Below are 56631 nucleotides of genomic sequence, written 5' to 3' on the forward strand. Positions count from 1 at the left end.
AACGAGCACAAGTCGCAGTTCTTCGCCAACATGAGCCACGAGCTGCGCACGCCGCTCAACGCCGTGCTGGGCTACGCCGAGCTTCTGGTCGACGGGCTCTACGGCGACCTGCCGCCGAAGGCGATCGAGGTGCTCGAGCGCGTGCAGGCGAACGGCCGCCATCTGCTCGGGCTGATCAACGACGTGCTCGACCTGTCGAAGATCGAGGCCGGCCAGCTCGCGCTGTCGCCGGACGTCTACTCGATGCGCGGGGTCGTCGAGCAGGTGGTCGCCGCGACCGAGTCGCTCGCCCGCGCCAAGGGCCTTGAACTGACCGCCGACATTGCCGACGATCTGCCGCTCGGGCACGGCGACGAGAGGAGGCTGACCCAGGTGTTCCTCAACATCGTGGGCAACGCCATCAAGTTCACGGAGCACGGCACCGTCGCGGTCCGCGTCGCCGCGACCGACGGGCGGTTCGTGGTCACGGTGCGAGACACCGGCCCCGGCATCGCGCCGGAGGACCGAAGGCGGGTGTTCGACGCGTTCCAGCAGGTCGACAATTCCACCACGCGCCAGAAGGGCGGCACCGGGCTCGGGCTGGCCATCGCACGGCGCCTGGTCGAGATGCACGGCGGCACGATCACGCTCGACTCCGAGGTCGGCGTCGGCTCGACCTTCGTGGTGCAGGTGCCCGTGAAGGCCGAGATCGCGCATCCGGCGGCCGAGCCCGCGATCGGTGACGCGCGGGCCGGCCCGGCCGCGCCGGGTGAAGCAACGGTGACCACGCCCGCGACGGGAGCGGGGCCGTGAGCCGCATCCTGGTGATCGAGGACACCGAGGACAACCGCCGCATCCTGCGCGATCTGCTCACCCATGCGGGCTTCACGTTGGCCGAGGCCGGCGACGGCGCGCGCGGCGTCGCGCTGGCGCTCGAAGAGAAGCCCGACCTGATCCTGATGGACATGCAATTGCCGATCGTCGACGGCTACGAGGCGGCGCGCCGCATCAAGGCCGACCCGGCGCTGCGGGCGACCCCGATCATCGCCGTGACCTCCTATGCGCTCGCCGGCGACGAGGAGAAGGCGCGCGCCGCCGGGTGCGACGCCTACGTGACGAAACCCTTCAGCCCGCGCCAGCTCCTCGCCAAGGTGAAGGAACTGCTGGGCCAGGCGGGCGAAAAATGACGATGCGCCGGGCTCCTCACGACAAGAATGGTTGCGGCGATGCGCTTCATTTCACCTCTCCCCAGCGGGGAGAGGTCGGATCTCGCGCTTTGGCGCGAGATCCGGGTGAGGGGGTGCCGAGCCGTCCAACTGGCGCCGTAAACCCTCACCCCGGTCGCGCACGTCGTGCGCGCCCGACCCTCTCCCTCAGGGAGAGGGTGCCGGGCACACGCGACGCAACACACCTCCGCCCGCCGACGCGGACAGACGGTCGGCGTTGACATGCACTCCCCGCCAAAAATTCTCGCCGTGGACGACGCGCCGGAGAATCTGGACATTCTTCGCACGCGCCTGACCGCGAAAGGCTATGACGTGATCACGGCGCAAGACGGCGAGGCGGGGCTCGCGCGCGCCCGGGCCGAGGCGCCCGACCTCGTTCTGCTCGACATCATGATGCCGAAGCTCGACGGCATCGCGGTGCTGAAGGCGCTGAAGGCCGACGCAGCGCTGCGCTTCGTGCCGGTCGTGCTGGTGACGGCCAAGGCCGACACCCGCGACGTGATCGTCGGGCTCGAGGCCGGCGCCGACGACTATCTCACCAAGCCGTTCGATCAGGCCGCGCTGGTGGCGCGCGTGCGCTCGCTCCTCCGAATCAAGGCGCTGAACGATCTCGCCGCCGCGCAGGCCGAGAAGCTCGCCGCGCAGGCCGAGGCGCTGGCCGCCGCCAACCGCTCGCTGGAGGCGCGCGTCGCCGCCCAGGTGGCCGAGATCGAACGGATCGGCCGGCTGCGCCGCTTCCTGCCGCCGCAGCTCGCCGAGATCGTGTCACGCGAAGGCGGCGGCGCGCTCGCCAGCCACCGCCGCGAGATCACGGTGGTGTGCTGCGACCTGCGTGGCTTCACGGCGCTCACCGAGGCGTCGGAGCCCGAGGACGTGATGACGGTGCTGGGCGAGTATCACCAGTGCGTCGGCGAACTGATCTTCCGTCACGAGGGCACGCTGGAGCGCTTCGCCGGCGACGGCGTGATGGTGATCTTCAACGATCCCCTGCCCTGCCCGGACCACTCGTCACGCGGCGTGCGGCTGGCGCTCGAGATGCGCGACGCCATGGTGACGCTCGGCGAGACGTGGCGGCGGCGCGGCCACACGGTCGGCTTCGGTGCGTCGGTCGCGGTCGGTTACGCGACGCTCGGCGAGATCGGCTTCGATCAGCGTCGCGAATACACGGCGATCGGCAGCGTCGTCAGCCTCGCGCATCGCCTGTGCGCGGCGGCGAAGCCCGGGCAGGTGCTGATCAGCCAGCGTGTCCTCGCCGCGGTCGAGCCGCATTGCGAGGCGACGCCGGTCGGCCCGCTGGAGCTGAAGGGATTCGCCAAGCCGGTGCCGGCCTTCGACGCGCTGCGCTGGCGCGAGGGATGAGACGGCCGACCAATTCCGTCTGATCAGGTCGCCGTCGTTCCGAGGCCCGACGACGCCGCGAACCCGGAATGCCCCCGCAATCGACGCGCTGGTGCGCGCCGGAGACGTGACGAGAGACGGGAGGCATGGATCCCGGGCTCGGCGCGGAGCCTGTCGTCGGGCCGGCCGCAGGCCGGATCCGATGGCGCCGTCCCGGGATGACCACCCCTCACTGCGCCGGCGTCGCGGTCTGCTCGCCGTCCTTCTTCACCCCCGCCTTCGCGGCCTTGCGGACCAGGAGGTGCTCTTCCCACCGCTGCATCAGCACGAAGAAGGACGGCACGAACAGCACGGCCAGGCACGTCGAGGCGATCATGCCGGAGAACACCGTGACGCCGATCGAGGCCCGCGCCGAGGCGCCGGCGCCGGTCGCGACGACCAGCGGCGCGACGCCGAGGATGAACGCGAAGGACGTCATCAGGATCGGCCGGAATCGCTCGCGCGCCCCTTCGATCGCCGACTCGACGATGCTCTTGCCGGCCGCTCGCGTCTCGCGTGCGAACTCGACGATCAGGATGGCGTTCTTGGCGGAGAGCGCGATCAGGAGCACGAGGCCGATCTGGACGTAGAGGTTGTTGTCGACCTTGAGGGCGTTGAGCACCGCGACCGGTCCCAGCAGCGACAGCGGCACGGCGAGCACCACCGAGATCGGCGCCCACCAGCTCTCGTACTGGCCGGCGAGTACCAGATAGACCAGCAGGATCGACAGCGCGAAGACGACGAACATCTGGTTGCCGACGATCTTCTCCTGATACGACATCGCCGTCCATTCGATGCCGGCGCCGGGCGGCAGGGTGCGGGCCGCGATCTCCTCCATCAGCCGCATGGTCTGGCCGGTCGAGACGCCGGCCGCCGGCAGCGCCACCACGGTGGCGGAGGGATAGAGGTTGTACAGGCTGATCAGAGGCGCCCCGACGGTCGGCGTGATGGTCATCAGCGTGCCGAGCGGGATCATGTCGCCCTTCACGTTGCGGACCGTCAGGTTGCGGACGTCGTCGAGCCGCTGGCGGAAGTCGGAGTCGGCCTGGACATAGACCTGGAAGACGCGGCCGAACTTGTTGAACTGGTCGACGTAGGTGGAGCCGAGATAGCCGGCGAGCGTCTGGAACACCTGGTCGAGCGACACCTGCAGGGTCTCGGTCTTCACCCGGTCGACCTCGACCCTGTATTGCGGCGCGCTCGACCGGAAGGTCGAGATGACCCGCTGGATCTGCGACTGGGTCGAGGCGTTGGCGACGAACGTGTCCACCATGCCCTGCAGCTTGGGCAGGTCGAAGCTGCCGTCGCGCAGCTCGATCTGCATGGTGACGCCGCCGGCGTTGCCGACGCCCTGGATGGGCGGCGGCGGCACCACGAGAATCTTCGCCTCCTGGATCTCGCCGAGCGTCGTGTTGAGCCCGATCAGCAGCGGGCGCAGGCCCTCGGCCTTGCCGCGCTTGTCCCAGTCGTCGAGCATGATGTAGGCGACGCCCGCATTGGCGAGCGAGGCGGAGTTGTCGAGCACCGACACGCCCGCGATGGTGATCACCTGGCGGACGCCCGGCGTCTTGCCGGCGATCGCGCTGACCTGATCGAGCACGGCTTGGGTGCGGGTCAGCGAGGCGCCGTCGGGAAGCTGGACGCTGGCCACCAGATAGCCCTGGTCCTCGATCGGCAGGAAGCCGGTCGCGACGCGCGTGAATCCCCAGAAGGCGCCGCCGATGATGACGAGCGCCAGCACGGCCATGGTGGCGCTCTTCGCCACCATGCGGCTGATCAGGCCGGTGTAGAGGTGCTCGGCCTTGCCGTAGACGGCGTTGAAGCCGCGGAAGAAGGCGTTGCGCCGCTCCGGCGGCACCGGGGCACGCAGCCAGGTCGCGGCCTGGGTCGGCTTGAGCGTCAGGGCGTTGATGGCGGACAGAAGCGCCGTCGCGGCGATGACGAGGGCGAACTGCGCGTACATGCGCCCGGTCAGGCCGGGCAGGAAGGCGGCCGGCAGGAACACGGCCATCAGCACCAGCGTGATGCCGATGATCGGCCCGAGCAGGATCGCCATGGCGCTGATCGCGGCGTCGTGCCCGCTCATGCCCTTCTCGATGTTGTGGGCGGCGCCTTCCACCACGACGATGGCGTCGTCGACCACGATGCCGATCGCCAGCACGATGGCGAACAGGGTCGAGAGGTTGACGGTGAAGCCGAGCGCCGCCATGCCGGCGAACGCACCGATGATGGTCACCGGCACGGTCGTCGCCGGCACCAGCATGGCGCGCCAGTCCTGCAGGAAGAGCAGGATCACGATCAGCACCAGGATCGCCGCCTCGTAGAGGGTCTTGTAGACCTCGTTGATCGAGGCGGTGACGAACAGGGTCGTGTCGAACGGGATGCCGTAGACCAGCCCCGGCGGGAAGTCCTTGGCGAGCGCCTTCATCTTGGCGTCGACCCGGCTCGCGACGTCGAGCGCGTTGGCGCCGGGCGACTGGAAGATGGCGATGCCGGCGGAGGGCTGGCCGTCCTGGGTGAAGATCTGGCTGTAGGTCTGGGCGCCGAGCTCGACCCGGCCGATGTCGCGCACCCGCGTCACATTGCCGTTGTCACCGGTCTTGACGATGATGGCGGCGAACTGGTCGGGATCGTCGAGGCGGCCGAGCACGTCGAGCGTGTACTGGAAGTTCTGCGCCTTCGGGGCCGGCGGCATGCCGATCTGGCCGGCCGTCACCTGCTGGTTCTGGCCCTGCAGCGCCTGCACGACGTCCTGGGTGGTGAGCGAGCGCGCCTGCATGCGATTGGGATCGAGCCACACCCGCATCGAGTACTGGCCGGCGCCGAACACGTTGACGTTGCCGACGCCGGGCAGGCGCGAGATCTCGTCGTGCAGCCTTATGGTGGCGTAGTTGGCGAGATAGAGGCTGTCGTAGCGATTGTCCGGCGAGGTGAGCGTGACGATCTGCAGGATCGACGTCATCTTCTTCTGGACGGTGACGCCCTGCACCTGCACCGACTGCGGCAGCTGCGACAGGGCGGTCGCCACGCGGTTCTGGACCAGCACCTGCGCCATGTCGAGATCGGTGCCGATCTCGAAGGTCACGACCAGGCTGTAGCTGCCGTCCGACCCGGCGTAGGACTGCATGTAGATCATGCCCTGCACGCCGTTGACCTGCTGCTCGATCGGCAGGGCCACGGTGTCGATCACGGTGCGGGCGCTGGCGCCCGGATAGCTGGTCGTCACCGAGACGGTGGGCGGCACCACGTCGGGATACTGCGAGACCGGCAGCCGCAGGAGCGCGACGGCGCCGATCACGATCATCAGGATGGCCAAGACGTTCGCGAGAACCGGCCGCTCGATGAAGAATTTCGAGATCATGCGTGGGTCGCCCGGGTCACTGCATGGTCTTGGGGCGCGGCAGGCCGCCCGGCACCGGCTGCGGCTGCACGTCGGGCGCCGCCGGAAGCTTCGGCGCGGTCACGATCGGCGCGGCCGGCAGCGTGTTGGGCAGCGGCGGCGGCGCCGGCGGGGCCTCCGGCAGCGTCACCGGAGGGGGCGCCGTGAGCGTCGTGAGCTGCGGGTCGACCTTCTGGCCCGGCACGGCGCGCAGCGATCCGGCGACGACGATGCGGTCGTCCGCCGTCAGGCCGGACTCGACGACGCGCAGCTCGCCGATCTGCGGTCCGACCTGGACCTTGCGCTGCTCGACCGTGCCGTCGGCGGCGACCACCAGCACGTAGCGGCCGCCCTGGTCGCTGCCGATCGCCGTGTCGGGCACCAAGAGGCCCGACGGGATGCGCTCGATCGGGATCCGCACCCGCACGAAATAGCCGGGCAGCAGGCTGCGGTCCTTGTTGGCCAGCACGGCGCGGGCCTGCAGCGTGCCCGTCGAGGTCGTCACGTTCGGCGCCACGTAGTCGAGCGTGCCGACATGCGGGTAGCCGGTCTCGGTCTGGGTGGCGATCTCGATCGGCACCTTCTTGATGTCGTCGCGGGTGAGGCCGCGGCGCGCCATCTCGTCGCGGATGCGCTGCACGTCGGTCTCGCTGACGGTGAAGTTCACCCAGATCGGCTCGAGCTGCACGATGGTGGCGAGCGTGGTCGGCTGGCCGTTGGCTCCGACATACTGGCCGAGCGACACCTGGCGGGCCGTGACGACGCCGTCGAACGGCGCGGTGACGCGGGTGTAGCCGTCGTTGATGACGGCCAGCATGGTGTTGGCCTTGGACTGGTCGAGATTGGCCTGGGCGGTGTCGCGCTGGGCGGTCGCCTGGTCGAGCAGCGACTGCGGGCTCGCCTGCTTGGCGACGAGGTCGACCTGGCGGTCGTAGACGATCTGCTGCTGCTTGAGATTGGCCTCGGCGCCGAGCTCGGCCGCCTTGGCCTGCTCGACCTTCACCCTGTAGGGCTCCGGCTCGATGGTGAACAGGAGCGTGCCCTGCTTCACGTAGTCGCCGTCGTTGTAGCTGATGCCCTGGACGAAGCCGTTCACCCGGGCGACGAGGTCCGCCGAGTTGACGGCGGCCGTGGAGCCGGTCGCTTCCAGGAAGCGGGTCACCGGCTGCTGCACGGGCTTGGCCACCGAGACCTTGGGGGGCGGCGGCGCGACATATCGATTCTGCTCGCCGCAGGCCGAAAGCACGAGGGGGAGGGCGACGGCGGAGGCCGTCACGACAGATCGAACCAGTGCAGTCACGGCGTCCTTCCAGACCTTGCCCGCACCGGACTCGCGCGTCGCGGACCCGGATCGAGCGGCTTTCACCAGGAACGAGGTCCGGCCGCGCGGGCCGGCGCATCCGGCGACGGACCACCCGACCGGGCGAACCGCGCGACGCAAGCCGCTTATACCAGCTTTCGGTTCGCAAGTCGTTTCGCGGCCCCGACCGCGCGCGCCGCCGCGACGCGCCTGGTCGGGGCACCGTCGCCCGTACCAGACCGATGGTGCGCCGGCGGCCGTGCCGCACCGCGGAAAACGACCGACGCCGACAGATCGAGGCGAAACCGCAAATGCCGATTAACCGATCAGGTCTAAGGTCGAAACACGAGACCATGACCAGTCCCCACCATGCCCGACGCGGGCTTCTGTTCGTCTCCGCCTATGCGGCGGGGCTGGTGGTCGTCACCCTGGTCGGCTGGGAGGTCGGCGCCCGCCAGCTCGGCTATGTCCCGCTCACCACCCGGCTGCTCGGCCCCTCCGGCCCGCCCGAGGCCGAGGTCCGCCGCTGGGGCCGCATGATGGTGAAGGCCGACTATTTCGGGAACTGCCGCGAATATACGGTCGACAACCGCACCCAGCAGATCGTCGACAAGGGCATCGTCCCCTGCGAGCCGGCCAAGGAGACCGACAAGCCGAAGCCCACCGGCGGCAAGTTCGACGCCTTCCGGGAGTCCTTCGGGAAGAAGTGAGCTGGATCGTCGCCAGTTGATCGAGGTGTCGGCCTGCGACCTCCTGCATTTGGGAGAGGGTCGCAGGCCGAGGTGATCCGCCGGTCATCGCCCGCCGACGTCAGCCCGCCGCCGGCGACACGCCGATGAACGCACCGACGATCGGCCAGATCTCGTGGCCGCCGCGCCAGATCATCTCCAGCGACACGTAGAGAATCACGGCAAGGCCCACATAGGCGATCCACCGGTGCCGCTGCAGCAGCGCGGCGATGTAGTTCGCCGCGATGCCCATCAAGGCGATCGACAGGCCGAGGCCGAAGATCAACACCCAGGGATGCTCGCGCGCCGCGCCGGCGACCGCCAGCACGTTGTCGAGCGACATCGAGATGTCGGCGACGACGATCTGCCACGCCGCCTGCGCGAAGGTCTTCTGCCGCGTCACCGCGCTCAGCGTGCCGTCGGGATTGATGCGCACGTCGTCGATGCGGCCGGAGGCGTCGCTCGCCACCACGTGCTGGGCCTGCAGCTCGCGCCACATCTTCCAGCACACCCACAGGAGCAGCAGGCCGCCGGCGAGCAGCAGCCCGACGATCTGCAGGAGCTGGGTGGTGGCGGCGGCGAAGCCGATGCGCAGCAGGGTCGCGGCACCGATGCCGAGCAGGATGGCGCGCGCCCGCTGCTCGCGCGGAAGGCCGGCGGCGGCGAGGCCGATGACGATGGCGTTGTCGCCGGCCAGCACCAAGTCGATCATCACGACCTGGGCCAGCGCGGTGAGCGCGCTGCTCGTCAGGAACTCGGTGCTGAAGGTCTCCCACATTCAATCGCTCTCCTGCTGCTGATGCGCCCGCGCGGGGCGTCCGATTCGGGGCGGGAGAGACCCTGAGGCGATGCCGTCGGAGCACGGCTGCACCGCGGCGAGCAATGCTCACCGTGACGCGGGTCCGCGCCGAAGGGAAGGACGAACAGCACCGGGCCACTCCCAAGGGACTTCCAGTCCGACATCGCAGCAGGACGCTGCCAGAGGGGCCCGGACCGGCCGGGACGCGATCCGCGAGCGGATCGGCGCCCGAAGACTCACACGAACGCGATCGTTCGCAACCTCGACTCCCGAACGGGTGTCAACACGGCATCGTCAATGCGCCATCGCCACCAACGTGTGGCCGAAGGCCGACACGACGTGCTCGGCCTCGCTCAGCATGGCGGCCGAGAAGCCGACCAGCGCGAGCACGCCGGCGACGTCCCAGCTCGTGACGCCCCCGTTGTGCGGCTCGTTCCGCAGCCTCGCGACGAGCGCGACGATCCCGGCGGCGGCGAGGGCGGCGAGGCTGAGCGCCGGCAGCGCCAGCGCGCTCGGCAGGAGGCGCGCGACCAGCACGACGAGCAGCACGGCGGCGAGCGAATACACCCCGAACATGCGCGGGCCGGAGCCTTCGCGGCGGAGCGGAGCGTGATCGTAGGACGGATGGAGAAGCGACATCGGGCCCTCCTCGTGACGCAGACGGGCGCCGGCCCAAGGATGGGAGGCACCTGCGTGCCTTTAGAGTTAGGCAGCTTGCCGGCCGGCGAAAATCCGCATCGCCTGGGGCGTAGATCTACGGGGGCCGGTCAATCCGGGCCGGTGCGCGGCACCGGACCCGGAATGACGTCGCACCCGAGGCCTCGAATCAAGGCCGCTCGCGGCTTCGCCGCGCTCCGGGACGACCGGGGCTTGCGACAGCTCACGGCGCGAGCCGCCCCAGCCGGATCGCTTGGCGGACCAGCACGGCGACGCTCTCGGCCTCCATCTTGTCCATGATCTCGGCCCGGTAGCTCTCGACCGTGCGGGTACTGATGGCGAGCTTCGCCGCGATGGCATGGCTGGTGTAGCCCTCGACCACGAGATCGAAGATCTCGATCTGACGCGGGGTCAGCCGGGCGAACCGGACGGCGAGCGATTCCTTCGCCCGCTGTGCGGCGAACTCCTCGAAGGTGCGAGCGAGCGCCCGGTTGATGGCGGCGACGAGCGCCGTGTCGTCGATCGGCTTCTCGATGAAGTCGTCCGCTCCGGCCTTGATGGCGGCGACCGCCATGGCGACGTCGGCATGACCCGAGATCAGCACCACGGGCAGGCGGACGCCGCGCCGGGCGAGCTCGCGCACCAGCGCGATGCCGTCGGTGCCGGGCATCTTGACGTCGGCGACGACGACGCCGATGCGGCCGGGCTCGAGCGCCGCCAGGAAATCGTCGGCGGACGGGAAGGTCTCGACCGCGAAGCCGAACACGCCCAGCATCTCGGCGAGCGAGTGGCGCACGGGTTCCTGGTCGTCGATCACGAAGATGGTGGCGGTGCGGGTCATGAACGGGTCACGGGCGGATCAGGTTCGGAACATGTTCGGATCATGGGCGGGCAGCCGCTCCTTCGATCGGCAGGACGATACGGAATTCGGTCGCGCCGGATGCGCGCGAGGCGAGCACGATCTGCCCGCCGTGCTGCTCGACGATCGCGGCGCAGATCGCGAGGCCGAGCCCGAGCCCGTCCTGCTTGGAGGTGGTGAGCGGCTCGAACAGCGTGTCGGCGAGGTCGTCGGGGACGCCGGGGCCGTTGTCGGCGACCGTGACCTCGACGCCGTCCGGCTCCTGGCCGGGCGACGGCCGGCGCCGCGCCGCGGCGATGCGGACCCGCCCCGGCGCGGTCCCGGCGTCGACGCCGGCACTCACGATCGCCTCGACGGCGTTGCGCACCAGGTTGAGCAGCACCTGCTGGAGCTGGACCGGATCGCCCGTCACGGACGGCAGGCCGGGCGGCACCTCGGCGACGAGCGCCACGCCGTGGGCGCGCGCATCGGCCCCGGCGATGGCGACGACGTCGGCGACGAGATCGCCGATCGCGACCGGCTCGCGCACCGGCTCCCCGCGGCGCAGGAAGTCGCGCATGCGGCGGATGACGGCGCCGGCGTGGTCGATCTGAGCGATCGCGCTGGCGAGGTTCGCCTCGGCCCGGGCGACGTCGCCGCCCGGGGTCTGCAGGATGTGCTGGGCCGCGCGGGCGAGCGCGCGCGCCGCCGTCATCGGCTGGGTGATCTCGTGCGCGAGCGCCGAGGCCATGCTGGAGACCAGATGGAAGCGCCCGGCCTGCGCGGCCTCGGCCTCGCGCGCCTTGGCGCGGCGCTCGGCGGCGCGGGCCATGCGCTCGGCGGAGCGCCGCTCGCTCACCACCACGCCGACCACGAGGCCGGTGGCGGTGAGCACCAGCATCAGCGCCTGATATTCGGTGAAGGCGCGGATGTCGTGGCCGTGCAGGTGGAGGAGCGCGACGAGGCCGAGCTGGACGCCGGCGAGCGCCAGGCAGGCGCCGTCGAGCCCGTGCCGCACCGCCGCCGTCACCACCGGCAGGGCGAGCAGATGGAAATACTTGAAGCCCTCCGGGCCGGGGCTCGCGGTGACCAGCCACAGGCACGCGCCGATCACCACCGCGGTCGCGCCAGCCTCGACGGCGAGCGCGGGGGCGAAGAACTGCTCGCCGGCCCGCCAGGCGGCGGCGAGCCGCAGCACCAGCGGCGTGATCACGGCGATGCCGATGACGTCGCCGACCAGCAGCGGCACCGTGGCGGCGAGCACGTCGCGCAGCCCGAGATCGCCGAAGCCGATCAGCAGCACGGTGAGCAGCACGGCGACCAGGCAGGCCCCGACGAATCCGGCGGCGAGCAGCAGGAGGACGTCGCGCAGATGGCCGAGCCGCGGGTCGATGCGGAAGGCCCGCAGCGCCAACAGGCCCGCCGCCGCGTAGCAGGTGGTCTCGATCGCCGCGACGCCGAGCACCAGCGGCCAGGACAGCACCGTGTCGACGACCAGGATCTCGGCCAGGACGATGCCGGCGAACAGGACCGCGGCGGCGAGCGGGCCATCCAGGGCGACGAGCGCGAACACCACGCCGAGGCCGGGATTCCACGGCGTCGCCGGCAGGCCCTTCACCTCGTGAATGAAGCCGAGCCATTCGAGCGCGACATAGACGGCGAGCGCGGCGAGCCCGGCCGGCACCGACCGTACCGCCGCCGCGGCGCGCGACGAGGCCTCGTTCGACGCGGCGGGGCGCCCAGGATCTGCGGGAGTCGTCATGGCGCCGCATTCGAGCACGCCGGCCGCCACCGGGAAACCCTGGGCGGAGATCGGCCGGACGGCGTCGGTCAGCCGACCACCAGCAGCCGGTCGGTGTCGGAGACGTCCGACAGGAGCTCGCAGCCGGTCTCGGTGACCAGCACCATGTCCTTGTTCTGCATGCCGAAGCCGAAGCCGGTCTCGTAGATCAAGGGCTCGATGCCGAGCACCATGCCAGCCTCCAGCGGCTGGTCGGCGGTCGGCCCGAGATACGGATCCTCGTGCAGATGCAGGCCGATGCCGTGGCCGATGAAGGAGATGCGCGGCAGCTTCAGCTCTTCCGTCATCGTGAGGTAGCGGTCGTAGATGGCCCGCGTCGACGCGCCGGGGCCGATCTCCGCCAGCAGCATGTGCTTGCAGGCGGTGAGATTGGCCCAGATGCGCTCGGCCTCGGGCGGCGCCCTGCCGATCGCCGCCGTGCGGCAGACGCCGGCGTGATAGCCGTCGATCATCGGGAAGATCTCGACCCGGCAGACGTCGCCGGTCTTCAGCACCCGCTCGGTCGGGCCGACATTGGGGAACACGCTGCGCTCGCCGGTGGCGACGATCATCAGCTTGAAATACTCGGCGCCCTGCGCGTAGACGCCGCGGGTGAGAGCGGCGGCCAGATCCATCTCGGTCTTGCCGGCCGCGACCGCGTGATACGACTCGGTGATGGCGCGGTCGGCGATGCGCGAGAGCTTGCGCAGAATGTCGATCTCGCCCGGCGTCTTGAGCTGGCGCAGTCGCGCCAGCAGCGCCTGGGCCGGCGCGAAGGTCGCGCCCGGCAGGCGTGCGGCCAGATCGGCGTAGTCGGCGGCCGGCAGATAGTCGAGCTCGAGCCCGATGCGGGCCTTCGCCAGCCCGTGCTTCGTGAGCGCCTCGGCCAGCACCGCCATGGCGTCGAAGGAGAACTCCTTCCACACGGCGATCTCGGTGCCGGGCGGCGCCTTGGCCCGGATCGTGCTCGCCTCCATGTCGACGACGACGAGCGACACGGCGCCGTCCGCCGTGACGATCGCCATGGCGTGCCGCCAGCGCATCAGCGGCTGGGTCGGCGACACGAAGCCGGTCACATAGGCGAAGTTCTCCGGCGAGCACGCGCAGATAGCGTCGAGGCCGGCCGCCGTCATGGCGGCGACCTGGCGGGCGATCACGTCCTGGCGCATCGAGGATCCTGGTTGGCGGCGGGGCTTGAACGAGCGGGTTTGTATACAGGGCGGGGCGGAGATCGGAGAGAAACAGACCGCGGGCCGCGAAGCAAGACTCAGGCCGGCGCGGCGCCGTCGAGCAGGCCGAGCTCGCGCAGGATGCTCTCGGCCTCGCCGATCGCGTGATTGCCCGCCGGCACGCCACAATAGAGCGTCGACTGCAGGATGATCTCCTTGATCTCCTCCACCGTCAGGCCGCCGGCGAGGCCGGCGCGCACGTGCAGCTTGAACTCCTCCCAGCGGCCGAGCGCGATCATGGTGGCCAGCACCATGCAGCGGCGCGTCTTCTGGTCGAGCCCCGGCCGGGTCCAGATCTCGCCCCACACGATGCGGGTGATCATCTCCTGGAACTCGGTGTTGAAGCCGTTGCGCCTGGCGATCGAGCGATCGACCCAGGCGTCGCCCAGCACGGCGCGACGTGCCGCCATGCCCTGCTCGTAACGGTCGTCGGTCACGATGATCTCCTCCACTCATGGCCGGGCTCGTCCGGCCATCCACGTTTTCGTGTTTGCGGCAGGCCTACAAGACGTGGATGCCCGCGACAAGCGCGCAAGGCGAGACGACGGCGGGTCGCCGCGGTCATTCATCCGGGAACAGGATCGAGGTGTAGTCGCGCGCCCCGTGCAGAACGTGGAGCACCTGAACCTCGTCATCTTCGATGCGATAGAAGATCAGGTAATTGCCATGTGTCCGACGCCGGATGCCGCGGTCCTCCCAGCAGGGGATCAACGGAAAGGCGCGCGGACTGAAGGCAAGCTAGCGACAGCGGTCGTACAACTCGGCGACGAAGGAGTCGGCGCGTGCCGGATTATCGCCCGCAATGGCGCGACCGATCTCGACGGGATCGTGCAGTGCAGCCGCCGTGACGACGACTTTCACTGGGCGGACGACTTGTCCGGCAGGCCAAGCTCCGTGCGCAGCGCCGCGAACGCCTCGTCGAGCGGCATGGTCCGCCCCGCATCGGCATCGGCGACCCCACGGCTCAGGGCCGCTTCCAACGTCTGAAGCTTGGCGGCCCGGGCGCGCTCCTTCAGATAGCGCTCGCGGAGAGCTCCCGGATGTACTCGCTGCTCGACGCAAAGGCCCCACGCCTGACCTCGTCGCGGACGAACTGCTCCAGCTCGGCCGTCAGGGTGAGAGTCATCTGTCCGGCGGGCTTCATCGGGATCTCCAGGCGCCGAATGGTTACAGTGCAATATAGTGTATTGCACTGTAACCGCCAGCCCGGCCCGCAGGCTCCCCTACTCCGCCGCGACCCGCCCGGCCGCCGCGGCGTGCGGCTTCACCACCACCTTGATGGCGCCGTCGAGCTTGTCCTTGGCATAGCGCAGCGCCGTCGGCAGGTCGTCGAGCGGGAACGTGTGGGTGAGCAGCGGGCGGGCGTCGAATTTTCCGTCGCGCATCAGGGCGCAGGCGCGGTGGACGGCGCGCTTGCCCTCGCCCCTGATGCCGAACAAGGCGATGTTGTCGCGCACCAGCCGACCGACATCGACCTGCGTCGCCTCGGCCGGGAAGGCGGCGAGGCAGACGCGGCCGCCGCGGCTCGCCATGGCGATCGCCTGGCCGATGGCGACCGGCGCGCCCGAGCACTCGACCACGTAGTCGGCCCCGTGCGGCCCGACGATCGTCTTCACGGCCGCCACGGCATCCACCTCGCGCACGTCGATCACATGGTCGGCGCCGAGGCCGGCCGCGATGGCGAGGCGCTGCGGCGACAGGCCCGTCACCACCACGGGCGAGGCGCCGAGCGCCTTGCCGACCGCGGCGACGAACAGGCCGATCGGCCCCTCGCCGATGACGACCAGGCTCTCGCCGGCGACCAGCCCGCCGATCTCGGTGAGCGCGTACATGGCCGTGCCGGCCGTGACGACGAGGGTGCCGAGCTCGTCGGAGATGTCGTCCGAGAGCTTCGCCATCGTGTTCACGTGGTTGACCTGGTACTCGCAGAAGCCGCCGTCGGTGGTGAAGCCGTTGGCGCGATGGCCCTTGGCGCGGTTGCCGTAGTTCAGGCAGGCCGTGTAGAGGCCGGCCCGGCAGCGCCGGCACTGGCCGCAGCCGGCATGGATCTCGACCGCGACGCGGTCGCCGATGGCGAACTCGTCCACGGCGGGCCCGAGCGCCACCACGGTGCCCATGTATTCGTGGCCGGGCGTCCACGCCTTGTGGAAGGGCGGCCCGCCGTCGACGATCGCCGGCCAGCCGTACCAGATGTTGTCGATGTCGCTTGGGCAGATGGCGACGGCGTCGATGCGCAGCAGCACCTCGGCGCGGCCCGGCACCGGGACCGGCTTCTCGGTGCGGCGCAGCTCGCCGGGGCCGTCGAGCACCCAGGCCGTCATGCGCGCGGGAATCGGGAAGGCTGCGCTGGTGGTCACGCCGTCCGGGGTGGTCATCATGGGCTCTCCTGAACCGTCACGACGCCGGATGCTAACCCGAGCGGCAGCCGCGGCGCGATCCGCGCCGCCGCCCGGGCAGGCCTGCGGCCGGAGCGGAGCCGGCGACCGGCACACGACCGGTCCGCTGCGGCTTTCCCGCCCCGAAGCGGCGTGGCATGGTCCGGCGATGCCGCCCGCCCCCGCCACCGCACCGAGTCCGCCGATCGACGGAGGCCGATCGGCGACCGCGCTCGCGGTCGCGCGCGGCACCCAGCGGCTGCTGCTCTCGATGGGCTTCGCCTGCGTGTGCGAGCTGCCGCTCGCCTCCGGACGGCGGGCCGACCTGGTCGCGCTCGGCGGCGAGGGCACGGTGTGGATCGTCGAGATCAAGTCGTCGATCGAAGACTTCCGTGCCGACCACAAATGGCCGGACTACCGGCTGCACTGCGACCGGCTGTTCTTCGCCACCGCCCCGCACGTGCCGGCCGCGATCTTTCCCGAGGACGCCGGCCTGATCGTCGCCGACGGCTTCGGCGCCGAGCTGCTGCGCGACGCGCCCGAGCACCGGCTGCACGCGGCGACCCGCAAGCACATGACGCTCGCCTTCGCGCGCGCCGCGGCGCTGCGCCTGCAGGCACTCGCCGACCCGCACGGACGATTCTCCGACGGATGACGCGGCTGCCGCGAACGTGACGGCCGGCGCGCGACACAATGGATGGGGATCCGAGCGGGATCGGGTATCATGTTAGGGAACGCCCCCCGGGGGGCCGGCGAGGCAGCATGGACATGCGCACCTTCTCCTCCGAGCCGTCGCCGCCCCAGCCGTGGGGCTCCGGGCCGCCGGTTGCGGCGTCCGGAACCGGCGGCCCGGCCGGCGATGGCCCGGCCGCACCGGCACCAGTCGGCTCCGGGCAGGTGACCTCCGGGCAGGTGACCTTCACGGGGCTGCGCGGCGACTTCTTCAGCCTCGTGGTGGCCGGCGGGCTCCTGCAGCTCGTCACGATCGGCTTCTACCGGTTCTGGCTGGTCACCGACATCCGCCGCCATCTGTGGCGCCACACGAGGATCGGCGCCGACGCGCTCGAATACACCGGCACGGCGCGCGAGCTGCTGATCGGCTTTCTGGTGGCGCTCGCCATCCTGGCGCCCGTCTACGTGCTGTACTTCCTGGCCGGCCTCGTCGCCGAGGAGTACGCCACCTTCGCCAGCGTGCCGCTGGTCCTGGTGCTCTACGTGTTCGGCCATTACGCGACCTACCGGGCGCGGCGCTACCGCATGACCCGCACCTCGCTGCGCGGCCTGCGCTTCTGGATGACCGGCTCGGCCTTCGCCTATGCGGGCCGCGCCGCCTGGTGGGACTTCCTCACCGTGATCACGCTCGGCCTCGCCTATCCGTGGCGGGCCGCCGCGCTCGAGCGCTACCGGATGCGCAACACCCGCTACGGCACGCTCGAAGGCGACTTCGTCGGCACCGGCTGGCGGCTGTTCGTCCGCGGCGCCTGGATGTGGGGGCTGGCCATGGTGGTGCTCGCCGGGATGATCGCGGCGGGGATCGGAATGGCGAGCGCCGGTGCGCTCGCGGCCCTCGACCTCGACAAGGACGACGCCGAGACCATCATCGGCCTCGTCGCGCTCGCCGGCATGCTGCTCGTGTTCCTGCTGCTGCCGCTGTGGCCGATCTTCCGGGCGACCGAGCTGCGCTGGCGGATCGAGGGCACGCGCTTCGGCCCCGTCGCGCTGCACTCCCGTCTCAAGCGCCGCACCGTGCTGGGCTGCTACGCCGCCGCGCTCGGCGTGTCGATGCTGGTCGGCTCCGCCGGCAGCATCCTGTTCGGCACCGCCACGGTGCTGATGAAGAACCCGTTCGAGCACATCGAGACGGCCGGCCTGACGGGCCAGATCGGCGCCTTCGCCGTGATCGCCGTGATCTATCTCCTGATGCTGTTCGGCTTCGGCGTGGTGAAGCGCGTCTTCGTCGACCGCGGCGTCTGGGCCGCCGTCGCCGCGACCACCACGGTGGTCGGGGTCGAGGCCCTCGATCACGTCCAGGCGGCCGGCGAGGCCGCGAGCAGCCTCGGCGAAGGGCTCGCCGACGCGCTCGACGTCGGCGCGATCTGAGCGCCGTGAGCGCGCCGGCACACAGCGACGCGGCCGTCTTCTGGGACGGCGTGACGGCGCGCCGGCGCGACGTGACGCTGCGGCTCGACACCGACGCGCTGGCGATCCTGGAGAACGGCGCAGAGACGGCGCGCTGGCCGTGGCCCGATCTCCGCCGCCGCGACGCCGGGCCCGACGTCACGAGGGTCGGCTGCGTCTCGGCCGAAAATCTCGCACGCATCGACATCGCCGACCCGGGGCTCGCCGCCGCGATCGTCGCCCGCGCCCCCGCCGTCGAGGCGGCGACGGGCGGCGGACGGCGGTTCCGGCTGAAGGTGGTGATCGGCTCGCTCGCCGTCGCGGTGTCGCTCGTCCTCACCACGCTCTATCTGCTGCCGCCGGTCGCCGCGCGGCTGGTGCCGTTCGTCCCGGTGGCATGGGAGGAACGGCTCGGCGGCATCGCCGACAAGCAGGTGAGGTCGATCTTCGGCGCCGAAACCTGTGAGGATCCGGCCGGCCGGGCGGCGCTCGACGCGCTGACCGCGAAGCTCGTCGACGCGGCGGACATCGGGACCGGGCAGGCCGGCGCGGGCGTGCGCATCGCGGTGCTGCGCTCCGCCACCAAGAACGCCGTCGCGCTGCCGGGCGGCCGCATCTACCTGTTCGACGGTCTCCTGCAGATGGCCCGCAGCCCCGACGAGATCGCCGGCGTGCTGGCCCACGAGATCGGCCATGTGAAGGGCCGCGACGGGCTGCGCAGCCTGATCCAGGCGGGCGGCTCGTCGTTCCTGCTCGGGCTCCTGTTCGGCGACGTCACCGGCTCGTCGACCGTGGTGTTCGCCGCGCGCCTGATGGTCGACGGCTCGCATTCGCGCGAGGCGGAGCGCGCCGCCGACCGGGAGTCGGCCCGCATCATGACGGCGCTCGGCCGGCCGGCGGCACCGATGGCGGCGTTCCTGATGCGGGTCACCGGCGAGAACGCCGGCAAGGGTGTCAGCCTGCTGCTCACCCACCCGCTCAGCGAGGAGCGCCTCGAAGCCCTCAAGGCGCTCGATCGCGGCACCAGCGGGCCGCCGTTGCTGGACGACGCGCAGTGGAAGGCGCTGCAAGGGATTTGCCGGAGGTGAGGTGATTTGACTCGAGCCTCGTCATGGCCGGGCTTGTCCCGGCCATCCACGCTCTTCCCCACGGACTGACAACGCGCACCGAGCCGCCCCAAAAACGTGGATGGCCGGGACAAGCCCGGCCACGACGAATTCGGATCGGAATCGGATTCGAAACCTTCGGCCCGCCCTACTTGGGCGCCCGCTTCGCCAAGATCCGCTGCAGGGTGCGGCGGTGCATGTTGAGGCGACGGGCCGTCTCGGAGACGTTGCGGCCGCACAGCTCGTAGACGCGCTGGATGTGCTCCCAGCGCACCCGGTCGGCCGACATCGGGTTCTCGGGGGGCTCGGGCTTCTTGCCCTCGCCGGCCAGGAGCGCGGCAGCGACCTCGTCGGCGTCGGCCGGCTTCGACATGTAGTCGAAGGCGCCGAGCTTCACGGCCGTCACGGCGGTGGCGATGTTGCCGTAGCCGGTGAGCACGATGCCGCGGGCTTCGGGCCGTTTCTTCTTCAGCGCCTGGATGACGTCGAGGCCGTTGCCGTCGCCGAGCCGCATGTCGACCACGGCGAAGGCGGGCGGCTGGCGCTCGACCTGCTGCAGCCCGTCGGCGACCGACTCGGCGGTCGTCACCGTGAAGCCGCGCGACTCCATGGCGCGGGCGAGGCGCTGCAGGAACGACTTGTCGTCCTCGACGATCAGCAGCGAACGCTCCCCCACCGGGGCCGACACGGTCGGCGTGGACGAAGACGCGGCTTCCATCATCGTTCTCGATCCTCGAAGGTTCGCCGGTCGGGCCGGCAAGATTGTCCACGGCAGTCTCTACGGCGAGGCTGCCCGGTCCGATGCCGGAATGCGCCGGACGTGATGTCGCACCTCGTCACCGGGTCAGGTAAGGGCGAACCACCGGCGTCTCAAGCCCGGCCGGGAGCCGCCTCCACGTCGTCCGGCTCGGGCTCCTGGTCGGCCGAGCCCCACAGGGTCTCGGCCGGGTGCTCGAACTCCTCGCGGCTCCAGCGGATGCGGACGATCGCGCCGCGCTGCGGAAACCGCCGGTTCTGCAGGGTCAGGCGACCGCCGGAGCGTTCCAGCAGGGTCTTGGCGATGAAGAAGCCGAGCCCGAGCCCGGGCGAGTCCTCGCCCTTGCGGCGGCCGCGACGACTCGTCACGTAGGGCTTGCCGAGCCGGTCCATGATCTCGGGCGGAAAGCCCGGCCCGTCGTCGGAGATCATGATCCACACCGAGTCGGCGTTCCACGACACCGCGACCTCGACGCGCTCGCGGGCGAAGTCGGCGGCGTTCTCGACCAAGTTGCCGAGCCCGTAGAGGATCGCCGGGTTGCGCACCCCGATCGGCTCCGGCCCGCCCTCGGACGGCATCACCACGTCGATCGCCGCCTCGCCGGTGCGGTGCGGCGCCACCACGTCCTCGACCAGGGCCGAGATCGGCATGCGCACGAACATCTCGCCGGGCGCCGGGAACTCGGAGAGCTTGCCGAGAATCTCGCGGCAGCGCTGCGCCTGCTGGCGCAGGAGCCGGATATCCTCCAGCATCGGCGAGGCGGGGTCGAGCTCGTGCTCGAGCTCCTTGGCGACCAGCAGGATGGTGGCGAGCGGCGTGCCGAGCTCGTGGGCGGCCGCGGCGGCGAGCCCGTCGAGCTGCGAGAGATGCTGCTCACGCGCCAACACCAGCTCGGTCGCCGCCAGCGCCTGGGTGAGCTTGCGCGACTCCTCGGCGATCTGGCCGGCGTAGACGCTGATGTAGCCGATGGCCAGCGCCAGCGCGAGCCAGACGCCGAACACGTAGATCCACGGCAGCTCGAAGCTGCCGTCGCCCGGCCACGGCAGCGGGAAATAGGCGAACATCAGCACGGTCGCCGAGGCGATCGCCAGGAGGCCGAGCAGCAGCGTGAGCCGCGACGGCAGGATGCTGGCCGAGATCAGCACCGGCCCGATGAACAGGAGCGCGAACGGGTTCTGCATCCCGCCGGTGAGGAACAAGAGGATCGCCAGCTCGGCGATATCGACCCCGAGCAGCAGCGCGACCCCGTTGGCTTCGAGCCGCGCGTCGCCGTGGAAGCGCCACAGCAGATAGACGTTGAGCGAGCCGTAGAGCGTCACCACGGCCAGCGCGACCCAGAACAGCGCCTCGCTGACCAGGCTGTCGTGGACGATCAGCACAGCGGCGAGCTGGCCGAACACCGCGATCCAGCGCAGCCGCACCAGCGTGTCGAGGCGGACCGGCCGGGAGGGCTCGTCGTCGGTCGAGAAAACGGGCGTCGTCATGACACCATCGTAGCAGGCCGGCGCGGGTGAGACAGGTGCGCCGCGTCGTAGCAGGCGAGGCGTCGCGGAGGGACCGCGACGCGCCGAGACCGAACAGGCGAGGTGAACCGAGACGAGACCGGAGCAGGCGCCGAGACGCCGCTCAGCTCCGCCGGCCCTGCTGCTCCTGCGTCTTCAGCCAGTCCGAGAGCGTCTCGGTCGATCTTCGCGCCTTCTTGCCGACCGACGCGACGGTCGATGCGCCGCTCGACGTCTTGCCGCCGGAGGACCGGCTCGCCGCGCCGCTCTTCTTGGCGGCGCTGCGGGTCGGCGTGGCGGGCGCGTCGGCGCCGTCGCGCGCCAGCCGCAGCGCGCGCAGCCGCTCGGTCTTCTCGCGCAGCGCCTGGGCCTCGCGCTCGTAGAGCGGCAGCGCCGTCTTGCTGCCGTCCCCACGATCCTTCGGACGGTCGTTCATTTTAATCTCCGGCTTTCGAAATGAGAGGGCTAGGGATCGAGCGCCTTGCGCAGGGCCGCGTTGATGCGGTCCTGCCAGCCGGGGCCGGCCTCGCGGAACCGCTCGAGAATATCCTGGTCGATGCGCAGCGTGACCTGCTCGCGCACCGGCGGCAGGCCCGGCGGCCGCACCGGCGCCGCCTCGGCTGGTCCGGGCGGCGGCTTCGCCGTCACCGCCTTGAAGGCCTTCTCGGCCGCGGCTCGCGCGTCCTGCCCGCGCCGCTGATCCGGTCCGCGCAGCGAGCCTTGCGGGCGGCGTGTCCTGTCGCCGGTCATCGGCATCCTCTCGGCTCTCCTGGTGGTCCGGTGGCGGGTGACGAGCAGGCGTTCGTCCGCGCCGTCGCTCGCGCGACGATACGGCGGCAGCGGTGCGACCGCGCCCGGCGGGGCGCGGGATCGACGAACCTCATCGGTGCGTTCGCGACCGTGCCCGGTCACGAGGACGGGGCGCGGCCGGTACGGCCGAATCATCCTCGCACATCCGGGCGCTGGACTGTAGCGGGTCTCTGCGGATGGTCGCCGCACCCCACCGGCCGGTGGGGGCGGTCCCGCTCTGCCCACGGCGCCCTTGCACCTGCCGCACACCCCCCTACATTCGCCGGACCCATGACCACAGCCCGCACCCCATCAGCGTCCACCGCGTCAGCGTCCGGCACGCCCGCCGTCGCGGTCGACCGGCTGGTCAAGATCTACAAGGGCGGCACCGCCGTCGACGGCATCTCGTTTTCGCTGCCGGCCGGCTCGGTGACGGGCCTGCTCGGCGGCAACGGCGCCGGCAAGACGACCACGATCGCGATGATCATGGGGCTGGTGATGCCGACCTCCGGCACCGTGCGGGTGCTCGGCGCCGAGATGCCGCGCCAACGCTACCGCGTGCTCGAGCGCATGAACTTCGAGAGCCCCTATGTGGAGATGCCGCTGCGCCTGACGGTGCGCCAGAACCTCACCGTGTTCGGCAAGCTCTACGGGGTCGCGGATCTCGACGTCGTGATCGCGCGCCTCGCCGCCGATCTCGATCTCGTCGATCTGCTCGACCGCCCGACCGGCAAGCTCTCGGCCGGCCAGAAGACCCGGGTCGCGCTCGCCAAGGCGTTGGTCAACGCGCCCGAGCTCCTTCTGCTCGACGAGCCGACCGCCTCGCTCGATCCCGACACGGCCGACTGGATCCGCGGCCGGCTGGAGCAGTACCGCGAGCGCCGCGGCGCCACCATCCTGCTCGCCTCCCACAACATGGGCGAGGTCGAGCGGCTGTGCGACCGCGTCATCATCATGAAGCGCGGCCGGATCGAGGACGACGGCACGCCGGCCGCGCTGCTCGCCCGCTACGGACGCAGCAACCTGGAAGAGGTCTTCCTCGACGTCGCGCGCGGGCGCGGGGAGCCGCAGGAGGGCGACGCGGCCCGGGAGGCGGCGCAATGAGCGGCGTCATGCGCAGCGGAAGCGGCGAGTGGGAGATCTCGGGCCGACGCATCGCCGCACTGGTCGAGCGCTACTGGTACCTGCTGCGCTCGTCGTGGCCGCGGCTCCTCGACCTCGTCTACTGGCCGGCCGTGCAGATGCTGATGTGGGGCTTCCTGCAGACCTACGTGTCGCAGAGCGACGGCTTCTTCGCGCGCGCCGGCGGCACCTTCATCGGCGCCGTTCTGCTGTGGGACATCCTGTTCCGCGGCCAGCTCGGCTTCTCGGTGTCGTTCTTGGAGGAAATGTGGTCGCGCAACCTCGCCAACCTGATGATGAGCCCGCTACGGCCGATCGAGTTCGTGATCGCGCTGATGATCATGAGCCTCGTGCGCCTCTCGATCGGGCTCGTCCCCGTGACGTTCCTCGCGATCGCGTTCTTCGGCTTCAACCTGTGGGGTCTCGGGCTCGCGCTCGCGGCGTTCTTCGTCAATCTGATGCTGACCAGCTGGGCGGTCGGGATCTTCGTCTCGGGCATCCTGCTGCGCAACGGGCTCGGCGCCGAGAACCTCGCCTGGACCATCATGTTCCTGATGCTGCCGCTGGCCTGCGTCTACTATCCGGTGGCGGTGCTGCCCTCGTGGCTGCAGGCGATCGCCTGGATGCTGCCGCCGACCTCCGTGTTCGAAGGGATGCGGGCGCTGATGATCGACCACGTCTTCCGGGCCGACCTGATGCTGTGGGCGCTCGGCCTCAACGTGGTGCTGTTCGCCGCCGGGACGGTCGGGTTTCTGGCGCTGCTGAACAGCGCGCGCCGCCAAGGTTCGCTGCTGCAGACTGGCGAATGACGGTTCACTGTTTGCGTGCAGAACGCCCGGACTTCGCGGAAAAATGATGTACGATAAAAACGTCTGCGAAATTTTTTGTCCTTTTCGGCCCGGAAACTGAAATTTGACGTTGCGCAATGCTGCGGCGCACGGCAGCATTGATCAAACATAAATTCCTGCATCCAAGCGCGCACGCCGACCTTCCGGCGCGCGAAAGGGAGCTACACCATGACCATCCGGGACGTCGACCACATGCCGCCGCCGCCGTCGATGGAGGGCTTCAGCATCGGCCTCTCGTCGCCGCTGTACTGGTTCTACGAGATGACGCATGTGGCCCTCAACCCGTCGCGGGCGCTGGCGCACGCCACCCATGCGTTCTTCAAGAGCCCGAGCAACCCGGTGTCGTCGACGACGATCGGCAAGTCGATCTCGGCCGCCTGCGAGATGTTCGAGCGCGCCACCCGGCGCTACGCCCAGCCGGAGTGGGACATCGAGCACACCGTGGTGGACGGCCGGCTCGCGCCGGTGTCGATCGAGACCGTGTGGGAGCGTCCGTTCTGCCGGCTCCTGCATTTCGACCGGCAGGTGTCGATCACCCACAAGCCGGACCCGCGCGTCCTCGTCATCGCGCCGATGTCGGGCCACTATGCCACGCTGCTGCGCGGCACCGTCGAGGCGCTGCTGCCCGACCACGACGTCTACATCACCGACTGGATCGACGCCCGCATGGTGCCGATGAGCGAGGGGCGCTTCGACCTCGACGACTACATCGACTACATCATCGGCATGCTGCGGCTGCTCGGCAGCGACACGCATGTGCTGGCCGTCTGCCAGCCCGGCGTGCCGGCGCTGTGCGCCATCTCGGTGATGGAGGCGAACGAGGAGGCGCATGTCCCCGAGTCGCTTCTGCTGATGGGCAGCCCGATCGACACCCGCATCAACCCGACGCAGGTCAACCAGGTCGCCGAGAAGCGCGGCATCGACTGGTTCCGCCGCAACGTCATCACCAAGGTGCCGTTCCCGAACCCCGGCTTCATGCGCGACGTGTATCCGGGCTTCCTGCAGCTCAACGGCTTCATGTCGATGAATCTCGACCGCCATCTCGAGGCGCACTCGAAGCTGTTCCAGCATCTCGTCGAGGGCGACGGCGACTCGGCCGCGGCGCATCGCAAGTTCTACGACGAGTACCTGGCCGTGATGGACCTCACCGCCGAGTTCTATCTGCAGACCGTCGACAGCGTGTTCATCCGCCAGCTGCTGCCGAAGGGCGAGTTCATCCACCGCGGCATCCGGGTCGACCCGAGCAAGGTCAAGCGCGTCGCGCTGATGACCATGGAGGGCGAGCAGGACGACATCACCGGGCTCGGCCAGACCCAGGCGGCTCACACGCTTTGTTCCAACATCCCGGAGGAGAAGCGCCTCCACTACGTGCAGCCCGGTGTCGGCCACTACGGGGTGTTCAACGGCTCGCGCTTCCGCAATGAGATCCTTCCCCGGATGGCGGCCTTCATCCGGGCGAACGACTGATGCTGTCGCGCCGCGCCCCTCGCAGGCGCGGCGCCGCAGGCAGTCCAAGTCATTGAAAACACGAGCCTGACGGCCAGATGCGCCGATCGTTCCGGCGGGCCGCCTAGACACGGGCGGCCGCGATTTGCAACGGGCTCCGACCGATTTCGAGGGGCCGCCGCAACATCCTCTTTCCACAGCACAAATTCGAACGGTCTCGAGTCCGGGTCAGCCGCGAAGAACGGACTCGCGATTCATTCCTTTTCACCCCACATCTGGCCCGCCTCACGCCTCGTCTCACAAGATTTGGCGGCTCGAAAACGTCCTTCGCGAGGGGGCTTCAAGCCGCCCCGAATATGGCAGACTGCGGCGCGGGGACGGGGTGGATTCGACGACAATGACCCTGCGCGCCATGCTCTATCGACGCCCGAGCGAGCCGCACGCCATCGAGGTGGTGTTCGAGCGCTCGGTCTATCTGGTCCGGCTGCGCCGGCACCGGCAGGCGCGCCGCTATACGCTGCGCATCCAGGCGGCGACCCGCGAGGTCGTGCTCACCATGCCGCCGCACGGCTCCATCCGCGAGGCGCGCGACTTCGCCGAGCGCCACGGCGGCTGGATCGCGGCCCGCATGGGCCGGCTGCCGAAGCCGGCGCCGTTCGCGCCCGGCACCGTGCTGCCGCTGCGCGGCACGCTGCACCGCATCGTCCATCGCCGCGGCGTCCGCGGCACCGTGTGGACCGAGACCGACGAGTCCGGCGACAAGCTCCTGTGCGTCGCCGGCGAGGCCGAGCATCTGGAGCGCCGCGTCACCGACTTCCTGCGCCGCGAGGCGAAGCGCGACGCCGAGGCGGCGGCCCGCGCCTATGCCGAGCGGCTCGGTCTCAAGATCAAGCGCATCACCATTCGGGATCAGACCAGCCGGTGGGGCTCGTGCTCCACGACGGGGGCGCTGTCGTTCTCGTGGCGGCTGGTGCTGGCGCCGCGCTACGTGCTCGACTACCTGGCCGCCCACGAGGTCGCGCATCTCGTCGAGATGAACCACTCGCCGCGCTTCTGGCGGCTGCTCGACCGGCTGTGCCCCGACATGCGCCGCGCCAAGGTGTGGCTCGAGGTGCATGGCGGCGACCTCCACCGCTACGGTGCCGGCCCGGACGAGCCGATCGCCCGGCGCCGGCCGCCGACGGCGTAAGCTCCCGAAACAGGAGTCTCCCCCGTCATGGCCGGGCTTGTCCCGGCCATCCACGATCGCGGCCGCGGCGACACCTCCAGGACGTGGATCGCCGCGACGCGCGCGGCCTTGACGCCGAGGGTGCAGCCCGCCTCGACAGCGCGCGGTCGCACGCGCTACATGCCGGGCCGGCATTTTGACCGGCCCACCGCAGGCGCGACGCGCGTCCCGCGCCGCCCGCCCACCGGATCCTCGACAGAAAAATGCTTCGCCCCGACACCTTCGCGCTGACGGCCCTGCTCGCGCTGATGACCGCGCTCGGCCCGCTCGCCATGGATCTCTACCTGCCCTCCTTCCCGGAGATCGGGCGGACGCTTCACGCGTCGCCGTCGCAGGTGCAGCTCACGATCTCGTTCTACATGCTGGGCTTCGCGGTCGGGCAGTTGTTCTTCGGGCCGATCTCGGACCGCTTCGGGCGCAAGCCGGTGCTGTCCTTCTCGCTCGTGGTGTTCTGCCTCGGCACGCTCGCCTGCGCGGTGGCACCGTCGATCGCGGCGCTGATCGCCGCCCGCGTGCTGCAAGGTGCGGGTGCGGCCGGCGTCATCGTGCTGGCCCGCACCGTGGTGCGCGACCTCTACGACGGCGCCCGTGCGGCGCGCGAGATGGCCCTGATGGGCGCCATCATGGGAATCGCGCCGATCCTCGCGCCGGTGGTCGGCGGCGTGCTGGAGGAGTGGCTCGGGTGGCGGTCGGGCTTCGTGCTGATCCTGGTCGCCGGCCTCGCCGCCATGGTTGTGGTGCGCCGGCTGCTGCCCGAGACCGTGCCGCCGTCGCGCGACGACGCCAAGCTCGTCCAGGGCTCGCTCGAGTCCTTCGGCATCGTGATGCGCAACAAGGCGTTCCTGGCCTATCTCGGGATCGTCACGGCGAGCTTCTCGGGCCTGTTCGCCTACATCTCCGGCTCGCCCTTCGTGATGCAGAGCGTCTACGGCCTGTCGCCGACCGGCTTCGGCCTGTTCTACGGCGTCACCTCGCTCGGCTTCATCTCGGGCGCGCTGACCGCCGCCCACGTCGTGATGCGGATCGGCTTCGACCGCACCATCGGGATCGGTGCCGTCGGCGTGCTGGTCGGCGGGATCGGCACGCTGGTCGCGGTCGGCGTCGCGCCGACCTCGATGACGGCGCTCGCGGCCGCGCTCGCCGTGTTCCTGTTCGGCTTCGGGCTCGCCATGCCGCAGGCCCAGGCCGGCACGCTGCAGCCGTTTCCGGACCGCGCCGGCGCCGCCTCCTCGCTGGTCGGCTGCGTGCAGCAGACGGTCGGTGCCGCCGTCGGCGCCATCGTCGGCCTCGCACTGAACACGACCGCCTGGCCGATGGTGATCGCCATCGCGGCGACCGGCGTGATCACGTTCGTGATCTGGATCACGACCCGCCAGGTGCGCGCGAGCGCGCACCGACGCTCGTCCTGATCAGCGGCCGCCGAGACGATCCAGGAACCAGCCGTCGAGACCGGCCGCGGCGGCCGGGCGGACCTGGCCGCCGGCGACTGCGCCGCCCGAGGTGGGGGCCGGGCGCGGCGGCGGGGCGGCGTTGGCGCCGGCGCCCCAGCCGGGCGCCGTGGCCGCGGCGGAAGCAGACGCTGCCGGCGGTGCCGACGGACCAGACGACGACATCGGCCCCGGTGCAGGTCCGGACGCCGCTCCACCGCTGCCGTAACCCTGGCCGGTCGGCGCCGGCGGCGGCAGCGTCGCCGTGGTGCCGGACAGGCCGACGAGGTCGGCGACCGGCACGCCGTCGTGGGCGCTGCGCATGAATTTCGACCACGCCTCCACGGGCGGGCCGCCGCCCGTCATCTTCTTGGTCGGCGAGTTGTCGTCGTTGCCGAACCAGACGGCCGTGACGAGGTGCCCGGTGAAGCCGACGAACCAGGCGTCGCGGAAATCCTGGCTGGTGCCGGTCTTGCCGGCGACCGGCCAGCCCGGCAGCGCGGCGCCGGCGCCGCGCGCCGTGCCGACCCGCACGGTCTCGCGCATCATCTGGTTCATCATCGCGACGGAGGCCGGCTCGATCACCCGCCCCAACATCGACGAGGGGCGCGCGTAGAGTACCTTGCCCTTCGGCCCGCGGATCTTCTGCACCACGTGCGGCACCGTGGCGACGCCGCCGTTGGCGAACGGCGTGTAGGCGTTGGTGAGCTCCAGCACCGACACCTCCGAGGTGCCGAGCGCGAGCGAGGCGTTCGGCTCGAGCTTCGACGAGATGCCGAGCCGGTAGGCCGTCTTCGCCACCGCGGTCGGGCCGAACTCCATGGTGAGCCGCACCGACACGGTGTTGAGCGAATGCGCCAGCGCGTTGGTCAGCGTGACGGGGCCGTGATACTCGCGGCCGTAGTTCTCCGGCTTCCAGCCCTTGATGGCGATCGGCTTGTCGTCGCGCAGCGTGTCGGGGCGCAGGCCGCGCTCGATCGCGGTCAGATAGACGAACGGCTTGAACGCCGAGCCGGGCTGGCGCTTCGCCGCGACGGCGCGGTTGAACTGGCTCTCCTGATAATTCCGTCCGCCGACCAGCGCCCGCACGCCGCCCTCCGGGGTCATCGCGACCATCGCGGCCTGCGCGACCCCGAACTTCTCGCCGCGCTGGATCAGCGTGTCGATCACGGCGCGCTCGGCGAGGATCTGCAGGGCCGGGTCGATGGTCGTCTCGACGACCAGATCCTCCTCGACGCGGCCGACGATGTCGTTGACCACGTCCATCACCCAGTCGGCGACGTAGCCGGCCGATCCGCCGCCCGGCTTCACGACGCGCGGCGGATCGGCCATCGCCGCCTTGATGGTCGCGTCCGGCACCATGCCCTCCTCGGCCATCGCGGCGAGGACCAGCTGGGCGCGGCGCTCGGCGCCGTCGTAGTTGCGGGTCGGGGCGAGCTTGGACGGCGACTTGACGAGACCGGCGAGCAGCGCCGCCTCGCCGACCGTCACCTCGCGGGCCGACTTGCCGAAGTAGCGTTGCGCCGCGCCTTCGACACCGTAGGCGCCGGAGCCGAAATAGACGCGGTTGAGGTACAGCTCGAGGATCTCGCGCTTCGAGAACTTCTGCTCCAGCCACAGCGCCAGCATCACCTCCTCCAGTTTGCGCATCAGGGTGCGCTCCGGCCGCAGGAAGAGGTTTTTCGCGAGCTGCTGGGTGATCGACGAGCCGCCCTGGGAGATGCCGCGATGCGCGATGTTGGCCCACACGGCACGGCCGAGGCCGAGAAGATCGATGCCGAAATGCGAGTAGAAGCGCCGGTCCTCGATGGCGATGAAGGCATTGGGCAGATGCGCCGGCATCTCGCGCAGCGGGATCGCCGAGCCGCCCATGTCGCCGCGGCTCGCCATCAGGGTGCCGTCCATGCCGACGATCTGGACGTTGGGCGGGCGCTTGGGCACCTCGAGCGCGTGGATCGGCGGCAGATGCATGGCGACGTAGACGAACAAGCCGCCGGCCGCGATCACGACCCACAGGCCGGCGACCGCCATCCAGTAGACGCCACGCCCGAACACCGAGCCCTTCGGGCCGCGGCCCTTGCCGCCCTTGCCCTTGCCGCCGCCTCTGCCACCTCGACCCGCGGCACTCTTCGCGCCGCCCGCCTTGCCGCCGGCCGGCTTGCCGTCATCCTTTCCGTCGCTCTTTCTGGCCGCGCCGCCGCCGGCGCCCCCGCCCTTCCCGGTCGCCTGCGCCATGGCCGGCTCCTCGTCGATGTCGAAGGCGTCGATCTCGTCGTCGCGGCGCCGCTTGCCCGAACGCGGCACACCCACCTGAGCGTCCTCGTCGACGACGATCACGGGCGCCTTGGATTTCCTCGGCTCGCCCTTTCGCGGCGGCTTCACCTCGGGCGCGCGTTGTGCGGAGGCGCGCGAGTCCGGCGCACGCAAGTCCGGCGCACGCAAGTCCGGCGCACGCAAGTCTTGGGCGCGCGCCCCCTTCGCCCCGGTGCCGGTCCCGGCGTCTCGCGTGCTCTTCGGCGGCGCCATGACACTCCCCGGCCGGACCGCGACGCGGCACCCGGATTTCACCGGCCCACGCCGGCAACCAGCACCCCCACGATGCCGGCTCGTCCCCGCGCGAGCGTAGCGAGACCGCGCTTAAGTGTGGGTTAAGGCGAGAGGCTCGCGGCCGGAACGGCGCATCGTTGCGGCGCGAGCCGCGACCGAGATCCGCCTCCTGAGATTCATGGATAACGCGGAATTACCTCGAACTTTAGCGATCGGCCGTTGTCGCGGCGGGGCGGCTGACGGACACTCGTCCCGGACGTGGGAGCGCGGTGCGCAACCGCCGTGCTCCGGGCCGATCAGGCCGTCACGCATGCCGGCGCCGAAGGCCGGCCAACGGCACCGTCGAGAAACGGCACCAGCGACAGCGAGAGGAACCGAGATGAAGCGTATCGCGTACACGATGCTCCTCGCCGGGGCGGCGACCCTGGCGTTCTCACCCGCCGCCTCCGCTCAACGGTGGCACGGCCCCGGGATGTATCGGGGCGGCGGTTACGGCGTCGCCGGGCGGACCTGGACGCGCGCGCCGCTCGGCCGCGGCTACGGCGTCTACCGGGCCGGCTGGCGCGGCGCCGGCGTGCGCGCCTATGGTTGGCGGGCGGCGGCGTGGCGCGGCTACGGCCCGCGGGTGTACGGTCGGCGGGGCTATGGCTGGCGGGGTTACGGCTATGGCCCGTGGGCGCCGGCCGCGATCGGGGCGGGCGTCGCCGCGGCCGGCGTCTACGGCGCCACGGCCGCCTATGCACCCGGCTATGGCTACGGATACGGTGCGCCGGTGGTGAGCACCGGCTGGGGCACCGGCTGCGGCGCGACCTTCGGCACCGGCTGCGGCTGGTCCGGCTATGCGGCGCCCGTCACTTACGCGGTGCCGGTCGGCTACGGCTGCGGCGGCTGCGGCTACACGGTGGTCTATCGTCCCGGCTGCTGCTGATCACGACGCGACAGCCCCGGATCCCGGATGGCGCGAGCGCCATCCGGGCTATGGGCGAGCCTGATACTACTCGCTACTCGCCTCACTTCAGCTCGATCTTCGCCGCCTTGATCACCGGACCCCACTTGTCGGCCTCGGTCTTCATGAACGCGGAAAACGCTGCCGGCGTGGAGCCGACCGCGACCGAGCCGGTCTTCTTCAGGTAGGCCTCGACGGTCGGATCCTTCAGAGCCGCGGCGATGTCCTGCTGGATCTTCTCGACCAGGGCCGGGTTCATGCCCTTCGGCCCGAGCAGCCCCCACCACACCGCGGTGTCGAAGCCGACGACGCCCGCCTCGGCGACCGTCGGCACGTCCGGCAGGGCCGGCGAGCGCACGCCGGTCGTCACCGCGAGCGCCCGCACGGTGCCGCCCTCGAGCTGCCCGACCACCTCGGCCATCGGGTTGATGCTCATCGGGATCTCGCCGGCGATCACCGACATCAGCGCGGGCGCGCCACCCTTGTAGGGGATGGCGACGATCTTCACCTTGGCCATGTGGTTCAGGAGCTCGCCGGCGAGATGCGCCGACGTGCCGATGCCCGACATGCCGTAGGACAGGCTCTCCGGCTTTGCCCGCGCCTGGTCGAGCAGCTCCTTGAGATCCTTCACCGGGCTGTTCTTCGCCACGTTGATGGTGAGCGGCGAGTAGGCGACCTCGGTGATCGGCGTGAAGTCGGCGAAGGTGTCGTAGGGCAGCTTCGGATAGAAGAACTGGTTGAGCGGATGGCCGCTGGCGACGAGCAGCAGCGTGTAGCCGTCGGCGGGCGACTGGATCAGCGCCTGCGAGGCGATGATGCCGCCGGCGCCGGGTCGGTTGTCGACGACGATCTGCTGGCCCCAGGTCTTCGACACCGCCTGGCCGATCGTGCGGGCCAGCACGTCGACGGCGCCGCCGGCCGCATAGGGCACGAGGATGTGCACGGGCTTGTCGGGGAACGACTGGGCCGGCGCGACGGACGGCGCAGCGGCCACGAGCGGCAGCGCCAGCGCCGCGAGCGCGAGGCGTCTCGTGAAAGTCATCGGCGATCTCCCTGAAGGTCGCGCACCGGCCGGCTAGGCGAGCCGCAGCCGGTGCGTCGAAGCGGATGGCAGCCGGAGGCTGCGCCCCGGACAGTGATGATGCAAATGGTTCGTTTTTCTCGATTGAGCAATTCGATGCATCTATCGCGGTCCGGCGGCCGGCGGACCGCCGTCCGCCGCCTGGCGGGCCCCTCTCAGTTCGGCGTGATGTTGGCCGCCTTGATCACCGGCACCCACTTGTCCATCTCGGCCTTGTGGTAGGCCGCGAAGCCATCCGGCGTCTGGTGGGCGGCGGGCGGGATCTCCTGGGCGATCTCGGCGTAGCGGGCCTTCACCTTGGGATCGGCGAGCGCCTCGCGCACCGCCGCGCCGAGCTTCTCCAGCACCTCCTTGGGCGTCCCCTTCGGCGCCCACATGCCCTGCCAGACCGAGACCTGGAAGCCGGCGAGCCCGGCCTCCTCGGTGGTCGGCAGATCGGGCAGGACGGCGAGGCGGGTCGGCGAGGTGACCGCATAGGCCTTCACGGTGCCGGCGCGGATCTGCGGCAGCGCGCCCGACGTCTGCTCGATCATGGTGTCCAGATGGCCGGCGACCACGTCCTTGAGGCCGGGTGCCGAGCCGCGATACGGCACGAACTGGAACTTCACCCCGATCTTGTCCTGGAAGGTGAGCCCGGAGACGTGGCCGGGCGCGCCGACCCCGCCGGTCGCCATGGTCGGGCCGGGCTGGCTCTTCAGCCAGGCGATAAGCTCCTTCAGATTGGTCGCCGGCACGTCCTTCTTCGACAGGATGATCTGCGGCCCAGCCGCGAGCTGCGCCACGGGCGCGAAGTCGCCGAACAGGTCGTGATTGAGGTTCGGATAGATGCCGGCGTTGACGACGTAGTGGTTCCAGCCGCCGATGCCGAGCGTGTAGCCGTCGGCCGGCGAGCGGGCGACCCGGCCGGTACCGATGGTGCCCGACGCGCCGCCGACGTTCTCGACCACGATGGTGGCGCCGCCGAGCGCCGCCGCCATGCGCTCGGTCACGATGCGGGCGATGGTGTCGGTCGGTCCGCCGGCACTGGCGGCGACGATGACGGTGACGGGACGGCTCGGATAGGTCTCGGCGGCGGCGTCCTGCACGAGGATGCCTTGCGCCAGGATGGCGCCGGCCGCACAAGCGGCCAGAACGAGCACTGACTTCATGTCGCAAACTCCGTGTCGACGGATGAACCGGTGGCGAGCGCGGACGAGATGGCGAACGTGAACGAGAGGAGGAGCGCGGACGCGGAGCGAGCGCGACGCGGTCGTGGCGGACGCAGGACCGCGGCCGCGCGGAAACAGGCGAAGCCTAGCACGCCCACCTTGTATGAAAAGATGCTCCGCGCGTCACATCGGGTCGCAGGGCGTCGCGCGCACGCGAACTGATCAGATCCCGTTGTGCGCCGCATTCGATGCAGTGCGGGATCGAGGACGCGCACGCCACGCCGGACCTCGACCCGTTTCGTCGAACGCGAGGACGCCGAACGCGAGTGCTTCGAGCACGGTCCCGCGGTCGTGCGAGGGCCGCGCGGCGCCGTCCTGCCCGCATGGCGGCGCCGGCGAATTCGGACTTTTCTCGCACCGCACACCGACTATGATGCGGGCGATCGCACCATCCGATTCATAGCCGGACCGGCCGATACCCCATGGCTTCGCCCCTCGACGACCTCGCGTCGGCCATCGCAGCCGCAGGAGACGCCGGCCTGACCCTCGGCGCGCTGAAGACGAAGTTCGTCGGTGCCGCCACGCGCGGCAAGCCCGAGCGCGAGGCCGCGTTGCGCGACACGCTCGCCGCCCTGACCCGCGACGGCGCGATCTGGGGGCCGGTGCGGCACGGCGGCACGCAGTACTATTTCGGCCGCGGCCGTGGGCCGTCGATCGAGACGGCGAGCGCCCTCGTGGTGCGGCTGGTGCTGCAGGCGGGCACCAAGCTCGTGTCCAAGGCAGGGCTCGAGAAGAAGGTCACGGGCATGCAGCGGCGGTTCTTCGCCGACGCGCTCAAGCACGCCGTGGCGAGCCGAGCGATCGTCGAGCTGTCGTGCGGCTCGTCGAAATACTACCTGCACCGCGACGTCGCGGCGGACCGGTTCGGCTTCGACCCGCGCGACGAGATCGGCGCAGGAAGCCGACGCACACCGCACGCCGCCCCGGCTTCCGCCGGCATGCCCGCCCCGGTCCTGACCTTCGAGACCCTTCTCTCGGCCTATCGCCGCATCAAGGCCGAGCAGGGCGGCTTCTCGGCCGTGAAGATCCTCGATCTCGAGACGGCGCTGGGAGCATCGCGTGACAACCTGCATGCGCTGCTGCTCGCCGAGGCGAAGGCCGGCCGCGTCTCGCTGCATCCGACCACCTCGGTCGAGCTGCCGCCGGCCGTGATCGCGGCCGGCATCCGACTCGCCGGATTTTCCGAGCCGTTCGTCACCGTCGTCGTCAAGGACGCGCGATGAGCCGCCGCGTGACCGACATCGCCGTCAACCCGTTCGAGGACGACGTGGTGCGCGAGCCGCGCGACGTGTCGTTCTCGGTGAGGGGCCTCAACGACGCGCCGCTGAGCCGGCTCAATCGCGAGTTCTCGGCGCTCGACGGCGGCCCGCCGCCGCGAAAGCCGGCGCGCGCCAAGAAGGCGCAGCTCGTCGTCTCGCCGGACCGCGGCTACGGCAAGTCGCATCTGCTCGGGCGATTGTTCGGCAAGCTCGGCCGGCGCGCCACCAAGGTCTATCTGCGACCGTTCCAGGATCCGTTCAAGGCGTGGCACTCGATCCTGCTGCTCACGTTGCAGGAGCTGGAGCAGCCCGACGAGGCGCGCCGCGGCGCGCCGCGCCAGATCGAGTCGCTCGCCGTCGGCACCCTCGCCCATGTGGCGGCCGACTTCATCGCCGATCTGCCGAGCTACAAGGACGCCGCCGGCGCGGTTCAGTTCCTGCGCAAGCTCGGCGCCGAGGCGACGCTGCCGGACGACAGGACGCGGCCGTGGTTCGAATGGCTGAGCGGCCGCATCCTCGATCCGCGCGACATCGGCAAGCTGACGACCCGCATGCATCTGCGCGGCATCGACCTCGACGGCCGTGAGCAGGCCTGGCTGATCGTGCTGGCCGCCATCGCGCTCGACGAGCGCGCCGGCGAAGGCCGCCGCACCGCGCTCAAATGGCTGCGCGCCGAGCCGCTGGAGGCCGACGAGCTCGACTTTCTCGGCCTCTCCGCCGCCGACAACGAGCTGCGTGGCGACGCCACGGCGCAGGAGATCAACGACCTCTCGTTCCGCCGCCTGCAGGGGCTGTGCCTGCTCGCCTCCTACTACCGGCCGTTCCTGTTCTGCTTCGACCAGACCGAGTTCTACGCCAGCGATCCGGCGCTGGTGCGCACGCTCGGCAACTGCATCGACCAGCTCTATGTCGACCTGCGCAACCACCTCACCGTGATCACGACCAACCAGGAGAACTGGGTGACCGAGATCATGCCGCGGATCGCCCAACCGCAGCAGGACCGACTGTCGCCGAAGATCGAGCTGGAGGGCATCCGGATCGACGGCGCGCGCGAGCTGATCGTCTCGCGATTGCAGGACTACGCCCTCGACGAGGCGGAAATCGAGAGGTTCTTCGCCGACGGGTGGCTCGAAGCGATCTTCGATCCGTTGCCACAGCTCGGCGTCCGGGCGCTGCTGATGCGCGCCGCCGAGCGGTTCCGCACGCTCGCCGAGCCCGACGCGGCGCCCGCGCCGAAACCCTCGCTCGACGATCTGTTCCGGCTGCAGGTCAACGACGTGCGCTCCAAGCAGGCGCTGATCGCCTACAGCCCGGACGCGCTGATGTGGTTCGTCAAGGACGTCGGCAAAGGGCAGCCCGGCGTCACGGTCAGCCGGCCGGCGCATCGCCGCTACGTGACGGTCGAGTGGGCGTGGCCGGACCGCTCGGTGTTCTTCGCCTTCGAGGGCGGCGACCATTGGCATCGCTGGGGCAGCATCGCCAAGGAGGCGGTCGATCTCGCCGACGCGATCCCGGGCCGCAGCGTGCGCACCTACGTGTTCCGCACGCCCGACCTGCCGAAGGTGCCGCGGCCGAGCTGGACCGGCACGAACAAGCAGATCGCGGCGGCCGAGCAGAAGGGCTTCGCGATCGTCGCGCTGACGCTCGATCAGGTCTGCGAGCTGCATGCGGCGCGCGAGCTCTACTCGAACGCGCTCCAGGGCAACCTCCCGTATGGCGGGCCTGAGACGCTGGCCTTCCTGCAGGCGCGCTTCGCGCCGCTGCTGAAAGGTCTCGCCGAGCGGCAGCCGGCGGCGCCCGGCGGGTCGTCGCCGCCGCCGGCCGGGACGGTCGCCCCGCCGGCACCGACGACGACCGCACCGAACGGGCGGAGCGCACACGCGACGACCGGAGTGTCGTCGCCCGAAGGCGCCGCGGCGCCCGAGCTCGACCAGAAGCGCCTGCGCCTGGTGCTCGAGACGGTGCGCGAGCAGAAGATCGTCGACATCACGGCGGTGCTCGGCCGGCTCGGCGACGAGGCCTTGCGCGATCCGCTCCTGCGCAGCGTCGAGGTGCATCCGAATCTCAAGGCGCATCCGGGCCCCAAGACGATCTTCCTGCAATGGCGCAACACACCCTGACGGCGAGCGAGCTGACCGCTGCCGTCCTCGACGAGGGCTGGCGGGCGCGCTGGCGCGCCGGCGAGAGGCCGTCGACCCGCAGCTTCGCGCCACCCGGCACCGTGCGGGCGATGAGCCTGCGTTTCCACACCGAGGCCGAGGCGCTGGTGCGCTGGCTGACCGCGCCGGAGAGCATCGCCGTCGCGGCCCGCATCGACACCGCCGAGGCGCTCGTCGATCATCTGTGGGCGACCTCGCTGCAGGCCGTGACCGACCAGCTGTTCGCCAAGGGTCGCGGCGAGGAGGCGCAGCTCTTCACGGCGCGGCTGCGGACGTTCTGCGCCCGCCTGATCGATCTGCGGCAACGCGCGAAAAACTTCGAGACTTGGCAGGACGTGTTCGTCGCCGCCGAGCAGGATCTCGCCCGCGTCCCGGTGCAGGTCGGCGACGGCGTCGTCGCGCTGCGGGCGCGGGTCGACGCGATCCGCATCCATCCCGGTGGACATCTCGAGGTCGTCGACTACAAGCTCTCGCAGGGCGACCGGCAGAAGCACGACCTGGTGCAGCTGTCGATCTACGCCCATCTGCTGCCTCTCTGGCGCCCCGGCTGCGCCTTCGCCGGCACGCTCGAATACTACCTGCCGGAGTTCTCCGAGCTGCACGTCTCGCGCGACGATCTCGCCGGCATCTTTTCCGACATGGTGGCGCCGGTGCTGGCCGAGCTGTTCCCGGCCGTGCAGGCCCGCGTCGCGAAGCGACCTCGGCCCCCACGGGGCGAGGCGCCGGCACGCGCTGATGCGCCGACGGAACCGGTCCGCACGCCTCCGCAAGACCCCGATCCCGGCGTGGCGCTGCTCGGCCACAAGGTGATCACCGCGTTCGGCCAGCACAATCTCGGAGTCGAGGTGACGGGCGTCATCCACGGACCGCAGCTCGTGCGCATCAAGCTGACGCCGCGGCCGGGCGTAAAAGTCGCCTCGCTCGCCAACCGGGCCGCCGACCTGCAGGTCGCGCTGGCGCTGGCCGAGCCGCCGCTGATCCGCCCCGGCAAAGGCTTCGTCATGCTCGACCTGCCGCGGCCGGAGCCGACGCCCTGCCTGCTGAAGGAGGCGCTCGCCGGGCCGCTCGCGGCCGCGCTGAAGAGCCCGGTGGCGTTTCCGATCGGCATCGGGGTCGAGGGCGAGCCCGTCGTCGCCGATCTCGCAAATCCCAACACCTGCCACGCCCTGGTCGCCGGCTCCACCGGCTCGGGCAAGAGCGAGTGGCTGAAGGCGATGGTCGCGACGCTGGCGCTGCGCAACGCGCCGGAGGCGGTCAGGATCGCGCTGATCGATCCGAAGATCCTCACCTTCGCGGGCGTCGAGGCGAGCCCCTTTCTGTGGCGGCCCGTGGCGACGACGCTCGCCGACGCGATGGCGATCCTGCGCGCCGCCATCGCCGAGATGGAGGAGCGCTACCAGCGGCTCAAGCGCGGCGGCTTCGCCAACTTGGCCGAGCGCATCGCCGCGGGCGAGACCGACATCCCGTTCCTGGTGCTGGTGTTCGACGAGTTCGCCGACCTGATTCTCGCCGGCCGCGACGAGAAAAAGGAGTTCGAGGCGCTGGTCGCCCGCATCGCCGGCATGGGCCGCGCTTCCGGCATCCATCTGGTGCTGGCGACGCAACGCCCCGACAAGACGATCGTCACCGGCCTGGTCAAGGCGAACCTGCCGCTGAAAGTGTGCCTCAAGGTCGCCAATGCCGTGAACGCCCAGATCGTGCTCGACGAGACGGGCGCGGAGAGCCTCTACGGCAAGGGCGACCTCCTGTGCGACTTCGGCAAGGGCCTCGTGCGGGCCCAGGGCCTGTTCGTCCCGCAGGCCGCGTTCCTGACCGCCATGGCGCCGCCGGCGCGGCGGACCGGGCGGGGCTGACGGGCGGGGCTGACGGGCGGGCGGAGACACGAAGCACGCACCGCTCCCCCCGCTTGCCGCTCTCGGCCGGCTTCGCCACAGTACGGCCGCGCCGGCGTGGCCTGCATGATCCGGCATTTTCCGGCAAGGCATCGCGTGTCCCCTGCTCCCTCCGAGTTCGAAGCCCCCCACCGGCTGCGATCGCTCGTCCGCTCGCGCGAGACGGCGCTGGTCGTGCTCGGCGCCGTGGCCGGGGCCATCGCGGGCCTCGTCGTCACGGCCATGAACGCCGCGGTCGACGGCCTGCACGCGCTCCTGTTCGGCATTCCGGCCGGCACGCGGCTGTCGGCCTCGTGGTCGGTCGATCCGGTCGCGGCGGTCGCGGTGCCGTGCCTCGGCGGGCTCGCCTTCGGCATCGTCTCGGCCTGGCTGGCGGCCCGCCGGCCGCAGCGCGAGATCGACCCGATCGAGGCCAACGCCCTGCACGGCGGCCGCATGTCGCTGCTCGGCAGTCTCGTCGTCGCGGTCAAGACGGTGTGGTCGAGCGGCGTCGGCGCCTCGGTCGGCCTCGAGGCCGGCTACACGCAGCTCGCGGCCGGCATCGCGTCGCGGCTCGGCATCGCGTTCCGGCTGCGCCGCGGCGACCTGCGCGTCCTGGTCGGTTGCGGCGCCGCGGGCGGCATCGCGGGCGCCTTCCAGGCGCCGCTCGCCGGCGCCTTCTACGCCTTCGAGCTGGTCATCGGCACCTACTCGGTCGCCGGGCTGGCGCCGGTGGCGGCCGCCGCCGTGGTCGGCTACGCGGTCGCCGGCGCGCTGTCGCCCGGCCATCTCGGCATCATCGCGGTGCCGAGCGGCACGGTCGCCCATCACGATCTCCTGCTCGCCGCCCTGCTCGGCCTCGCCATGGCGGGCCTCGGCATCGGCGTGATGCGCTCCGTCGCCGTGGTGGAGGCGCTGTTCGTGCGCTTCGTCAAGCCGGCGCTGCGGCCCTTCCTCGGCGGCTTTCTGGTCGGCTGCCTCGCCCTGATCACGCCGCGGGTGCTGTCGTCCGGGCACGGCGCCCTGCATCTCGTCGGCCTGCTCGACCTGTCGCTGAAGACCGTGGCGTCGATCCTGGCGCTGAAGATCGTCGCCTCGGTGGTGTCGCTCGGCGCCGGCTTCCGCGGCGGCCTGTTCTTCGCCTCGCTGCTGATGGGCGCCCTCGCGGGCCAGATCTTCGCCGTCGCGATCGTCACGGTGGCCCCTGGCCTGCACGTCGATTCGAACATCTGGTCCGTGGTGGCGATGAGCGCGCTCGCCGCCACCGTCGTCGGCGGGCCGTTGACCATGACGTTCATCGCGCTCGAATCGACCGGCGACCTGTGGCTGACCGTCGCCGTGCTGGTCGCCGTCATCGTCGCGGCGCAGGTGACACGCGAGACCTTCGGCTACTCCTTCGCGACCTGGCGATTCCATCTGCGCGGCGAGACGATCCGCAGCGCCGCCGATGTCGGCTGGATGCGCGATCTCACGGTCGGGCGGATGATGCGCGAGGCCCGCACCGTGCCGGCCGACACCACGATCGGGGCGCTGCGCCGCGCGTTTCCGCTCGGCTCGACCGGACAGGTGGTGGCGGTCGAGCCGGACGACGTCTATGCCGGATTGGTCGCCGTGCCGGAGGCGCATGCGGCCGAGCACGATGCGGCGGCGCCGGTGCGCAGCCTGCTGCGCTTCCCCGAGGAGATGCTGTCGCGCACCATGACGGCCAAGCAGGCGGCGGCCGTGTTCGACCGCACCGAGGCGGAGGCGCTGGCGGTCGTCGAATCGGAGGAGACCCGCAAGGTCGTCGGCCTGCTCACCGAGGCCTATCTGCTGCGCCGCTACTCGGCCGAGCTCGAGCGCCGGCGCCAGGAGATCATCGGGGACGGGTGAGTCACCGGGGCGTCCCTACCCCACCACGGCCGCGTCGCTCGCCTCGCTCGCCGACGACCGCTCGGGGCGCGGCGCGAAGGGCTGCAGCAGCGCCCGCTTGATGGTGGCGATGCGGGTCGGCGAGGTGATGCGGGCGCCCATCAGGTCGGTGACGTAGAACACGTCGACGGCCCGCTCGCCGAAGGTCGCGACGTGGGCCGAGGTGATGTTGAGGTTGAGCTTCGAGAGCGTCGAGGTGAGCTCGTAGAGCAGGCCCGGCCGGTCGAGGCCCGACACCTCGACCACGGTGTAGCGGTGCGACCACTGATTGTTGACCGACACCTCGGGTTCGACCCGGAAGGCGCGGATGCGGGCGCGTCCCGGCTGGCGCTTGGCCAGCATGTCCGGCACCTTCATGTCGCCGCGCAGCGCCTTCTCGATCGCCTCGGTGATGCGCGCGGCGCGGCGCGCCTCGTCGTCGTCGCGCTCGAACTCGCGCGACACCGAGATCGTATCGAGGGCGAGCCCGTCCGTGGTCGTGTAGATCTGCGCGTCGACGATGTTGGCGCCGGCCGAGGCGCAGGCCCCGGCGATCACCGACAGCAGCCACGGGTGGTCGGGCGCCAGCACGGTCAGCACCGTGACGCCGCGGCTCTGGTCGAAGGCGAAGCGGGTGGCGAGCGGCAGCCCGTTCGCCTCGGTCTCCTGGACGAAGCGGGCGTGGCCGACCTGCGAGGCGAGATCGACCTTGAGCCAGTAGGCCGGATAGTGGCGGCCGACATACTTGTCGACCTGCTCGGGCGACCAGTCGGTGACCGACGCGATCTCCCGGCGGAACGCGGTCTGCGCGGCGGAGACGCGCTGCGCCCGGTTGACCTCGGAGAAGCCGCCGGTGAGGGCCGGCTCGGCCTCGTAATAGAGGGCGCGCAGAAGCTGCGACTTCCACGAGTTCCACACGCCGGGGCCGACCGCCTTGATGTCGGCCGTGGTCAGCATGGTGAGCAGCTTCATGCGCTCGAGCGACTGCACGATCTGCACGAAGTTCTCGATGGTGCGGCGATCGGAGAGGTCGCGCGACTGCGCGATCGTCGACATCACGAGGTGATACTCGACCAGCCATGCCACCGTCTCGGTGTCGGCCGCCGAGAGGCCGAACCGCGGACAGAGATGGCGGGCGATCTTGGCGCCGGCGATCGAGTGGTCCTCGGGGCGGCCCTTGGCGATGTCGTGCAGGAACAGCGCGACGTAGAGCAGATCGCGGTGCTCCGGCTGGATGCTGCGGATCAGCTCGTTGGAGAGGCCGTACTCCTCGCTCTGCCCGGCCTCGATCTCGGCCAGCACGCCGATGCAGCGCAACAGGTGCTCGTCCACGGTGTAGTGGTGGTACATGTTGAACTGCATCATCGAGACGACGCGGCCGAACTCCGGGATGAAGCGGCCGAGCACGCCGGCCTCGTTCATCCGCCGCAGCACGATCTCGGTGTCGTTGCGGCCGGTGAGGATCTCGAGGAAAAGGCGATTCGCTTCCGGGTCGGCGCGCAACTGCTTGTCGATCAGCTTGAGCGAGCGCGTCGCGGTGCGCATCGCGTCCGGATGGAAGGCGAGCGCGTGCTTCTGGGCGAGACGGAAGATGCGGATCAGGTTCTTCGGGTCGCGCGCGAAGACGTCCGGATCGGCGATGTTGATGCGGTTGTTGTCGACGATGAAGTCGTCGCTCTCGCGCAGCGTCCGTTGCGGACGCGGCCGCAGGCGGTTGACGAAGCGGTTGAGCATCGGCACGTCCTTCTGGTGCCGGCTCTCCAGTCCCGCGCACAGGATCGCGGTGAGGTCACCGACGTCCTTGGCGATCAGGAAGTAGTGCTTCATGAAGCGCTCGACGTCCTGCATGCCCGGGTGCTCGGTGTAGCCGAGCCGCACCGCGAGATCGCGCTGGATGTCGAAGGACAATCGCTCCTCGGCGCGGCCGGTGACGAAATGCATGTGGCAGCGCACCGACCAGAGGAAGTCCTCGCAGCGCTGGAACAGCTTGAACTCCTGGCGGTCGAACACGCCGCGCTCGACCAGCTCCTCCGGGGTCCGCACCCGGTAGACGTATTTGGCGATCCAGAACAGCGTGTGCAGATCGCGCAGGCCGCCCTTGCCGTCCTTCACGTTGGGCTCGACCAGATAGCGCGACTGGCCGACGCGCTTGAGCCGGTCCTCGCGCTCGGCGAGCTTGGCGGCGACGAATTCCGGGCCGGTGTTCTGCACCACCTGCTTGTCGAAGCGGGTGACCAGCTCGTCGAACAGGCTCTGCTCGCCGAACAGGAAGCGCGACTCGAGGATCGCGGTGCGGATCGTCATGTCGGCCTTGGCCTGGCGGACGCTCTCGTCGATCGAGCGCGTCGCGTGGCCGACCTTCAGGCCCATGTCCCACAGGCAGTAGAGGATCGCCTCGGCGATCGACTCGCCCCAGGCGGTCTGCTTGTAGGGCAGCAGGAACAGGAGATCGATGTCGGAGCCGGGCGCCATCAGGCCGCGGCCGTAGCCGCCGGTGGCGACCACGGCCATGTGCTCGGCCTCGGAGGGATTCTGGGTCGCGTACAGATGCGTCGCGGCGAAGTCGTAGAGGATCGCGATGACCGCGTCCTGCATCTGGCACAGCCGCTCGGCACAGCGGCGGCCGTGCTTGTCGGCGAGCAGCATCTGCTCGGCCTTGGCGCGCCCGTCGGTGACCGCGGCCTTGAGGCGCTGGGCGACGGCGATGCGCAGCTCGCGTTCGCGTCCCTGATGCTCGTCGGCGAGCCGGTCGAGGTCGGCCGCGACGGCCTCGACGTCGAACAGCTCGCAGGCGGGGCGGGGCGGCCGGATCTTCGTGTCGGTCATACCCCTGGATAGCGAACCCGGCGCATCGTGTCACGGGCATGCGGCGGGGCCCGACCGACCGCCCCTCGGCGCGGTCGGCAGACCGGCGCTCGGCCCCCGCGCCGGCGCCGGAAGCGACCCCGCTCCGGACCGCTAAATAGCTGCTTCTACGGCAAGATCGAGCAATCGCCGAGCGCGTCGGCGGGAGTCCGCGTCCGGGCGGGCGGTCCGCCCCACGGGCGCGCCGCCGCCGACTCCCGCGAGCGTCGGCCGGCGCCGACCGTCGAGGCCGTGCGCCCGGAGGCGCTCCGCCGGGGGGCGAGACCGGCCGGGGCGGAGACCGACCGATCTCCCGATCGCGCCCCCGGACTCACCGCTTCAGCAGCGCGCTGCCGTAGAGGCCTGTCGGCTTGATCAGCAGAATCAGCAGCATGATGGCGAACGGCGCCATCTGGGCGAGCGGCGCGTAGACGAGCGAGCCGATCGACACCACCTGGCCGACCAGGAAGGCCGAGATGAACGTGCCCTTGATGCTGCCGAGCCCGCCGATGATCACCACCATGAAGGCGAAGGCCAGCACCTCGAGCCCCATGTCGGGGAACACCATGATCAGCGGCGCGTGGAGGCCGCCGGCGAGGCCGGACAGCGCGCCGGCGATCACGAAGGTCAGCGTGAACAGCCGGTACACGTTGATGCCGAGCCCTTCGACATGCTCGACGTCCTCGATGCCGGCCCGGATCGCCTTGCCGATGATGGTCTTGTTGAGGAACAGCCAGATCCCGGCATAGACGAGGAGCGCCAGCACCACGACGACGAGCCGGTAGACCGGCACCTCGGTGCCGAGGATGTCCCACTGCGCCTCGATCGGCACCGGAACGGGCCGCGGCACCAGGCCCCACACCGCCTTGATCAGGCCGATGCCGCCGATCAAGATGCCGAACGACGTGATCATCGAGAAGGTGATGTCGCGGGCGTAGATGCGCAGGAACACGAAGCGCTCGACGAGCAGCGCCGTGACGCCGGCGCCGACCACCCCGACCAGCGCGCCGAGCCAGACGCTGCCGATCATCGCGCTGACCGAGTAGGTGAGATAGGCGCCGACCGAGTAGTAGAGGAGCTGGTCGAGGCTGATGATTCGCATCAGACCGAAGCACAGCGACAGGCCGACCGTCATGAGGAAGAAGATGCTCCCCATGCTGAGGCCGAAGATGACGCCCGACAGGAGCAGGTGAGGATCCATCATCGTGCTTTCACTCCAGCGTCCGCCGCGCCCGCATCGGGGGCGGCCGGCTTGTCGGGATCGCCCTGGCGGAGCACCAGGCGCCGCAGCAGCGGCTCGAGCGAGCCCCAGATGCCGCGCTCGCCGGCCAGCATCACGAACACCAGAAGGAAGCCGACGATCAGCTCCCAGTGGCCGACCAGCTTGCTGATCAGATCCTTCATGCCGACGAAGGCGATCGAGCCGACCAGCGGTCCATAGAGCGTTCCGACGCCGCCCAGGATGGTGACGACCACCGGATCGGCGGCGCGCGCCGGGCTCGACATCTCCGGGCTCACCAGCCCCTGGTGGATGGCGTAGAGGGCCCCGGCGAAGGCCGTCGTCGTGTTGGCGACCACGAAGGCCATCAGCCGGATGCCGTAGTTGCTGTAGCCGAGGAAGCGCAGCTTGTCCTCGTTGGCCTTGGCGGCGAGGCAGCAGGCGCCGAACACCGAGTCGTCGAGATACTTGTAGAGCGCCCAGATGCCGAAGCAGCACAGGAACGCGAAGATCCAGAAATCGGCCGGCCGGGTGATGTCGAGCACCGGGGTCGAGTCCATGCGGGTGAGCAGCTCGAGCCCGTTGTCGCCGAACGTGACGCTCGCCAGCATCTTCTGCATCATGAAGAAGATGATGACGGCGAGCGCCAGGTTCACGAGCGCGAAATAGTCGGAGCGCAGCCGCACGAACAGCGGCCCGACCAGCGCGGCGACGACGAGCCCGGCGACGATGCCGACCAGGATGCCGACATACGGATTGGTGCCGAAGTAATAGAGATAGAACGCCGCCCCGTAGGCGCCGGCCGCGAGGTAGGCAGGCTGGCCGAACGAGATGAAGCCGACGCGGCCGAGCAGGAAATTGCAGCCCATCACGTAGATGGCGAAGATGATGATTTCGTTGTTGAAGGGCAGCGGCAGCACGAAGCGGAGCACGATCAGGAGCCCGAAGGCCACCAACAGCCCCGACCACCAGCGCAGGACGCTCATCGGACGATCCCTTTCTCGACCGCATTCGAGCGGCCGTTCCCCACTCCGTCGTCCCGGGGTGCCCGGCGAAGCCGGGCCTCGAAGGCTGGACGGCCCGGGCCGTCACCTTTCGAGGCTCGACCTGAGGCCGAGCTCCTCAGGGTGACGGATGACGCTCGGGGCATCGCGGATTCCCTAGAGATACGGCTCGCAGACCTCCGGCCTGATCTGCTCGCGCTCGGTGAGCTCGGCCACCAGCCGACCCTCGTTGAGGGCGTAGATCTTGTCGGCGATGGCGCAGATCATCGGCAGGTTCTGCTCGACGATGACGAGCGCCGCGCTCTTCGACAGCTCGCGGAACACGTCCTTCAGATGCGCGACGATCGACGGCGCGAGCCCCTCGGTCGGCTCGTCGACCAGGAGGAGCTTCGGCTTGCCCAGGATGGCGCGGCCGATCATCAGCATCTGGCGCTCGCCGCCCGACAGATAGCCGGCCTTGCGGTCGAGCAGCACCTTGAGCTTGGGGAAGAACACCAGCACCGGATCCCAGTCGTAGTCGCCGGAGGCGTAGGAGCCGAGCTCGAGATTCTCCCGCACCGTCAGGTCGGAGAACACCTTCTTGTCCTGCGGCACGTATTTGATCCCCATGCCGGCGATCGCGTAGGCGGTGCGCCCGACGAGATCGACGCCGTCCGAGACCACCGTACCGGCGGTCGGCCGCAGGAAGCCCGCGATGCTCTTCAGGAGCGTCGACTTGCCGGCGCCGTTGCGGCCGACGCAGCCGACCACCTCGCGGTCGCGCACCGCGACGGCGATGTCGAACAGCACCTTCGATTCGCCGTAGGCGGCGCTCAGGCCCTTCACGTCGAGGACGTGGCCGTTCGTCGCGGCGCTCATGACACGGCCTCGCCTTCGCCGGCCTCGGTGGCGATCTGCCAGTAGCTGCGCCGCACCTCGGGATGGCGCAGGCACTCCTCGCACGGGCCCTCGGCGATCACCCGGCCCTCGTGCATCACCGTGAGGCGCTGCAGGAAGTCCTGCACGTGGGAGAGCTTGTGCTCGACGATCAGGATGGTCTGGCGGCCGACCCGGGCCTTCAGCACGTCGAGCAGCATCCGGATCTCGGTCTCGGCGAGGCCCGCCAGCGGCTCGTCGAGCAGCAGGAGCGCCGGCTCGGCCAGGATCGACATGGCGATCTCCAACCGGCGCTTCTCGCCGAGACTCAGGTTCTTGACGACCCGGTCGCGCAGATGGCCGAGATCGAAGGTCTCGAGGGTCTCGACGACCTTCGGGTGGTGGCGACGGCTCCGGCACGTGCGGAAGAACAGCGCCGGCAGCGACGGCTTCTCGTAGGCGCGCACATAGGACAGCACCAGGTTGTCGACCACGGTGAGGCTGTCGAAGGTCGCCGTGAGCTGGAAGGTCCGCATCATGCCGAGGTCGACCCGCTGCTCGGGCGGCATCGCGGTGACGTCCTGCCCCTTGAACAGGATCCGGCCCTCGTCGGGCGGATAGTAGCCGGTGAGGAGGTTGAAGAACGTCGTCTTGCCGGCGCCGTTCGAGCCGATGATGCCGGCCACGTCGAACTCGCGCAGCACGAAGCTGACATTGTCGACGGCGACGAGGCCCTTGAAGCGCTTGGTGACGCCCTCCGCCCGGATGATCTCGGCGCGCGGGTCCGTGCTCACGGTGCTCCTCGTATCTGGTCGCGGCGGGCGGCGAAGGCCGCCCGGCCGCCGTGCACTGGGGAAGCGGGACCGGCGCCGAGGCCGGCCCCGCGCGGGGTGCGGAACACTCAGTAACCGAGCGACTTCAGCGGCGGCAGGATCTCGTCGCCACCCATCGCGCCCTCGACCGCGAACAGATCCCACTCGTTCTTCTGCTCGCCCGGACCCTTGCCCTTGACCAGGAAGGCGCCGTACTTGAACGCCGCCTGATGGTCCTCGCGCCACGACGCCGGACCCTTGATGCTGTCGAACTTGCCGCCGTTCGCCATCAGGGCGGCCGTCACCTTGGCGGCGTCCCAGGACTTCGACTGCTCGAAGCCGCGGAACATCTCCATGTAGGCGATGTAGGCGATCGCCGCGTAGGCGTCCGGCGGATAGCCGTACTTGTCGCGGAACAGCTTGGTGAACTCGGCCGCCTGCTTGGCCACCTCCTGGTCCGCGAAGCCGGCGAGGTCGTAGTAGAAGTAGTGCATGGCGTAGACGCCCTGCAGGGCCTCGGGCGGCAGGCCCTTCGCCACCACGTTGGTGATGAAGGCGTTGAAGATCGTCATCTCCTTGTTGAGGCCCATCTGCTGGACCTGCTTGAGGAGCGCGACCGAGTCGGCGGCGAACTGCGCCGCGATGAACACGTCCGGCTTCGCCGCCTTCACCTTCTGCAGGATGGTGGTGAAGTCGGTGGTGCCGAGCGGCGCCTCGTCGCGACCGACGATCTCGGCACCGTACTGCTTGGCCGCCGCCTCGACGCCGTCGCGGATGTCCCAGCCCCACGAGTCGGAGCGGGCCAGGAAGAAGATCTTCTTCTTGCCGAGCGTCTTCACCGCCTGGGTTCCGGCCATGTAGCCGACCGTCCACGGCGAGTAGGCGGCCGCGAAGGTGGCGGGCGCGATCTTGCCCTTGGTGAACGCCTCCTTGGCCTGGACGCAGACCGGGAAGTAGGGCTTGGGATCACGCGAGACGAGGGCGTTGATGGCGTAGGCGAGCGGCGCCCAGGTCTGGCCGCCGACGCCCTTGACGCCCTGGTCGACCAGATAGCGATAGCGGCGCACGCCGACGTCGAGCTTGGCCTCGTCGTCGTCGACCACGCCCTCGAGCATGGTCTTGCCCTCCGGCATGTCGAGGCCGCCGCGCCGGTTGATCACGTCGATGGCGAGCAAGGCGCCCTGCTTCTGGGTCTCGGCGACGGCGGCGAACGGGCCGGTGAGGGGCAGCAGGATGCCGATCTTGGCCGTCTTGGTGCTCTGGGCTTCGGCGAGCCCGGGCGCCATGAAACTGCACAATGCGGAAACGGCGAGCAGACCCCATAGCTTTCTCATGTCCGTGTTCCTCTCTGTCTGCGATGGGTCTTGTTATTGGATCTTGTTATCGGGTCTTGTTATCGAAGCCGGGATGAAGAAAATGCGGCTCGACCGACGGTCGAACGCTGCGCCGGTCCGGGGCCTCCGGCAATGCGGTAAAGTGCGTCACGTCGACCGTATCATGATCGACTGAATCCCGAACGACCGTATCCCGAACGATCGCGTCACGAACGATCGTGTCACGGGCGGCTGCGTCACGCGCTGTCGTGACGCGGCAACGTGACACGCCTGCCTGCGCACCGGTCCCCGGCCGGTGCGGTCGCGCCGGCGCTGGTCGCGCCGGACGGACCGACCGGAGCGCGGCGGCACCGCGCTCCGGCTTATCGCCTATTTCAGCAAGGAGGGATGATGCAGGCCGGGCCGGTCGTAATTGCCGACGGCCTCCTCCATGTGCTCCATCAGCGTGAAGACGATCGGACCGGTGGGGCCGACCAGCACGTTCTCCTCGAGCCGGGTCGTCTGCTCGAGCTCCGGATGGCCCGCGAAGGTCTCGATCGCGAAGTACATGTTCTCCTTGATCTCGGCCGGCTGGCTGAGCGAATAGGCGCGCGAGATCCACATGCCTTCGTACAGCGTGATGCCGATCGAGTGGGCGAACTGCTGCAGCGTGACGGTGCCGTAGGTGTCGTCGTCGTATTCCGGGAACTTGGCGGCGACGTCGGCCGTCGAGTTGCCGGGCTTGAGCATCTCGATGCCGGCATACATCGAGTCGTAGGTCTGCTTGTAGAGATCGATCTCCTTCTGGGTCATCTTGGCCGCGCACTTGAAGCAGCGCACGTAGTCGATGAAGTAGCCGGAGGGACCGACCGCGTTGATGTCGACGATGACGAGATCGCCCTGGCGGATGATCTTGTCGGTCGCCCAGCGCCGATACGGCGAGGTGTTGCCGCCCGAGGCGACGATGATGTCGTAGATGATCTCGCAACCGAGCCTGAGCATCAGCTCGTGCACCTTGGCCTCGATCTGGCGCTCGGTGACGCCCGGCTTCAGCCACTCGTGCTTGATGTGCCACATCGCGGCGTCGCCGATGGTCGAGGACTGCTTGAGCAGCTCGATCTCGTCGATCGTCTTGACGACGCGCGCCGCCGACATCGCGGGCCAGCCGTTGACGATGTTGATCTTGAACTTCTGGAACGCCTCGAGCGAGGGAATGTCGAGATTGTCGACGCCGATGCGCTCCTTCTCGACGCCGTACTCCTTGAGCACCTCGTAGATCGAGGCGACCATGCGCTCGGCCATGTAGGGCACGGCCGATTCGGCCCACTGCCAGGTCATGGCGGGGCGGATGTTGTCGCGCATCATCAGGCCCGGATCGTTGAGCGGGTCGATCTTGCGCTCCTTGGCGCCGGCCGCGATGGCGGCCGAGCCCTTCAGGCCCTCGGCGATGTTGGAGCCGCGCGTCTTGTGCATCCACGGCAGGTCGATGCGGGCGCACTGCATGTCGGAGCCGGCGGTCTCGAACAGGATCGGATCGCCGCCGCGCGGCAGCACCGCGTAACGGATGTTGATGTTGTACTTCCAATTGCCCTGGTACGAGCCGGTGATGTAGCGGATGTTCGCGCCCGCGTAGAGCACCAGCGCCCCGAGATCGTGAATCTCCATCTGCTCGCGCGCCTTCTGGAGCCGCTGCTTGCGCAGGCGCTCGTAGTCGACGCGATACTGCCAATCACAGCCCTGCGCCGGGTAGACGCGACGCGGCAGCTGATGATGCGGCTTTCCGAGAAAGGCGTGGTCGAGTTCATAGCTCATGGAGCGCTCCTCGTTGGACCGACTTCGAGGTTTCGTGAATTGGTGACCCGGCGGTCGGAGATGCGAAGAAAGCCCGAACGCAAGTGATCCGAGCGGCTCGAATTATAACGGTGGCCCATCGCGGGGGAAGCGAACGGCGATGTGGTTCCTACGGCACAGCTCTGCAAAAATGGACGGCGACGCCGGCGCTTCGACGCCTCGTCGCACGCACCGAGACGCGGCCGGCGCGTCGCGGACCCCGGCGTGCTGCACTGCATACAAACCCCTGCGATTCGCGCGCGCCGACCGATCCGTCGCCCGTCGATGCGCGCGCCGGACGCGGCGTCGCATCGAAGACGCCGGGCGCATGCGGGCCCCGCGTCCCCCCGGCTGGCGCAGCACCGCGAACACCTCTAGAGTTTTGTCGACGCGACAGGGGGTCGCGGCGGCGCCGAGGCCTCTCTCGCGGCGCAACACGGAGCGGCCCCGCGAGCGCTCGACCGAGACTCGGGACGACAGGGCTCGGGACGACACGACACGGGACGACACCGGGTTCGAAACGACGGGACGGCGGCGATGCCACAGACGCGAAGCGAACGCGGGACACGGCCGAAGCGCAAGACCACCGCGGCGGTCGCCACGCCGGCGCCCGAGAAGGAGCGGGAGAAGGCCGACAGGAGCGAGCGCGACAGGGGCGCGTCGTTGTCCGATCGCGCCTATCAGCAGATCAAGGAGATGATCCTCACGCTGTTCTTCCTGCCGGGACAGTATCTCAACGAGGCGGCGATCTGCGATCTGCTCAAGCTCGGCCGCACGCCCGTCCATCAGGCCCTGCAGCTCCTGCAGGTGGAAGGGCTGGTCGAGGTGGTGCCGCGCAAGGGCGTCATCGTCCGCCCCGACTCGATCAACGAGGTGGTCGAGATTCTCGACGCCCGCATCCTGGTCGAGGTCGAGCTGGTGCGCCGGGCGGTCGCCAACAGCACCCGCGAGGACATCAAGGAGCTCACCGCGATTCTCGAGAAGACCAACCGGCGGCACGGCGGCGGCTCGCTCGACGCCTTCGTCGAGTCCGACCGCGCCTTCCACGTCAAGCTGTCGGCGATGTCGGGCAACGCCATCCTGGCCGACTTCGTCCGCCTGATGCACGAGCGCTCGACCCGCTTCTGGTATCTGCACCTGTGGCAGACCGTCGACGTCTACGCGGCGGGGCGCGAGCACCGCACCATCCTGGAGGCGATGGAGACGCGCGATCCCGAGCGGGCCGCCCGCGCCATGCGCAAGCACATCGAGAATCTGCGCGAGCGCCTCCAGCATATCCTCCATCACGGGCCGGGGCGCGGCGGCGTCCGCCCGGCGGCGCCGCCCGCCGCCCAGGGGCGTGCCCGCCGCGCCGTCACCTGAGCGGGCCGAACCGGGCTCTCCGGACAAGGCGGCGTGCCGCCGCGACGGCGCGCCGAGGTCGCTTGATGCGGCGCCGCAAAGCTGGTTGATAGCGGCAGCCACCGGACCCGGCTCGTGCCCCCGAGAGCCGCCGAGAGCCGCAGAGAGCCGGAGAGAGCCGCCGAACGCCGCCAGGAGCTGCCGCCCGCATGCAGGATGCCCCGTTCGATCAGGCCCGCTTTCGCCAGGCCCTCGGCCGCTTCGCGACCGGGGTCGCGGTGGTGACGGCGCTCGCGCCGGACGGCGGCCGCCTCGGCATCACGGTGAGCTCGTTCAACTCGGTGTCGCTGCTGCCGCCCCTGATCCTGTTCAGCATCGCGCGGCGCGCCAACAGCTTCCCGGCCTGGCAGGCGGCGCGGCATTATGCCGTCAACGTGCTCTCGGAGGCGCAGGAGGCGCTGTCCGATCGCTTCGCCAAGCCCGGCGGCGACCGCTGGGACGGCGTCGCGACGATCGACGGCCGCTCCGGCATCCCGCTTCTGGCGGGGTCGCTCGCCGTGCTCGAATGTGCCGCGCATGCGCGCCACCCGGGGGGCGACCACGAGATTTTCGTCGGCGAGGTCGAAACCCTGCGGATCGGCGAGACTCCGGCCCCACGGCCGCTGGTGTTCTTCTCGGGCCGCTACCGCCGGCTCGACACGGCCGGCGAGGCGCATCTGGCGCCCTCCGACTCGCTCTTCCCGAAGAGCTGGGCCTGACGAGCCCTGACGCTCCCGTCGGTCGGCTGCCGCGGCGGCGCGCAGGCGAAATTTTGTGCATGCCCGAAGTGGAGGCAGCCTCCCGCCTTGACTTCGCCGGACGTTGCAGGCATCGAAAAGGCACCTAGATCCTGTGTTCAAGGAGGTTTCGCGTACTCGTGACGGGAGAGACCGGCTCCGGCCGGCGCCGAAGGAGCAACCGCCCCGGAAACTCTCAGGCAAAAGGACCGTCCCGAGCAGGTGAATCTGGAAAGTGACCCGCCCGTCACCGGGACGGGTCCGCCGACGGGATAACACTCTCAGGCACAGAGACAGATGGGGCGCCGTGGCGAGCCGAGCTTGTCGGAAGGCGCTCCTTGTCGTGTCGCGACCACGGGTCGCGCGCCGACACCGCCCCTCCTTCCAGCCTCGACCCGCGTCCTTCACCCCCGCTGACGTGCCCGCACGCGCGTGCACGGCCGACGACGTGACGGCGCATCGCCCTGGCATCCGCATCCGGCCCGCGTCGCGGCCCGGCGCATCGTCGTCTCCGGACGGCCTGCGCCGGTGATCGTGCCGGCCCGGCCCATCGTCCAGGGCGCGATCCTCGGCTCGCGTCCGCCCGGATCGCCCTGTCAGGATCTCGAGCATGAACGCCCCCATCCGCATGACGACGACCGACGTCCCGGCCTCCGACTTCGTCCGCCGCCATGTCGGCCCGAGCCCACGCGACATCGACGTGATGGTCGAGGCGGTCGGCGCGAGGAGCCTCGATGCGCTCATCGCCGACGTGATCCCGGCCTCGATCCGCGACAAGCGCCCGCCCGCCCTCGGGGCGGCGCTGTCGGAGACCGCGGCGCTCGCCCGCCTGCGCGCGATCGCGACGCAGAACCAGGTCTTCGTCTCGCTGATCGGGCAGGGCTATCACGGCACCGTGCTGCCCGCCGTCATCCAGCGCAACGTGCTGGAGAACCCGGCCTGGTACACGGCCTACACGCCGTATCAGCCGGAGATCAGCCAGGGGCGCCTCGAGGCGCTGATGAACTTCCAGACGCTGGTGTCCGACCTCACCGGCCTGCCGGTCGCCAACGCCTCGCTGCTCGACGAGGCGACCGCGGCGGCCGAGGCGATGGCGCTGGCGAAGCGCGCCGCCGGATCGAAGGCGAACGCCTTCTTCGTCGATGCCGCCGTGCATCCGCAGACGCTCGCCGTGCTGAAGACGCGCGCCGAGGCGATCGGCCTGTCGATCATCACGGGCGATCCGGAGCGCGACCTCGATCCGGCCGGCGTGTTCGGCGTCCTGGTGCAGTATCCCGACACGTTCGGCCGGGTGCGCGATCGTCGCGGGCTCGTCGACCGCGTCCATGCCGCCAAGGGCCTCGTCGCATTCGCGGCCGATCCGCTCGCCCTGACCCTGCTGGTGCCGCCCGGAGAGCTCGGCGCCGACATCGCGATCGGCTCGATGCAGCGGTTCGGCGTGCCGATGGGCTACGGCGGTCCGCACGCCGCCTACATGGCGGTGCGCAAGGGCCTCGAGCGCACCATGCCGGGCCGCCTCGTCGGCCTGTCGGTCGACGCGCGCGGGAACCCGGCCTACCGGCTGGCGCTGCAGACGCGCGAGCAGCACATCCGGCGCGAGAAGGCGACCTCCAACATCTGCACGGCGCAGGTGCTGCTGGCCGTGATCGCCGCGATGTACGCCGTCCATCACGGGCCGGAGGGCCTGACCGAGATCGCCCGCCGCGTCCACCGCCGCGCCGCCGTGCTGGCGGCGGGGCTGCGGGCGCTCGGCTTCGCGGTTCCGGCGACCGCGATCTTCGACACCGTGACGGTGCCGGTCGGCGACCGTCAGACGGCGATCCTTGCCAGGGCGCGGGCGGAGAAGATCAACCTGCGGAGCATCCCGGCCGGCGACTTCGCCGACGCGCCGGCGATCGGCATCAGCGTCGACGAGACGACCGACGAGGCCGTGATCGAGGCGGTGTGGCGCGCCTTCGGCGGCACGTTCCGCTACGACGAGATGGCCGGCGAGGCCGACGTGCGGCTGCCGGCCGGGCTCGCGCGCACCTCGGCGTTCCTGACCCATCCGGTGTTCCACCGGTATCGCAGCGAGACCGAGATGCTGCGCTACCTGCGGAAGCTCTCCGACCGCGATCTGGCGCTCGACCGCGCCATGATCCCGCTCGGCTCCTGCACCATGAAGCTCAACGCCACGGCCGAGATGATCCCGATCACCTGGCCCGAATTCGCGAGCCTGCATCCGTTCGCGCCGGCCGAGCAGGCGCAGGGCTACAAGGTGCTGCTCGACGAGCTGTCGCGGATGCTCGCCGTGCTGACCGGCTACGACGCGGTCTCGCTGCAGCCCAACGCCGGCTCGCAGGGCGAGTTCGCCGGCCTTTTGGCGATCCGCGCCTACGATGCGTCGCGTGGAGAGCCGCACCGCACCGTCTGCCTGATCCCGTCCTCGGCGCACGGCACCAACCCGGCCTCCGCCGCGATGGCCGGCATGCAGGTCGTGGTCGTCGCCTGCGACCGCGACGGCAATGTCGATCTGACCGATCTCGAGGCGAAGGCGACGCAGCACGGCGACAAGCTCGCCTGCGCCATGATCACGTATCCGTCGACGCACGGCGTGTTCGAGGAGCACATCCGCGAAATGTGCGAGATCGTCCACGCCCATGGCGGGCAGGTCTATCTCGACGGCGCCAATCTCAACGCCCAAGTCGGGCTCGCGCGACCCGGCGCCTACGGGGCGGACGTCAGCCACATCAACCTGCACAAGACCTTCTGCATCCCGCACGGCGGCGGCGGTCCCGGCATGGGCCCGATCGGCGTGAAGGCGCATCTGGCGCCCTTCCTGCCCGGACATCCGGCGCTCGACGGCGGCACCACGCCGGTCGGCGCCGTCTCGGCGGCGCCGTTCGGCTCGGCGTCGATCCTGCCGATCGCCTACACCTACATGCTGATGATGGGGGACCAGGGCCTCAAGCGCGCCACCGAGGTGGCGATCCTGTCGGCCAACTACATCGCCCGGCGGCTCGAGCCCCACTACCCGGTGCTCTACAAGAACCACAACGATCGCGTCGCGCACGAGTGCATCGTCGACCCACGCGCCCTGAAGGAGACCACCGGCGTCACGGTGGACGACATCGCCAAGCGGCTGATCGACTACGGCTTCCATGCGCCGACCGTGTCGTTCCCGGTCGCCGGCACGCTGATGATCGAGCCGACCGAGTCGGAATCGAAGCACGAGCTCGACCGCTTCGTCGACGCGATGATCGCGATCCGCCACGAGATCGCCGCCGTCGAGGCCGGAAAGCTCGCGATCGAGCAGTCGCCGCTGCGGCACGCGCCTCACACCGTCCACGACCTCGCCGACGATGCGTGGTCGCGCGCCTATACGCGCAGCGAGGCGGTGTTTCCGGCCGGCGTGTCGCGCACCGACAAGTACTTCGCCGCGGTCAACCGCGTCGACCACGTCCACGGCGACCGCAACCTGATCTGCTCCTGCCCGCCCATCGAGGCGTATTCGGGCTGAGGCCCGGCGCCCCGACACCTCTCCCCGCGCGCGGGGAGAGGTCGACGTTCGCGCGCTCAGCGCGGACGTCGGGTGAGGGGGCGTTTCCGCGAGTCTGAGCTTTACGGAGCGTCGTAGCAACCATTAGATTTTGAGTGGTTTAGGAGCTGGGGATTTGTGGACAGGCG

Annotated in this window: 45 protein-coding genes and 2 riboswitches (1 of these 47 cut by a window edge); of the genes, 21 read left to right on the forward strand and 24 right to left on the reverse strand. The window is 70.1% G+C overall.

The window, feature by feature from the left end:
* From ACFSOX_RS17140 to ACFSOX_RS17150, 3 genes are all read left to right on the forward strand, one after another.
* Window positions 1-792, forward strand: the end of a protein-coding gene (locus ACFSOX_RS17140) for a sensor histidine kinase (protein WP_378479034.1). The gene continues 1146 nt to the left of window position 1, outside the view; only the last 792 of its 1938 coding nucleotides appear in the window; its start codon lies off the left edge, out of view; its stop codon occupies window positions 790-792.
* Entirely contained in the window at window positions 789-1166 is a 378-nt protein-coding gene (locus tag ACFSOX_RS17145) for a response regulator (protein ID WP_378479035.1), read from the forward strand. Before ACFSOX_RS17140 ends, ACFSOX_RS17145 begins: the two co-directional genes overlap by 4 nt.
* A gap of 288 nt (window positions 1167-1454) precedes the next feature.
* On the forward strand, window positions 1455-2564 hold the full coding sequence (locus tag ACFSOX_RS17150; RefSeq protein WP_378479036.1) for an adenylate/guanylate cyclase domain-containing protein: 1110 nt from the start codon (window positions 1455-1457) through the stop codon (window positions 2562-2564).
* A 208-nt stretch (window positions 2565-2772) separates the two neighbouring features.
* On the opposite strand, the gene ACFSOX_RS17155 is transcribed toward ACFSOX_RS17150, so the two are convergent.
* Complete coding sequence (locus ACFSOX_RS17155; RefSeq protein WP_378479037.1) at window positions 2773-5943, reverse strand: efflux RND transporter permease subunit; 3171 nt, start codon at window positions 5941-5943, stop codon at window positions 2773-2775.
* A 16-nt stretch (window positions 5944-5959) separates the two neighbouring features.
* Window positions 5960-7237, reverse strand: coding sequence for an efflux RND transporter periplasmic adaptor subunit (locus ACFSOX_RS17160; protein ID WP_378479038.1), 1278 nt, complete (start codon window positions 7235-7237; stop codon window positions 5960-5962).
* A gap of 377 nt (window positions 7238-7614) precedes the next feature.
* Here ACFSOX_RS17160 and ACFSOX_RS17165 point away from each other — a divergent pair, with 377 nt between their 5' ends.
* A complete protein-coding gene (locus ACFSOX_RS17165; protein WP_378479039.1) occupies window positions 7615-7971 on the forward strand; it encodes a hypothetical protein in 357 nt (118 codons plus the stop codon).
* Between the two features lie 100 nt (window positions 7972-8071).
* On the opposite strand, the gene ACFSOX_RS17170 is transcribed toward ACFSOX_RS17165, so the two are convergent.
* From ACFSOX_RS17170 to ACFSOX_RS17195, 6 genes are all read right to left on the reverse strand, one after another.
* A complete protein-coding gene (locus ACFSOX_RS17170; protein WP_378479040.1) occupies window positions 8072-8767 on the reverse strand; it encodes a TerC family protein in 696 nt (231 codons plus the stop codon).
* A gap of 315 nt (window positions 8768-9082) precedes the next feature.
* A complete protein-coding gene (locus ACFSOX_RS17175; RefSeq protein WP_378479041.1) occupies window positions 9083-9427 on the reverse strand; it encodes a hypothetical protein in 345 nt (114 codons plus the stop codon).
* A gap of 241 nt (window positions 9428-9668) precedes the next feature.
* Window positions 9669-10286: a response regulator transcription factor gene (locus ACFSOX_RS17180; protein ID WP_378479042.1), complete on the reverse strand. Its 618-nt coding sequence runs from the start codon at window positions 10284-10286 to the stop codon at window positions 9669-9671.
* A 40-nt stretch (window positions 10287-10326) separates the two neighbouring features.
* The gene (locus ACFSOX_RS17185; protein WP_378479043.1) at window positions 10327-12045 is read right to left on the reverse strand and encodes an ATP-binding protein; all 1719 of its coding nucleotides are present in this window, start codon (window positions 12043-12045) and stop codon (window positions 10327-10329) included.
* Window positions 12046-12113: 68 nt separating this feature from the next.
* A complete protein-coding gene (locus tag ACFSOX_RS17190; RefSeq protein WP_378479044.1) occupies window positions 12114-13232 on the reverse strand; it encodes a M24 family metallopeptidase in 1119 nt (372 codons plus the stop codon).
* A 98-nt stretch (window positions 13233-13330) separates the two neighbouring features.
* Window positions 13331-13702, reverse strand: coding sequence for a carboxymuconolactone decarboxylase family protein (locus ACFSOX_RS17195; RefSeq protein ID WP_378479076.1), 372 nt, complete (start codon window positions 13700-13702; stop codon window positions 13331-13333).
* A gap of 28 nt (window positions 13703-13730) precedes the next feature.
* On the opposite strand from ACFSOX_RS17195, the gene ACFSOX_RS23655 reads away from it, so the two are divergent.
* Window positions 13731-14279 carry a hypothetical protein gene (locus tag ACFSOX_RS23655; RefSeq protein ID WP_465270124.1) on the forward strand — a complete coding sequence of 183 codons (549 nt, stop codon included), beginning with the start codon at window positions 13731-13733 and terminating at the stop codon, window positions 14277-14279.
* Between the two features lie 25 nt (window positions 14280-14304).
* Here ACFSOX_RS23655 and ACFSOX_RS17205 read toward each other — a convergent pair whose 3' ends face one another.
* Together ACFSOX_RS17205 and ACFSOX_RS17210 are read right to left on the reverse strand one after the other, a co-directional pair.
* A complete protein-coding gene (locus ACFSOX_RS17205; protein ID WP_378479046.1) occupies window positions 14305-14436 on the reverse strand; it encodes a ribbon-helix-helix domain-containing protein in 132 nt (43 codons plus the stop codon).
* Window positions 14437-14515: 79 nt separating this feature from the next.
* A complete protein-coding gene (locus ACFSOX_RS17210) occupies window positions 14516-15670 on the reverse strand; it encodes a zinc-dependent alcohol dehydrogenase (RefSeq protein WP_378479047.1) in 1155 nt (384 codons plus the stop codon).
* 166 nt (window positions 15671-15836) lie between these two features.
* Between ACFSOX_RS17210 and ACFSOX_RS17215 the strand changes: the two genes are divergently transcribed.
* The 3 genes from ACFSOX_RS17215 to ACFSOX_RS17225 all read left to right on the forward strand — a co-directional run bounded on the left by ACFSOX_RS17215 (window position 15837) and on the right by ACFSOX_RS17225 (window position 18873).
* Window positions 15837-16322 (forward strand): MmcB family DNA repair protein, encoded by a 486-nt coding sequence (locus ACFSOX_RS17215; protein WP_378479048.1) that lies wholly within the window; start codon window positions 15837-15839, stop codon window positions 16320-16322.
* A gap of 107 nt (window positions 16323-16429) precedes the next feature.
* Window positions 16430-17767, forward strand: a complete 1338-nt coding sequence (locus ACFSOX_RS17220) for a DUF898 family protein (protein WP_378479049.1) — start codon at window positions 16430-16432, stop codon at window positions 17765-17767.
* A gap of 5 nt (window positions 17768-17772) precedes the next feature.
* Window positions 17773-18873: a M48 family metallopeptidase gene (locus ACFSOX_RS17225; RefSeq protein WP_378479050.1), complete on the forward strand. Its 1101-nt coding sequence runs from the start codon at window positions 17773-17775 to the stop codon at window positions 18871-18873.
* A gap of 166 nt (window positions 18874-19039) precedes the next feature.
* Here ACFSOX_RS17225 and ACFSOX_RS17230 read toward each other — a convergent pair whose 3' ends face one another.
* The 4 genes from ACFSOX_RS17230 to ACFSOX_RS17245 form a co-directional block, all read right to left on the reverse strand.
* A complete protein-coding gene (locus ACFSOX_RS17230) occupies window positions 19040-19609 on the reverse strand; it encodes an ActR/PrrA/RegA family redox response regulator transcription factor (protein ID WP_378479051.1) in 570 nt (189 codons plus the stop codon).
* Window positions 19610-19761: 152 nt separating this feature from the next.
* Complete coding sequence (locus tag ACFSOX_RS17235; protein ID WP_378479052.1) at window positions 19762-21132, reverse strand: ActS/PrrB/RegB family redox-sensitive histidine kinase; 1371 nt, start codon at window positions 21130-21132, stop codon at window positions 19762-19764.
* Window positions 21133-21274: 142 nt separating this feature from the next.
* Window positions 21275-21586, reverse strand: coding sequence for a hypothetical protein (locus tag ACFSOX_RS17240; RefSeq protein ID WP_378479053.1), 312 nt, complete (start codon window positions 21584-21586; stop codon window positions 21275-21277).
* A 29-nt stretch (window positions 21587-21615) separates the two neighbouring features.
* The gene (locus tag ACFSOX_RS17245; protein WP_378479077.1) at window positions 21616-21900 is read right to left on the reverse strand and encodes a BrnA antitoxin family protein; all 285 of its coding nucleotides are present in this window, start codon (window positions 21898-21900) and stop codon (window positions 21616-21618) included.
* A gap of 330 nt (window positions 21901-22230) precedes the next feature.
* On the opposite strand from ACFSOX_RS17245, the gene ACFSOX_RS17250 reads away from it, so the two are divergent.
* The 5 genes from ACFSOX_RS17250 to ACFSOX_RS17270 all read left to right on the forward strand — a co-directional run bounded on the left by ACFSOX_RS17250 (window position 22231) and on the right by ACFSOX_RS17270 (window position 27992).
* The gene (locus tag ACFSOX_RS17250; protein ID WP_378479054.1) at window positions 22231-23043 is read left to right on the forward strand and encodes an ABC transporter ATP-binding protein; all 813 of its coding nucleotides are present in this window, start codon (window positions 22231-22233) and stop codon (window positions 23041-23043) included.
* Between the two features lie 8 nt (window positions 23044-23051).
* The gene (locus tag ACFSOX_RS17255) at window positions 23052-23870 is read left to right on the forward strand and encodes an ABC transporter permease (protein WP_378479055.1); all 819 of its coding nucleotides are present in this window, start codon (window positions 23052-23054) and stop codon (window positions 23868-23870) included.
* Window positions 23871-24077: 207 nt separating this feature from the next.
* Window positions 24078-25376 carry a polyhydroxyalkanoate depolymerase gene (locus tag ACFSOX_RS17260; RefSeq protein ID WP_378479056.1) on the forward strand — a complete coding sequence of 433 codons (1299 nt, stop codon included), beginning with the start codon at window positions 24078-24080 and terminating at the stop codon, window positions 25374-25376.
* 376 nt (window positions 25377-25752) lie between these two features.
* On the forward strand, window positions 25753-26544 hold the full coding sequence (locus ACFSOX_RS17265; protein ID WP_378479057.1) for a M48 family metallopeptidase: 792 nt from the start codon (window positions 25753-25755) through the stop codon (window positions 26542-26544).
* Window positions 26545-26786: 242 nt separating this feature from the next.
* Window positions 26787-27992, forward strand: a complete 1206-nt coding sequence (locus ACFSOX_RS17270) for a multidrug effflux MFS transporter (RefSeq protein WP_378479058.1) — start codon at window positions 26787-26789, stop codon at window positions 27990-27992.
* Here the strand turns inward: ACFSOX_RS17270 and ACFSOX_RS17275 are convergent, their stop codons facing one another.
* Entirely contained in the window at window positions 27993-30245 is a 2253-nt protein-coding gene (locus tag ACFSOX_RS17275) for a transglycosylase domain-containing protein (protein WP_378479078.1), read from the reverse strand. It lies immediately after the preceding gene.
* A gap of 691 nt (window positions 30246-30936) precedes the next feature.
* Here ACFSOX_RS17275 and ACFSOX_RS17280 point away from each other — a divergent pair.
* Window positions 30937-31485, forward strand: a complete 549-nt coding sequence (locus tag ACFSOX_RS17280; RefSeq protein ID WP_378479059.1) for a hypothetical protein — start codon at window positions 30937-30939, stop codon at window positions 31483-31485.
* 82 nt (window positions 31486-31567) lie between these two features.
* On the opposite strand, the gene ACFSOX_RS17285 is transcribed toward ACFSOX_RS17280, so the two are convergent.
* Together ACFSOX_RS17285 and ACFSOX_RS17290 are read right to left on the reverse strand one after the other, a co-directional pair.
* A complete protein-coding gene (locus ACFSOX_RS17285) occupies window positions 31568-32545 on the reverse strand; it encodes a tripartite tricarboxylate transporter substrate binding protein (RefSeq protein ID WP_378479060.1) in 978 nt (325 codons plus the stop codon).
* 194 nt (window positions 32546-32739) lie between these two features.
* Entirely contained in the window at window positions 32740-33732 is a 993-nt protein-coding gene (locus ACFSOX_RS17290; RefSeq protein WP_378479061.1) for a Bug family tripartite tricarboxylate transporter substrate binding protein, read from the reverse strand.
* A gap of 482 nt (window positions 33733-34214) precedes the next feature.
* On the opposite strand from ACFSOX_RS17290, the gene ACFSOX_RS17295 reads away from it, so the two are divergent.
* The 4 genes from ACFSOX_RS17295 (at window position 34215) to ACFSOX_RS17310 (ending at window position 40953) form a co-directional block, all read left to right on the forward strand.
* Window positions 34215-35015 (forward strand): hypothetical protein, encoded by an 801-nt coding sequence (locus ACFSOX_RS17295; protein ID WP_378479062.1) that lies wholly within the window; start codon window positions 34215-34217, stop codon window positions 35013-35015.
* Window positions 35012-37171 (forward strand): hypothetical protein, encoded by a 2160-nt coding sequence (locus ACFSOX_RS17300; protein WP_378479063.1) that lies wholly within the window; start codon window positions 35012-35014, stop codon window positions 37169-37171. The genes ACFSOX_RS17295 and ACFSOX_RS17300 overlap by 4 nt, the downstream gene beginning before the upstream one ends.
* Window positions 37153-39063 carry a DNA translocase FtsK gene (locus tag ACFSOX_RS17305; protein WP_378479064.1) on the forward strand — a complete coding sequence of 637 codons (1911 nt, stop codon included), beginning with the start codon at window positions 37153-37155 and terminating at the stop codon, window positions 39061-39063. The genes ACFSOX_RS17300 and ACFSOX_RS17305 overlap by 19 nt, the downstream gene beginning before the upstream one ends.
* A 105-nt stretch (window positions 39064-39168) precedes the next feature.
* Complete coding sequence (locus ACFSOX_RS17310; protein ID WP_378479065.1) at window positions 39169-40953, forward strand: chloride channel protein; 1785 nt, start codon at window positions 39169-39171, stop codon at window positions 40951-40953.
* 15 nt (window positions 40954-40968) lie between these two features.
* Here ACFSOX_RS17310 and ACFSOX_RS17315 read toward each other — a convergent pair whose 3' ends face one another.
* The 7 genes from ACFSOX_RS17315 to ACFSOX_RS17345 all read right to left on the reverse strand — a co-directional run bounded on the left by ACFSOX_RS17315 (window position 40969) and on the right by ACFSOX_RS17345 (window position 50830).
* Window positions 40969-43797, reverse strand: coding sequence for a [protein-PII] uridylyltransferase (locus ACFSOX_RS17315; protein ID WP_378479066.1), 2829 nt, complete (start codon window positions 43795-43797; stop codon window positions 40969-40971).
* Between the two features lie 349 nt (window positions 43798-44146).
* On the reverse strand, window positions 44147-45019 hold the full coding sequence (locus tag ACFSOX_RS17320; protein WP_378479067.1) for a branched-chain amino acid ABC transporter permease: 873 nt from the start codon (window positions 45017-45019) through the stop codon (window positions 44147-44149).
* Window positions 45016-46020 (reverse strand): branched-chain amino acid ABC transporter permease, encoded by a 1005-nt coding sequence (locus ACFSOX_RS17325; protein ID WP_378479068.1) that lies wholly within the window; start codon window positions 46018-46020, stop codon window positions 45016-45018. Before ACFSOX_RS17325 ends, ACFSOX_RS17320 begins: the two co-directional genes overlap by 4 nt.
* A 174-nt stretch (window positions 46021-46194) precedes the next feature.
* On the reverse strand, window positions 46195-46896 hold the full coding sequence (locus ACFSOX_RS17330; RefSeq protein ID WP_378479069.1) for an ABC transporter ATP-binding protein: 702 nt from the start codon (window positions 46894-46896) through the stop codon (window positions 46195-46197).
* Window positions 46893-47687 carry an ABC transporter ATP-binding protein gene (locus ACFSOX_RS17335; RefSeq protein ID WP_378479070.1) on the reverse strand — a complete coding sequence of 265 codons (795 nt, stop codon included), beginning with the start codon at window positions 47685-47687 and terminating at the stop codon, window positions 46893-46895. Before ACFSOX_RS17335 ends, ACFSOX_RS17330 begins: the two co-directional genes overlap by 4 nt.
* Before the next feature lie 107 nt (window positions 47688-47794).
* Window positions 47795-49039: an ABC transporter substrate-binding protein gene (locus ACFSOX_RS17340; RefSeq protein WP_378479071.1), complete on the reverse strand. Its 1245-nt coding sequence runs from the start codon at window positions 49037-49039 to the stop codon at window positions 47795-47797.
* A 369-nt stretch (window positions 49040-49408) separates the two neighbouring features.
* Window positions 49409-50830 carry a M24 family metallopeptidase gene (locus ACFSOX_RS17345; RefSeq protein WP_378479072.1) on the reverse strand — a complete coding sequence of 474 codons (1422 nt, stop codon included), beginning with the start codon at window positions 50828-50830 and terminating at the stop codon, window positions 49409-49411.
* 555 nt (window positions 50831-51385) lie between these two features.
* Between ACFSOX_RS17345 and ACFSOX_RS17350 the strand changes: the two genes are divergently transcribed.
* The 3 genes from ACFSOX_RS17350 to gcvP all read left to right on the forward strand — a co-directional run bounded on the left by ACFSOX_RS17350 (window position 51386) and on the right by gcvP (window position 56464).
* Window positions 51386-52210 (forward strand): GntR family transcriptional regulator, encoded by an 825-nt coding sequence (locus ACFSOX_RS17350; protein ID WP_378479073.1) that lies wholly within the window; start codon window positions 51386-51388, stop codon window positions 52208-52210.
* A gap of 188 nt (window positions 52211-52398) precedes the next feature.
* Window positions 52399-52947: a flavin reductase family protein gene (locus ACFSOX_RS17355; protein ID WP_378479074.1), complete on the forward strand. Its 549-nt coding sequence runs from the start codon at window positions 52399-52401 to the stop codon at window positions 52945-52947.
* A 152-nt stretch (window positions 52948-53099) separates the two neighbouring features.
* Window positions 53100-53187: riboswitch (glycine riboswitch) on the forward strand.
* 4 nt (window positions 53188-53191) lie between these two features.
* A riboswitch (glycine riboswitch) is annotated at window positions 53192-53264 on the forward strand.
* Window positions 53265-53575: 311 nt separating this feature from the next.
* The gene (gene gcvP / locus ACFSOX_RS17360) at window positions 53576-56464 is read left to right on the forward strand and encodes an aminomethyl-transferring glycine dehydrogenase (RefSeq protein WP_378479075.1); all 2889 of its coding nucleotides are present in this window, start codon (window positions 53576-53578) and stop codon (window positions 56462-56464) included.
* Window positions 56465-56631 lie beyond the last annotated feature (167 nt).

The sequence above is a fragment of the Rhodoplanes azumiensis genome (assembly GCF_042682915.1).
Taxonomy (GTDB): Bacteria; Pseudomonadota; Alphaproteobacteria; order Rhizobiales; family Xanthobacteraceae; genus Rhodoplanes; species Rhodoplanes azumiensis.

Coding starts and splice junctions, on each gene's coding strand:
- ACFSOX_RS17155 (WP_378479037.1), bottom strand. CDS start 5,943: ATGATCTCGAAATTCTTCATCGAGCGGCCGGTTCTCGCGAACGTCTTG.
- ACFSOX_RS17165 (WP_378479039.1), top strand. CDS start 7,615: ATGACCAGTCCCCACCATGCCCGACGCGGGCTTCTGTTCGTCTCCGCC.
- ACFSOX_RS17170 (WP_378479040.1), bottom strand. CDS start 8,767: ATGTGGGAGACCTTCAGCACCGAGTTCCTGACGAGCAGCGCGCTCACC.
- ACFSOX_RS17175 (WP_378479041.1), bottom strand. CDS start 9,427: ATGTCGCTTCTCCATCCGTCCTACGATCACGCTCCGCTCCGCCGCGAA.
- ACFSOX_RS17180 (WP_378479042.1), bottom strand. CDS start 10,286: ATGACCCGCACCGCCACCATCTTCGTGATCGACGACCAGGAACCCGTG.
- ACFSOX_RS17185 (WP_378479043.1), bottom strand. CDS start 12,045: ATGACGACTCCCGCAGATCCTGGGCGCCCCGCCGCGTCGAACGAGGCC.
- ACFSOX_RS17190 (WP_378479044.1), bottom strand. CDS start 13,232: ATGCGCCAGGACGTGATCGCCCGCCAGGTCGCCGCCATGACGGCGGCC.
- ACFSOX_RS17195 (WP_378479076.1), bottom strand. CDS start 13,702: ATGGCGGCACGTCGCGCCGTGCTGGGCGACGCCTGGGTCGATCGCTCG.
- ACFSOX_RS23655 (WP_465270124.1), top strand. CDS start 13,731: ATGATCTCCTCCACTCATGGCCGGGCTCGTCCGGCCATCCACGTTTTC.
- ACFSOX_RS17205 (WP_378479046.1), bottom strand. CDS start 14,436: ATGAAGCCCGCCGGACAGATGACTCTCACCCTGACGGCCGAGCTGGAG.
- ACFSOX_RS17210 (WP_378479047.1), bottom strand. CDS start 15,670: ATGATGACCACCCCGGACGGCGTGACCACCAGCGCAGCCTTCCCGATT.
- ACFSOX_RS17215 (WP_378479048.1), top strand. CDS start 15,837: ATGCCGCCCGCCCCCGCCACCGCACCGAGTCCGCCGATCGACGGAGGC.
- ACFSOX_RS17220 (WP_378479049.1), top strand. CDS start 16,430: ATGGACATGCGCACCTTCTCCTCCGAGCCGTCGCCGCCCCAGCCGTGG.
- ACFSOX_RS17230 (WP_378479051.1), bottom strand. CDS start 19,609: ATGGAAGCCGCGTCTTCGTCCACGCCGACCGTGTCGGCCCCGGTGGGG.
- ACFSOX_RS17235 (WP_378479052.1), bottom strand. CDS start 21,132: ATGACGACGCCCGTTTTCTCGACCGACGACGAGCCCTCCCGGCCGGTC.
- ACFSOX_RS17240 (WP_378479053.1), bottom strand. CDS start 21,586: ATGAACGACCGTCCGAAGGATCGTGGGGACGGCAGCAAGACGGCGCTG.
- ACFSOX_RS17245 (WP_378479077.1), bottom strand. CDS start 21,900: ATGACCGGCGACAGGACACGCCGCCCGCAAGGCTCGCTGCGCGGACCG.
- ACFSOX_RS17250 (WP_378479054.1), top strand. CDS start 22,231: ATGACCACAGCCCGCACCCCATCAGCGTCCACCGCGTCAGCGTCCGGC.
- ACFSOX_RS17255 (WP_378479055.1), top strand. CDS start 23,052: ATGCGCAGCGGAAGCGGCGAGTGGGAGATCTCGGGCCGACGCATCGCC.
- ACFSOX_RS17260 (WP_378479056.1), top strand. CDS start 24,078: ATGACCATCCGGGACGTCGACCACATGCCGCCGCCGCCGTCGATGGAG.
- ACFSOX_RS17265 (WP_378479057.1), top strand. CDS start 25,753: ATGACCCTGCGCGCCATGCTCTATCGACGCCCGAGCGAGCCGCACGCC.
- ACFSOX_RS17270 (WP_378479058.1), top strand. CDS start 26,787: ATGCTTCGCCCCGACACCTTCGCGCTGACGGCCCTGCTCGCGCTGATG.
- ACFSOX_RS17275 (WP_378479078.1), bottom strand. CDS start 30,245: ATGGCGCAGGCGACCGGGAAGGGCGGGGGCGCCGGCGGCGGCGCGGCC.
- ACFSOX_RS17280 (WP_378479059.1), top strand. CDS start 30,937: ATGAAGCGTATCGCGTACACGATGCTCCTCGCCGGGGCGGCGACCCTG.
- ACFSOX_RS17285 (WP_378479060.1), bottom strand. CDS start 32,545: ATGACTTTCACGAGACGCCTCGCGCTCGCGGCGCTGGCGCTGCCGCTC.
- ACFSOX_RS17290 (WP_378479061.1), bottom strand. CDS start 33,732: ATGAAGTCAGTGCTCGTTCTGGCCGCTTGTGCGGCCGGCGCCATCCTG.
- ACFSOX_RS17295 (WP_378479062.1), top strand. CDS start 34,215: ATGGCTTCGCCCCTCGACGACCTCGCGTCGGCCATCGCAGCCGCAGGA.
- ACFSOX_RS17300 (WP_378479063.1), top strand. CDS start 35,012: ATGAGCCGCCGCGTGACCGACATCGCCGTCAACCCGTTCGAGGACGAC.
- ACFSOX_RS17305 (WP_378479064.1), top strand. CDS start 37,153: ATGGCGCAACACACCCTGACGGCGAGCGAGCTGACCGCTGCCGTCCTC.
- ACFSOX_RS17310 (WP_378479065.1), top strand. CDS start 39,169: ATGATCCGGCATTTTCCGGCAAGGCATCGCGTGTCCCCTGCTCCCTCC.
- ACFSOX_RS17315 (WP_378479066.1), bottom strand. CDS start 43,797: ATGACCGACACGAAGATCCGGCCGCCCCGCCCCGCCTGCGAGCTGTTC.
- ACFSOX_RS17320 (WP_378479067.1), bottom strand. CDS start 45,019: ATGATGGATCCTCACCTGCTCCTGTCGGGCGTCATCTTCGGCCTCAGC.
- ACFSOX_RS17325 (WP_378479068.1), bottom strand. CDS start 46,020: ATGAGCGTCCTGCGCTGGTGGTCGGGGCTGTTGGTGGCCTTCGGGCTC.
- ACFSOX_RS17330 (WP_378479069.1), bottom strand. CDS start 46,896: ATGAGCGCCGCGACGAACGGCCACGTCCTCGACGTGAAGGGCCTGAGC.
- ACFSOX_RS17340 (WP_378479071.1), bottom strand. CDS start 49,039: ATGAGAAAGCTATGGGGTCTGCTCGCCGTTTCCGCATTGTGCAGTTTC.
- ACFSOX_RS17345 (WP_378479072.1), bottom strand. CDS start 50,830: ATGAGCTATGAACTCGACCACGCCTTTCTCGGAAAGCCGCATCATCAG.
- ACFSOX_RS17350 (WP_378479073.1), top strand. CDS start 51,386: ATGCCACAGACGCGAAGCGAACGCGGGACACGGCCGAAGCGCAAGACC.
- ACFSOX_RS17355 (WP_378479074.1), top strand. CDS start 52,399: ATGCAGGATGCCCCGTTCGATCAGGCCCGCTTTCGCCAGGCCCTCGGC.
- gcvP (WP_378479075.1), top strand. CDS start 53,576: ATGAACGCCCCCATCCGCATGACGACGACCGACGTCCCGGCCTCCGAC.